We start from the raw sequence: 55,411 nt of genomic DNA, 5'->3' as shown, positions 1-55,411 counted from the left end.
CCGAGGACGTCGAGGGCGAGGCCCTGTCGACCCTGGTCGTCAACAAGATCCGTGGCACCTTCAAGTCCGTCGCCGTCAAGGCTCCGGGCTTCGGTGACCGCCGCAAGGCCATGCTCGGCGACATCGCCATCCTCACCGGTGGCACCGTCATCTCCGAGGAGGTCGGCCTCAAGCTGGAGAACGCCGGTCTCGACCTGCTCGGCCGCGCCCGCAAGGTCGTCATCACCAAGGACGAGACGACGATCGTCGACGGCTCCGGTGACAGCGACCAGGTCCAGGGTCGCGTCAACCAGATCCGTGCCGAGATCGAGAACTCCGACTCGGACTACGACCGCGAGAAGCTCCAGGAGCGCCTCGCGAAGCTGGCCGGCGGCGTGGCCGTCATCAAGGCCGGTGCCGCGACCGAGGTCGAGCTCAAGGAGCGCAAGCACCGCATCGAGGACGCGGTGCGCAACGCCAAGGCCGCCGTCGAGGAGGGCATCGTCGCCGGTGGTGGCGTGGCTCTGCTCCAGGCCTCGGCCGTCTTCGAGAAGCTCGAGCTCACGGGTGACGAGGCGACCGGCGCCAACGCCGTCAAGCTGGCGCTGGAGGCCCCGCTCAAGCAGATCGCCGTCAACGGTGGTCTCGAGGGTGGCGTCGTCGTCGAGAAGGTGCGCAACCTGCCGATCGGTCACGGCCTCAACGCCGCGACCGGCGAGTACGTCGACATGATCGCCGAGGGCATTCTCGACCCGGCGAAGGTCACGCGCTCCGCCCTGCAGAACGCCGCGTCCATCGCCGCGCTCTTCCTCACCACCGAGGCCGTCATCGCCGACAAGCCGGAGAAGGCCGCTGCCGGCGGCGCTCCGGGCGGCATGCCGGGCGGTGACATGGACTTCTGATCCTGACGGATCGGTAGCTCCTGCACAGCAGTACATGACACCGGCCCCCGGGGATTCGTCCCCGGGGGCCGGTGTCATGTCTGCCGAAGGGCTCTAGTGCCGCGGCAGGCAACGTTTGCCCCGTCGCGACGCCCGGCACGCACTCTCGCCGCACCGGCCGAAAGCCCGAGTACGTCCAGTACGAGGACTTCCGGCCGGCACGCCGAGAGCACGCACCGGACGCCGCTCCTTCACGGGCAAACGTTGCCCGCCGAGGCACTAGCGGCTGAACACCATCTCCGGGAAACGGCCTGACGGACCGTCCAGCAGATGGTCGTCGTGGCCGCGCAGCCACCGCCCGAAGAACGACGTCACATACGCCCGGGCCGCGGCCGCCGCCCGGTCCGGCCGCACCGTCCCGACCGCCGCCGTCAACCCGTCGCCGGGCTCCGCACCCTGCCGGGCGAGCTGCGGGAGCAGTACCTGTGCGTCCGTGTACGAGGCGTGGCGCGAGCCGGTCAGGGTGACGTTCGCCTTCCAGCCGGGGGTGTTGCGCCAGAACGCGGCCCAGGACGGCTGCTGCCGGTAGTCGCCCGAACCCTCGCTCTCCGTACCCATCAGCAGCAGCGGCCGGTCGAGCCCCTCCAGCGCCACCGTGCTCAGCCGGCTCCCGTCCGGCAGCTCCCCGCCGACGTAGTCCATCTGCCCGTCCATGTTGACGCCCGCCCGGATCCGGCGGTCGTCGTGCATCGCCTGGGCCGCGGTGAAGCCACCGGCGGAGTGGCCGAACATCCCGACCCGTCGCAGATCGAGTACGTCCCCGAAGCGCGTCCGGTTCAGCGCCGGCAGCCGGTCGAGGACGAACCGCGTATCGGCCACCCGTACCGCGACGACCTTCCGCAGCAGGGCGCTGACCGCGTCCGGGGCGCTGGGCGGGGCGCCGTCGAAGATCCGCATGGTGGCGAGGCGGCCGCCGGGGAACTCGACCTCGGTGGCCTCGTAGGTGTGGTCGACGGTGACGACGGCGTAGCCGTGGCTCGCCAGGTCGTCCACCAGTGCGGTGTTCCAGGTGCGCGGGTCCCCGAGCCCGGGGGAGTAGAGGACGACGGGCAGCCGGCCGGCCCGGGGGTGCACGGGCGCGTGCCGTCGGGCGTGGCTGAGCGTGGCACCCCAGTCGACCGTCCCCGGTGTCATCCCCAGGTTCAGGGCGGCGGCGCCCTCCGGCCCCCCGAAGTGGGCGGCCGCGGCGGCGGACATCTGCGGCTCGCGGGGCGCGGAGCCACCGGACGCGGCCGGGTAGCGGACGCTGATCATGAGCTCGCGGTACGGGGAGGACTCCGGCGCCCACGGGGCGGCCCGGGTGCGGTCGACGAGGTGGAAGGTGGTGGAGCCGACGTCGAACGGGCCGGTCGGGCGGGGCAGGTGAGCGATCGGCAGGTCCGCGCGGGCTCTCCCGGTCCCGGCCGTGGAGCGAGGACGGCTGCCGGCCGCGACGGACGGTACGGCGGACGTGGCCAGTACGGCGGTCGCGGCCAGCCCGGTGACGAGCACCTGCCGGCGGTGGTGGGTGCGGGTACGCGTACGCGGAACTGCGGTCACCTGGAACTCCCCGTTCGGGTGGCACGGCACACGGTGTGCGGCCGACGCCCCCACGATGCCCGCCGCGGCCCTTCGGGCGCGTGATACCCGGGTGCTCATTCGGCGGGCCGGAACCTGCTACCCGCGTATGACGCCGGCGGCTGTCCGGTGCCGGATCCAGACGTTCGGCTCGACGTAGACCGCACGGTCGAGCGCGAGGTCGCACCGTACCGGGACGAGTGCGCCCGGCACTTCGACTTCGCCGTCCCGGTCGAAGGGCAGACCCGTCCAGTCGCGCCACTGGGCGAGGGATCCGCTGACGGTCATCGACGCCGGAGCGACCTTCTCGATGGTGCCGCCGTTCCTGACGTGCACCCGCAGCCACGGGTCCTCCGGCAGTCCGTCGTCGCGCCGCCGGCCGATGTACTCGGCCATCGGGGCGTACGGGTGCAGGTGCTTGGCCGTCGGGCGGACCGGGGCGAACAGCGCGTCGTGGCCGCGCCGGGCGGCGGCGTCACGCATCGCCTCCAGCATGCGGTACGACAGCCCGCGGCCGAGGTACGCGGTGTCCACGGTGATCTCGAGCGCGCTCGCGGCCGTCGCCGCCCGGCCGCGGCGCCGGTCCTGGTACGCCCAGGTCAGCACCCGGTCCCAGCCCTGGTCGGGCGTCGCCTCGCGGCCGTCCGTCGCGCTGTCGAAGGGCACGGCGAGGCCGCGTGCCACGACGCGTTCCCCGTCGGTCGCCACCACGCAGTAGGCGGGGAAGTCCTCCACGACCTGGCCCAGCAGGGCGCTGCCGGCCAGGTCGTGGGGGATGAAGGGCGGCCAGGTGTCGGCGATCTCGTAGACCCGGGGGATCAACGCGGGCCGCTCGGCGAGTGTGGTGATCCGTATGTCGTCGGAAGCTGTTGTCACGGTGCGGCACTCTGTCACACGCGGCCTGCCGCGGCGACGGGGTTTCGTCCCGCTTCAGTCGGCGTCGAGGCCGGCGTCGAGGCCGTCGACGAGGCGGTTGAGGAAGCGGGCGAACGTGGCGTCGGGGGTGACCGGGCGTCCCGCCGAGGCGAGCGCCTCGGCCAGTTCCGGGTGGTGGCCGTCCGCGGCGACGGTGGCGAGGTAGAGCGCCTCGGCGGTGGCCCGGCCGGGGGACTGGGCGGCTTCCGCCTGGGTCACCTCGTGGGCCACGTGCCCGGCCACGAACGCGGTGAGCTGGGCGAAGACCTCCAGCCGGGCGCCGCCGTCGAGGCCGCTGGGGCGCAGGGCGGCGAGGGCGTGTTCCAGGAAGGCGAGGGTGCGGGGGCCGAGCGTGCGGCGGGCGGGCACCGCGGTGGCCAGCCAGGGGTGGCGGAGCATGTGGTCGCGTTGGAGGTGCCCGATGGTTTTGAGATCGGCCCGCCATTCGCCAGTGAGCGGACCGGACGTCGACAGTTCGCCGTTGACGTGGTCGATCATCAGGTCCAGCAGTGTCTCCTTGTCGGGGGCGTAGCTGTAGAGCGACATGACGCCGGCGCCCACTTCCGCGGCGACCCGTCGCATGGTGACCGCGTCGATCCCCTCGGTGTCGGCCAGAGCTACGGCCGCCACCGTGATCGCCTCGCGGCTGAAGGCGGGCCTGCGCCCCCGGCGGGGCCGGTCCGGGGTCAGCCAGAGTTCGCGGGGGTCGACGCCGGTGGCGCCGGTCCCTTCGGCACGGGTCACGATCCTGCTGTTCCCTTCCTCACCACGCCGGCTCCTGTCCCGCCCATCCAAGCATCGTCTATTCTCGTACACAGTACGAGAATGCTTTGAGCGATGGAGGCGAACGATGACATCACCCACGCGTGACGCCCAGCCCGTGCCTGCCTGGACGCCGTCGGCCGCGAAGCCGCCGCTCTCCGCCCGCATGATGCGAGCCACCTGGCGCAACCTGCCGGCCAGGCGCCACCGGATCGCCTGGGAGCCGGGCCTGAGAGTCCCCGCCGCCGACGGCAGCCCCCTGATCACGGACCACTACTTCCCCCGCGACGCGGGCGACTTCCCCACCCTCCTCGTGCGCTCGCCGTACGGGCGGGGCGTGCCGTGGTCCCCCCAGTACGGGATGCTCTTCGCCGAACAGGGCTTCCACGTGATCCTGCAGAGCTGCCGCGGCACCGGCGGCTCGGGCGGCACCTTCGACCTCTGGCGCAACGAGGCCGCCGACGGCCTCGCCACGGTGGACTGGCTGCGCGAACAGCCCTGGTTCAACGGCACCCTGGGCACGGTCGGACCCAGCTACCTCGGCTACGCCCAGTGGGCACTCGCCCTCGACCCGCCGCCGGAACTGAAGGCCATGGCGGTCCAGGTCGGCCTGCACGACCCGTACGCCCTCTTCCACACGGACGGCGCGCTCCACCTGGAGAACGCGCTCCTCGTCGGCACCGGCATGACGTACCAGCACCACGGCATGCTGCCGTTCATCAAGGCGACCCTGCGCCTCAAGCGCCACCTGAAGGACATCGTCACCGCCCGCCCGCTCCGGGGGGCGTACACGGCCGCGCTCGGACAGGAAGTGCCCTGGCTCGACGACGTGATGACACACCCGGACGCGGACGACCCGTACTGGCAGGGAGCATCGGCGGCCGAGGCGGCGGACCGCCACGGCATCCCCACCGCGCTGATCACCGGATGGCACGACGCCCTCGTCGACCAGACCTTCGCGCAGTACGCACGCCTGCGCGCGTCGGGCGGCGAGGCCGCCCTGCTCGTCGGCCCCTGGACCCACACCTCCGCCCTGCAACAGGGCTGGCCCGACGTGTTCGCCGAGAGCCTGGCCTGGCTCCGCGCCCACCTGTGCGACGACCCCTCCCAGCTGCGCCCCACCCCCGTACGCGTCCACACGGGCGGCGCGGACGCGGCGTGGCAGGACCTCGACGCGTGGCCGCTCACCCCCGCCACCACCGCGTGGTACCCGACCGCGGACGGCCACCTCACCCGGCAGCCACCCACGGACGCGGCCCCCCTGACCGCCTTCCGCCACGACCCGGCCGCCCCCACCCCCTCCCTCGGCGGCCCGCTGCTGTCCCTCACATCGGGCGCCCGGGACAACGCCGCCCTGGAGTCCCGCGACGACGTCCTCACGTTCACCGGCCCCGTCCTGACCGAACCCGTCACGGTGATGGGCGCGGTCTCCACGAGGATCAGCGCGTCCACGGACACCGGATTCGGGGACGTCTTCACCCGGCTGTGCGACGTGGACGCGGCGGGCCGCTCCACCAATGTCTGTGACGGCCTTGCCCAGTTGCGGACGTCAGTCGGGGAACCGGCCCACGTCGCGGTCCCGATGAGCGTCACCGCGTACCGCTTCGCCGCAGGCCACCGCATCCGCTGGCAGATCAGCGCGGGCGCGCACCCGCGCTATGCGCCGAACCCCGGAACGGGCGAATCAAGGGTGGAGGCACGGGAGTTCGTACCGGTGACCGTCACCGTCCACGCGGACTCCGCGCTCATGCTGCCGCATGATCCGGACGAGACGCCCTAGCCCAGCGCGTCCACCAGAACGCTGGGCAGGAAGGTGGAGGTCGGGACCCCGACCTCCATGCAGTAGTCGAACATCTTCATTCCCGGGGCGTCGATCTCCATCTTCCGGTTCTGATAGATGTTCTTCTTCATCCGGTACCGGCCGGGCGAGATCTCGTCGACGGGAATCGATTCGGTGTATCCGTCGATCGTGAGGTTCCCGTTGTTGAAGTGGCCACCGGCGGGGTGGTCGAACTCCACGTCTGCGCCCTTGAATTGCGCGTTGGGCAGGAGGCCGACGAGCGGCACGGTCTCCTTCGTGACGACTGTCGCCTGTGTGGTGTTCAGCTTGATGTAGATGAACGAGCCCTTGACCTCCACGGGTTGGATCAGCTCACCGAAGTAGGAGAACTTCGTCCCCTCCTCGTCCTGGGTGATCCCGGTGTACCTCCCCTTCCCGATGTCGTCCTTCCGCATCATGAAGTAGGTGTAGTCCCGCATGTGGCCCCTGCCCAGGGCGCCGGCCAGCCGGTCCACCTCTGCCAGCGAGGTGACCTCGGTCCAGGCCGAGGCATCGAAAGGACGCGGGGCGGCGTTCACGGTGATGCTCAGGATGTCGCGCAGCAGACGAGCCTGCTTCTTCTTGTCCTGGGCCGCGTTCGCGGCCTTCAACTCGTCTCCCAGTGCGGTGAGATTCGTGAACCGGTCACCTCCGAGCGGAGAGAAGCTCAGGCCGTCGTAGTCCGTGTCCTCCCCACTGCCGGTCGGTTCCGCGCGGAGGCTGGTGTTGGGGCCGAGGAACTGATTGCCGCCCTGCCACTCGTAGAAGGCGTAGCGGGCCTCGTTGAGGTTGTTCCCCAGAAACTCGGCCGTGGGGCCCCCGCCCGTCTTGACCAGTGCGGCGCGGAACCTGGTCCTGAAGTCGTCCCCGTTCATGTGCGGCGGGATCTTGGCCCTCAGTTCCTCCAGCATCGTGTCGGTGATCACCTCGGGAACCGCTTGGCGCAGCAGGGTTTCTCGCTTTCCCGGATCCACGGAGTCCAGCGCGCCGGCCAGTTGGGAGTGGGCGACGACGTGGTGCGCGGTCAGCTCCCACCCGTGGTGCTCGGCATCTTTGACGTTGTACGGGTTCTTGCTGCGCGTCCGCTGCACGGACGGTTCGCCGGAGCCGCGCGCGGGGGCCGTCGCCGCCGCGTCACGGGCCGGGGCGCTGCCGGACAGGACGCGTGTCGCCTGTGCCTCCGCCTCCCGTTCGAACCGGTCGGAGGGGTCGGAGACCCGGAGGCCGCCGCCGTTGTCGGTGCCGCTCACCGGGCCCTGGCGCTGCTGGATGACGTGGGTCAGCTCATGGGCCAGGGTGTGCCGGTCGCCCCCGCCGTCGCCCAGCACGATGTGGCTTCCCGAGGTGTACGCGCGAGCGCCGATCTCGGCGGCGGAGGTGCGGGCGGCGCCGCCCTTGTGGACGCGTACGTCGGTGAAGTCGGCGCCGAAGCGGGCCTCCATGTCCGTACGGGTCCCGTGGTCCAGGGGCTGCCCGGCGGACCGCAGCACGTCGTGGACGGCGGAACGCTGCACCGAGGCCTGCCCGCCCTCGTGCTGCGTCTCCTCGGCCCCGGGGTGGCCCGCCTGCCGCAGCATCTGGACCACGGCCGCGTTCCCCATCGCGTGCGGGAGCGGGAGCAGCCCCTGCGGGGCGGTGCTCGCGGCGCTCTCCGGCGCCCGGGAAGGCTTGCGCGCCGCCGAACGATCGGTTCCGGCGTCGTCGTGGGCGGGCTTGGAGGCGTGCGGGCGCATCCGGGTGACCTTCCGGGCTGGGCGGAGTGAACCTTCCCTGTATACCCGTGACATACGGGGCGGGGCCAGGCCTCCTGGGGCAGAGAGCGTTGCCCGCCGGGGCGGGGTCAGCGCTGTGCCGCGACCATGCTTTCGATCTCCTTGAGCACGAGGTCGGGGCGGTCCTTCGGGACGTCGTGGGAGCTGCCCTTCGCGGTGACGAGCGTGCGGTGGGGCCCGTCGTGGACGAACGTGGCGGCGGCGTCGCGCCAGCGCTGGGCGTCCTCGGGGGAGCCGTCGAACGGGGTCTTCTCCGAGACGATGACCGTTGCCGGTACCGCGTGCGGCCAGGTGGCCTTGTGGAAGGCCTTGTTCGTCTCGACGAAGCTCTCCGAGGTGGAGATGAGCTGCCGGTTCTGCGGGTTGTCGGGGTCCTTCTTCGCCGCGTCAACCTGCGGCTGGCTGAAGGCCACAAGGCGGGTGATCTGCTCGTCCGTGAAGAGTGGGGGCAGGTTGGCGTCGACGAGGATCGCGCCGGAGAGCATCTTCTCGTTCTCCTTGGCGAAGTACGTCGCGATCTCACCGGCCTGGGAGTGGGAGACCAGGGTGACGTTCTTGGTGACGCCCAGCTGCCGGAGTCCCGATTCGAGGTCGCTGACGGCGCTCTCGACCTTCCACGGACCGGGCACCACGTCGCTTTTGCCGAGTCCGGCCCGGTCGTACGTGACGACGGTGGCGCCGGTCGCCGCGTGAAGCTTGGGGACGAGGTCGTTCCAGTACGAGGAGTCCTCGCCGCCGCCCGAGTCCAGGACGATGGTGGAGGCGTTGCCCTGCGTGACGTGGAAGGCCAGCCGGTGACCGCCGTTGTCGATCATGCGCAGCTCGGCTCCGCCCGCCCGGGCGGCCCCCGGCGAGGCGGGCGAGGCGGGCGAGGCGGAGTGCGTGGAATCGGCGGCGTGGCTGTCGCTGCACGCCGTGACGGTGCCCGCGGCCAGGGCCAGCAGGGCGAGGGCCGACAGGGCCCGGTTCACGGAGCGGCGGTGGGGTGTGGTGCGGGACATGGCTGGTCCTTCGGGTTCCGGGTGCTGTTGCCTGCTGTTGCGGCTGCGATATCCATCTTTCGGTGAATCGGTTCACCGCAGAACCCGGCTGGCACGCGTGTCCGTAGTGCCCTTGAGGCGCGTGTGAGCAGTGGGGTTAACCCCCTTAGGCGATCACTGGCCGGGTCACCGCTGGGTACGCTCCGCACGGGACGCCAGCCCCGCCCGCACCGCGCTCATCCGGGCCCGCACGCCCTGCACGGGCACGGCGCCCGCCGGGCCGCTGGGTACGTCGCTCGACTGACCCCGGCACGCTCCGCAGCGGCCGCCCCGCATCGCCTCGGGGCTGCCGGGCGCTCGGCACTCGCTGCATTCCAGGGTGCGCAGGACGACCTGGCGGACGGGGGCGATGCGGGCGGGCGGCAGCTTCCTCAGCAGCCTCGTGCTGACGAAGTCGACGGAGCTGTAGATCACCGCCGGTAGTCCCTGAGTCAGCGCGGACATGACCTCCGCTTCGGTGGCGCCGCGCTCGAACCACTCGCTGAGCTGCGGTTCCAGCGTCACGCAGTTCCGTTCGGACAACGTCAGCGCGGGGGCGGTCTCGCCGAGCGCGGCCAGCAGGATGAACGACCGGGAGCGAGTGGGGCGTTGGGAGGGCTGTGGTACGTCGCCCCGCGTGTACGCCGCCCACCACTCGTCCTTGCGCGCGGTCCGGGAGAAGAACGTACGCGTCACCCAGATCAGCGCCTCCTCGGTCGCCACGCACTCGCTGCCCCGGCGCAGGTGCCCTTCCTCCTGGAGCCGGTTCAGCGAGGTCCGCAGCGCGCACTGCCCGTACGGCAGCACCTTGGCGAGCATCTTCACGGAAATGTCGGCGCCGTCGCACAGCCCGTCGATGTACGCGGCGATGGCGGCGTCACGGGGGAGGAGGTGCGCGAAGTCGTGGCCGGTGCGGGGGCGTTGGTCCGGGGCTGAACGCTTGCCGTATCCGGGATTGGCCATCGGGTGGCCGAGCGTGGGCGCGGGGCCGGGCATGGGTCCGGGCGCGGAAACAGGGGCAGCACTAAGCTGGCTGGCAGCCATGGGATCGCTCTTTCGATCGTCCTGGTCAGGCCCCTGCTCGGTGTTTCCGCACCGGCGGGGGCCGTCGTGTCACGGCTGACGCTAGAGCGTCGCTACCCTCCGTCGCAAGTCGATCGCGAAAAGTCAACCCGCCAGGCAGGGAGGGTGGGTGGGAATCAATCCCGCCGACCATTCCGCTGAAAGAGCACTCGGATCTCGAGGCTTGAGCCCCGAGCCGGAACGCGGCACCGGCCCCGGCTGTAGGCATCGTGCGAAGCGGAGTTGCGAGCGATGTGCGTACCGGCCCGGTACGTGCCCAGGCCTGCGAGGCGGCCCTGACGTACCCCGGCACATCCTGCTCTCAGCGGCGGCCGTCGCCACCCCCGCGGCCTCCGGTGAACGCGGAGACGATCCAGATCACCAGCATGACGAGGAAGAACACGACGATGATCGTCGGCAGTGCGGAAGCCATCTTGGTCCTCCTGGGTGTATGCGAACCTGAGTCCGAAGTGAGCTCAGGACTACGGGGGTTGAGAGTACGTGCGGGCTCGCGGGGTGGCGATGCCCGCGAGCTCGTCCTGCATCGGATCTTCACTTCGGGACGTTCTCGCCGCACGGGGGTAGGGGAGGCTCGGCGCGGGGCTCTGTCAGCGGCCTTGGCTATCGTCCGGCGTATGGATCAAGCCGCATTGATCGCCGACCTCGAAGAAGCCGGCCGGGAATCGGAGGCGACCTCCGACATCGTTCGCCGGCTGGCCGAGCCCGGGGCCGATGCCGCGCCCGGACTCGTGGCTGCGCTGGGCAAGGTCAGCACATCCGCCATGTGGGGCCTGCGGGACGCCCTGCGGCTGATCGGCCCCGCCGGGTTCGACGCGGCGGTGGAAGCCCGTGCCCGGGCCGAGGCGGTCCCCGACTGGTGGGAGTTGGGCCATGTGCTCCGCGGCTTCGACGAGCGGTGCATTCCCCAGTACACGGCCACGCTGTCCCACCCCATGAAGGACCTGCGGCACCAGGCGCTGTGGGGGCTGCAGAACCTCGGTGAGGCCGCCGTCGGCACCATCACCGACGTCATCCCCTTCCTGAACGACCGTGATCAGCGCCTGCAGTATCAGGCCGAAAAGACCGTCCCGGGCACATGCCGCAGATGCCGCCCCGGATTGCCTCGGGGCTGCCGGGTGCCCCGCAGTTGAGAGCGATGTGGGCGCGCCCGCACGCGTGAGCGGTCGCGCTGGCGCCCACATCGCTCTCAACTCTCCCGGGGTGCGAACCGGCGCTCAACGGTCAGCGCTGCCCGGCGGGACTACCCACTCGGCGGGTTGGCCGGTCAGGGACGCGATCATGTCGAAGTCACCGTCGTAGTGGAGGACCGTCAACCGGTTCAGCTCCGCGGTGGCGGCGATGAGGAGGTCCGGCAGCGACAAGGCGCGATGAAAGCCCGCGTTGAGCGCGTGGCGCTGGACTTCCAGAGCTCGGGTGAAGGTGTCGTCCGTGCTGTGTACGTAGTCGAAGGCGTGGAGCCAGGTGCTGATCCGGGTCGCTTCCGAGTTGTCCCGGGCCGAGTGGACCATTTCGTACTCGGTGGGCTGGCAGACGGAAAGCAGATACCGCTCGTGCAGCGGTTTGAGTACCTCCCTGACGCCGGGCTTCGTCCAGCGGGCGAGGGCGGACTTGTCGATCAGGTAGCGATCCTGCATCAGGCGGCCCGGCCGCCGTCCCGCTTGAGGGTTCCGTCGCTGTTGCGCGGGCCGGTGCTGTCGACGATTTCGCTGAAGTCGAAATCGCCCGCGTCCATGGCGTCGAAGCCTTCCTGCCGCAGGTGACGCTTGACGGCGTCCTCCATGGCGAGGCGCACGGCCTGGGCCTTCGTCTTGGTGCCGAAGATGCGCATGGCCTCGGCCACCATGGCCTCGTCGAGGTCTATGACTGTCCTGGCCATCATGGCCTCCTTGGATGCTCGATCCATACAAACGATATCATTTACTTCGAGAAAGCGATATCGTTTTGGCTTGATGTCGACACCGTTGAGTGCCTGGAGGCGAGGCAGGGGCACCCGCCGTATCGAGCGGCCTCCAAGCGCAACCCCACCGCAACGGTCGTGGCTCGTCGTGGGTCAAGATCGGTTGCGCCGGGTTGCCTTCCACAGCGCGGCAGCGACAGCCACCTCCGTACCGGCGAGGCCGACCGAGCAGAAGACGGTGATCTGACGGGGGCTGTTCCGGCCTGTCGTAGCGCCCGCCAGGACGGCGCCCAGGTCGACCATCCGGTTGGCAGGGAAGATGTGGGGTTCGCTGTAGTCGGCTGCCTGGGCGAGGGAGTCGGTAAGCAGTACGTCAGCTCGGTCCGCCAAGGCGGGGGGTACTTCGTGGCGCGACACCGTCTTGGGTCCGAGAGTGGTCAGGTGTGTTCCTGGCGCGATCCAGTCGGCCTCCCGCACGGGAGACGTGCTGTTCGTGGCGGCGACCACGACATCGTGATCACGTACTGCTTCTTCCGCCGTATGCACGGCCCGCACCCTGACCCCCAGTTCCTCGGTGGCGCGCCGGGCGAATGCTTCTGCGCGTTCCGGTCTGCGGGCCGCCACCGTGGCTTCCCGCACCTGCCGCACCGCACGGATGGCCCACAACTGAGTCCAGGCCTGTGTACCTGCGCCCACCAGCCCCAGCCGTATCGGTCCGGGGTTCGCCGCCGCGTCCACCGCTACGGCGCCGATGCCGCCCGTCCGCCGGGCTCCACTTGAGCTCCGGGCTGTCAGCGCCCTTCTGGAACCTGCCCCTTCGAGGGGCTGGTCAGCTGATCGGATGTGTCGGTCCCTTGCAGGCCCAAGCGCGAGACGAAGTCCGAGAACGTGGGTGCTACGACCCGCCACCGGCACATCAGCGGGTCTGCCCAGTAGTCACTGCCGACGACACGGGGATCCGAGGGGTCGGTCCGGTAGTCGAGGGCCAGGGCGCCGTCATCCCCGGGGTTGCGGGTGAGGGCAATCAACACCGCCTGTTCGACGTCAAGCCATGGGAGTTCGAGCGGGTCGGTGCTTGTGCTTCCGCGTGCCTGGCGAAAGTAGGCGGAGTGCGGATCGTCGGCGAACATGTCCATCGACTGGGACGCGTACGTCATCTGCTCCGGGTTCTTCACGAAGGCAAGCGGGTCCTCGAACCACGGGATGACCTCCGCCAGCACCGCGTCACCCGGGTGACGCCAGAGGCCGCGCTCGATGAGGGACGTCAGTGACGTGGGCAGGGCAAGGCCACGGACTGTCGAAGGAGTCATGGCACACAGTTGGGTGACGCGAGGCTGGAGCGCAAGCCGTTCAGGACCTCTTCAGCCCGGCCACGAACGTCGACCAGGCCGCCGCGCGGAACATCAGTGCGGGGCCGTCGGTCACCTTGGAGTCGCGGACGGGGACGATCTCGGGGACGCCGTCGAGGACTTCGAGGCAGTCGCCGCCGTCGCCTCCGCTGTACGTGGACTTGCGCCAAGTGCCTATTTCCAGGCAGTCCCCGCCACTTCCGCCGCTGTACGAGGACTTGTGCCAGGTAGCCGTGGACAGGTCGTAGTCAGAACCGCTGAGCTTCATGGTCGTAATCCTCCCCCACCGACTCGATCAAGGCCAGGGACGCTGCCGGTGAGATCGCGCTGGCCACCACCAGATCGTAGGTCAGTTCGTACTGGTGAACCGAAGCTGGATCGTCCTGCAACTGTCCAGTTCCCAGGCCCTGTAGATAGGCAAGCGGCGGTGCGTCGGAGAAGGTCATCAGCTTGAGCGAGCCTTCGAGTGCCATGTGGGCGCCAGCTGAAAAGGGCAGCACTTGCGCGATGATCCGATGCTGTCGGATCAGCCCGGCGATATGGCGAAGAGCGTCCGCCATGACGGCAGGATCGCCCACCACGCGGCGTAACACCGCCTCGTCCAGCACCACCCAAAACAGCGGGGATGTTGGATCGGCGAGGATCTCGGCGCGGTCCAGCCGAGTCGTCACCAGCTCGTCGATGACGCTCTCCACCGCCGTCGGCCGGTACGCCCGGAACACCGCCCGCGCATACGCCTCCGTCTGCAACAGCCCCGGGACGAGCTGAGGCGCGTACTCCCGGATCGCTTCCGCGCGGGCCTCCGCCTCGGCGGCCTCCGCGAAGTGTTCCGGGTACTTCGACGTCTTCAGCGCCGCGCAGTTCCGTACGAAGAAGCCATCCGCGCCCAACACCTCGTCGAACTTCTCCGCCTGGTCCATCTGCATCCGCCGCACCCCGGACTCCAGCTGCCCGATGAACGAGCCGCTGACGAAGAGCGGGGCGCCGAGGTCGGTCTGGGAGAGGCCTGCGTCCTCTCTTCGGTGGCGGAGTTCGGCGCCGAGGAGGGCACGCGGTGAGGAGGAGGGGTCGAGCTTTCTGGGACCTGGCATGACAACTCCCTGTGACACACGTGTGGTTGTTGGAACCGCACCTCTTCCAGGTTAACGAGAGATTGACCACGCTGGGTATGCATCGGAACTACTCAGAGTGGAAGGAATGGATCATGACGACTACGGAGCGGCGCAAGGCGGCAGCGGGAAGAGTCCGAGAGGCGGAGGAGCTGGTGGCGCGGTTGCGGGGAGGGTTCGCGGGGGTCGGGGTCGCGTTGCCGTCGCTGCGGATCGACCCGGTCTCCTTCGCGGGCGACGAGCCGGTCGCGCTCGTCGACCTGGGCCGCTGCAACCTCGACACCGCGTTGCGGCTGGCGCGGGTGCTGGAGGGGGTCGGTCATGGCTGCTGACGCCGGTGGACCGGCGGCGTGTGTGCCGGAGCCCGGGTCGTTCGCGGTCGACGCGCGGGACGGACGTGTGGGCCGGGTGATGGGGCGGGTCGGTCCGTATGTGCAGTTGCGTCCGCCCGGTGGCGGCGCGGAGTGGGACTGCCCGCCCGGCTGCGTCCGGCCGGCGCCGCCGGGGCTCGTGCTGCGGGCACGGGTGACGGAGGTCAACCGGGAGGGGCAGCTGCCCCGGTGAGGGAAGGTGCGGGCTTCCGGCCCCCGGGGCTGGTGAGCCCGCATGGTGCGATGCCGCGTGTTCGGCGGATGGGTTCGACGCGGATCAGTGCGGCCCAGCCGTGCCTCTTGGTCGTCCGCCAGCGGCTGCTTCAGGGTGTGGGCGCGGTGAGATACCGCTGGATCGTGGGTCCGAGCCAGTTCACGATCTCCTCGGGGTCGAGCGCCACGCTCGCCGGGAACCGCAGTACGTAGCGTGTCAGCGCGAGCCCGAGTACGGCCGAGGCGCACAGCGCCGCCCGCGACGGTGCCTGCTCCGGCTCGGGGCCCAGTCGGCGGGCCAGTGGGATCAACTGCTCGCGCAGCACGATCTGCATGCGCTCGGCGGCGGCCGGGTCGGTGGCGCCGACCCGCATCAGCGCGGTGAGCTCTCCGTTCTCCTCCCACAGAGTGAGGAAGTGGCGCACCAGCGTGCGACCGATCTCTTCGTGCGGTTCGAGGGACAGGCCCGGCAGCCCGGGGTCGATCGCGACGGCTGCCGCGAACAGGCCCGCCTTGTTGCCGTAGTAGCGCATCACCATCGACGGGTCGATCTTCGCGTCGCGCGCGATGGACCGGATGGTCGCCTTCTCGTAGCCGTCCGCCGCGAACCGCCCGCGGGCCGCGTCGAGGATCGCGGCGCGGGTGGCGTCGGAACGCCGTGCGGGCTGCTGGTTCTCCGTGGTGCCGGTCATGCCAACAAACATAGGCCAACGCGTGTTGACAGTCCAGATTCGTGGCCCTACGTTTGCCAACAACGGTTGGCCAACGAGTGTTGGCAAGCTTGCGGTCGTTGGCGGACGGTGTCGGCCGCGGTGCCGTGGGGCAACCGATAGCGAGAGGAAGTGCCGAAGATGGCCGAGCTGCAGAGCCTGGACCCGAGTACGTCGATGTTCGCGCAGCTCAACGAGGAGACCGGGCCCATCACCCTGGCCAACACCTTCTTCGTTCCGAAGGAGCGGACCGAAGCGTTCCTGGCTCTCTTCCGGAGGCAGGCGGAGTTCATGAAGGCTCAGCCGGGATTCGTCTCCCTGCAGATGCACAAGGGAACGGCGGACAGTCGGCTTCTGATGAACGTCGCGGTCTGGGAGTCGACCGAGGCGCTCGCCAAGGCGTTCGGCAACCCGGAGTTCCAGCGCATGGCGGCCGAGTTCCCCGACGACATCGTGTCGTACCCGCACATCTTCGAGCGGATCGACGCATGACGCGTCAGCCGTAGCCGGGGGAGGGCAGCCGGAGAAGCCCTGCCCTCCCCCGTTCACCGGGCAGTCGCGCATCCCTGCGCCATGCCGGGTCGCCGCGGTCGCCGCGGTCGCCGAGCCCCAGACCGAACGTCGAAGGAGAAGAAGCACCATGTCGCTGAAGAACGTCAACACCGTCCTGGCCACCGTCTGCGCCCTGTTCGTCCTCTACCTCGGGCTGTCCTTCATCCTGGCCCCCGAGGCGTCCACCCAAGGCGTTGGCCTGCCGACCTGGCCCGCCGGCAACGGCGACGGCTTCCTCGTCATGAAGGGCACCCGCGAACTCTCGATGGGCCTGGTCATCGGCGTCCTCCTGCTGACGGGCCACCGCCGCGCCCTGGGCTGGGTCCTGCTGATGGAGGCCGTCGCCCCGTTCGGCGACATGATCAACGTCTTGGCCCACCACGGCTCCGGCGCCGCGGCGTTCGGCATCCATGGCCTGACCTCGGCAGCGATCGCGATCGCCGGCCTGCTGGTCCTCCGCGAGACCGGCAAGGCCCACAAGGCTCCCGCCCCGGCGCCCGCCGCCCAGCCCGCCTGACAGCCGCACGCTCCGAAGGGGGGCCCGGCCGCATGGCCGGTGCCCCCACGGCATCAACGGCTGTGCCGTCGCCCCGGGGTCGGCTTCCGTAATGAGGCGGCTGAGGAGCGCAAAAAGGCGATGAGAGTACGCAGTTAATCGGCAAGCTCTAGAAAATCTCCTCGCGCGAGTCTTGTGGGGCGAGACGTACGGGTCCTACTGTCGCCTCACCTTCTCGGCGGCCTCCCCGCCTCACGCCTCCTCAGAGAAACGGGCCTGCGATGTCACGGAAGACGACCGGTGTCGGAGCTGGAGCGCGAAGACCGCGACGCCGAAAAGGGGTGTACGCGGCCGCCGTTGCCTCGATGACCGCGGCCGCCGTCGGCTTCGGGGTGCTGACCGGTACGCCCGCGGGCGCCCGCTCGGCCGCACCACCGGCTCCCGTCGTCACCCGGGCCGCCCTCGACCCCGCGCTCGTCGCGGGCCGGGGCGCGAAGGTGGCGTTCGCCGAGCAGGAGGCGGAGAACGCGGCCACCGACGGCACGGTCATCGGTCCGGACCGCACCGCGTACACGCTCCCCGCCGAGGCGTCGGGCCGTAAGGCGGTCAAGCTCACCCCGGGCGAGCACGTCGAGTTCACGCTCCCGGCAGCGGCCAACGCGATCACCGTGCGCTACAGCATCCCGGACGCGCCGGGCGGCGGCGGGATCACGGCGCCGCTGGACGTCGCGGTGAACGGCAAGAAGCGCTCCACGATGACGCTGACCTCGCAGTACTCCTGGCTGTACAACCAGTACCCGTTCTCCGACGACCCCGGCGCCGGGCTGCTCCACCCCGACTGGTGGATCACCGAGTGCTCCTGCGTGCCCGCCGCCACGACCCCGGCCCCGGTCATCGCGAAGCCCTTCCGGCCCAGCCACTTCTACGACGAGCAGCGCCTCCTGCTCGGGCGGACGTACCGCGCCGGCGACACCGTACGGCTCACCGTCCCTGCCGGGAGCCGGGCCGCGTGGACGGTCGTCGACCTGCTGGACTCGGAGCTCGTCGGCCGGCCGCACGTCGAACTGCTCGCCGCCAACGTCCTGGCCTTCGGGGCCGACCCGACCGGCCGGCGCGATGCGGCGGGCGCCATCGAGAAGGCCATCGCCTTCGCCCGGCGCACGCACCTCGACGTCTACATCCCGCCGGGCACGTACCGCGTCGACCGGCACATCGTCGTCGACGACGTCACGATCACCGGCGCGGGCAACTGGTACACGAGGATCAGGGGCCGGGAGGTCGCGCTCGACAAGCCCGCCCCCGACGGCTCGGTCCACACCGGTGTCGGCTTCTACGGCAAGGACGCGGCCGACGGCGGCAGCCGCGACGTCCACCTGTCCGGCTTCGCCATCGAAGGCGACGTACGCAGCCGCATCGACACCGACCAGGTCAACGGCATCGGCGGCGCGATGAGCGACGCGACCATCGAGGGGCTGCACATCAGCCACACCAAGGTCGGCATGTGGTTCGACGGGCCGATGAAGAACGTGCGGATCAGCGACAACGTCATCGTCGACCAGATCGCCGACGCCATCAACTTCCATACCGGCGTGACCGATTCACGGGTGACGAACACCTTCGTACGCAACTCCGGTGACGACGGCCTCGCCATGTGGTCCGAGAAGACCGCGAACGCCCGCAACACCTTTGATCACAACACCGTCCAGACCCCGGTCCTCGCCAACGGCATCGCGATCTACGGCGGCACCGACAACACCGTCTCGGACAACCTGGTCGCCGACCCGGTCCGCGAGGGCAGCGCCCTGCACATCGGCTCCCGCTTCGGCGCCGAACCGTTCACCGGGAAGCTGAACCTCACGAACAACACGACAGTGCGCGCCGGTACGTACGAGCTGAACTGGAACATCGGGCTCGGCGCGCTCTGGATCTTCGCCCTGGACAAGAGCATCGACGCCGCCGACATCCGGGTCACCGGTGACCGCTACCTCGACAGCACCTACAACGCGATCATGCTCGTCTCCGACTGGGCCGTGAAGGACCAGTACGACATCGAGGGCGTCCACTTCAAGGACATCAGGGTCGACGGCACGGGCACCTCGGTGCTGAGCGCCCGCGCGGCGGGCGGGGCGAGCTTCGAGAACGTGGACGCGCGCAATGTCGGCGCGGTCGGCGTCAACAACTGCGGCTCGTTCAACTTCCCTGCGACCGGGTCGGAGCTCTCCCTCACGGACCTGGGCGGCAACGACGGGGACTGGCTCGCCCCGTGGCTGCTGCCCAACACGATCACCTGTGACGACCGCCCGCCCGTCGTCCCGCCGCCCGCGCCGGGTGCGTGGTGAGGCACGCGTAGCGGCGCCCAAGGGGCGCTCAACGGCATAACTGCACAACGGCATAACTGCACAACCGCAGAACCGCAGAACCGCAGACCAGTGGCACCCGGCACCCGGCACCCGGCATCGAGCAGATGCCGGGTGCCGGGTGCTGTGTGCCGGATGCCGGCGCTGTCAGAGCGTCGATCTACCGGGAGAGTCCGGCCGGTTCGTCCAGCCGCGTCAGCTTCCGCGGGTTCCTCACCAGATAGACCCGGGTGATCAGCCCGCCCTCCACCACAAGGCTCACCGCGGCCGGTTCGCCGTCGACCTCGATCCGGCCGGCCGGCGCGCCGTTGAGCCATACGGACGTCGTCTCGACCGCCCCCTTCACCTGGTTCGCGCGCCCGAGCACCGCCGCCACCAGTTCGGCCCCGTGGACCGGAGCAAGCGCGGCGGCCGCAATCCCGCCACCGTCGGCGACCAGCACCACATCCGGTGCCATGATCTCCATCAGCTCCCGCACCTGCCCGGTGCGTAAAGCGGCCAGGAACTGTTCCACCACGGCCTGTTGCTCGGTTCGGCTCACCAGGACCCGCGGCCGCCGGGCCGCCACATGCTCGCGGGCCCGCCGCGCGGTCTGCCGTACCGCGACCGCGGACTTCCCGACGGCCTCCGCGATCTCTCCGTACGGCATGTCGAAGACCTCGCGGAGCACGAACACCGCCCGCTCGGTCGGCCCGAGCGTCTCCAGCACCGTCAGCAGCGCCATCGAGACGCTCTCCGCGAGTTCGACGTCCTCGGCGACATCAGGGCTGGTCAGCAGCGGTTCCGGCAGCCACTCGCCCACGTAGTCCACGCGGCTGCGCGACAACGTGCGAAGCCGGTTCAGCGCCTGCCGGGTGACGATCCGGACGAGGTACGCCCGTGCGTCGTTCACCTGCGTCTGGTCGACGTCGGCCCACCGCAGCCAGGACTCCTGCAACACGTCCTCCGCGTCGGCCGCGGAGCCGAGCATCTCGTAGGCGACCGTGAACAGCAGGTTGCGATGCGCGACGAACGGGTCCTCGGTCATGACGCCGACGCTACGCCGGACTTCTCCGGACGCCCGGCCAGCGGAATCTCGCACGCGGAGGAGAAGCCCTGCGACTCGACCCCGTTCGCCACGTTGGCCCTGGTCGCAAGGTTGACGTAGGCGATGAACGCGGTGAGCTCGATCATCGCCGCAGTGCCGAGCTGGGCGAGCAGGCCCGCGTACAGCTCGTCGGTGACGGTCAGCGGCGTGCTCGTCATGGCCTCGGAGTACTCCAGCACGTCCCGCTCCAGCGGCGCGAAGACATCCGATTCCCGCCAGCGCGGCACCTGGCTCGCCTTGGCCAGGTCCAGCTTGTCGTTCTGCGCCTGGAAGTACCCGATGTCGAGGCACCAACTGCAGCCGACCTGTGCCGCGACGGCCATGTGCGCGAACGACTTGAGGCCCGCGTCGGCCGCGTCCCACGCGCCCACCTTCCCGCCGAACTCCAGGTTGTCCTGGGCGACGGCGGGACTGTGCCACAGCACCTCGACGTTCTCGGGCACGACCCCGAGCTGCTTGATCATGTTGTCCTTGAGCTCGGTGGGGAGCTCGGCCTTGGAAATACGAAGCGCCATGGTGTTCTCCTTGGAAGTCTGCCTTTGTGGCATGAAGACACCGCCCGGCCCGCGCATGTGACATCCACCCGTGACGAGCTTCCACAGCGGCGCAGCCGCCCACGCCACGAAGGACTCAGCGGTCGCTCGGACGCGACCTCGGAGGCGGAACGCCATCGGAGCACAGGTACGGGACGACCACTGATCGTGCGCGGAGTGGATCAGCGGGGCACCAGAGCACCTGCAGCAGGTCGGTACCGCCTGGAAACGCGAGCGCCGGAACGTCACGGGCGAACAGCTGAAGCACCGGCACCACGGCCACGGAGACTCTTCGGGGGATGACCGGGATGACCGGGATGACCGGATGGCCGGGAAGAGCCCGAGGCCGAGTGCGACCTTGCGGCAACGCCGGGAAATCCGCGGCCCTGCGTGGCACGCTTCAAAGGTGACCAGCAGAACCGACCCTGCACAGCACCTGAGCGACCTCGCGCGGCTCCGCCGCGTTCGTGACCGCATAGACAGGGAGTACGCGCAGCCGCTGGACGTCGAGGCGCTCGCCCGGGGCGTGCACATGTCGGCCGGGCATCTCAGCCGGGAGTTTCGGCGCGCCTACGGCGAGCCCCCGTACGGCTACCTCATGACGCGGCGCATCGAACGGGCGATGGCCCTGCTGCGCCGCGGCGACCTCAGCGTCACCGAGATCTGCTTCGAGGTCGGCTGCTCGTCGCTGGGCACCTTCAGCACCCGCTTCACCGAGCTGGTCGGGGTTCCCCCCAGCGTCTACCGGCGCGAGGCGGAACGGGCGGAGCAGGCGGAACAGGCCGGGGCGGGGATTCCGTCGTGTGTGGAGAAGCAGGTGACACGACCGGTCAGGAATCGAGAAGCGCCCGCCAGGAAGCCGGATTAGCGTGACGGACATGGACATCAACATTCACTCCACCTTCCTTCCGCACGACGACCCGGACGCCTCGGTCGCCTTCTACCGTGACGTCCTCGGCTTCGAGGTACGGGGCGACGTCGGGCAGGGCGCGATGCGCTGGATCACGGTCGGCCCCGTCGGTCAGCCCGGCACGTCCATCGTGCTGGAGCCGCCGTACGCCGACCCCTCCGTCACCGACGAGGAGCGCGCCACCGTCGTCGCGATGATGGCCAAGGGCACCTTCGCCCGCGTCCTGCTGGCCACGGCCGACCTCGACGGCACGTTCGAGAAGGTGCAGGCCGGCACCGCCGAGATCGTCCAGGAGCCGACCGAGCAGCCGTACGGCGTACGTGACTTCGCGGTGCGCGACCCGGCGGGCAACCTGATCCGTGTCCAGGAACGCCGCTGAGCCGTCCCACGGCCGCGGCCATGGGACGTACGCGGCCGTGACCCGTACGCAGCCGACGGGGCCGCGAGAGCGGTCCCGCCAACAGATGGAGACACGATGACCAGGGCCAAGAGGGCGGACACGCCGTCGGCCGCCGCACCGCACGTGGGCGACAGTCACGATCTGATCCGTGTGCACGGCGCGCGCGTGAACAACCTCAAGGACGTCAGCGTCGAGATCCCGAAGCGCCGGCTGACGGTGTTCACCGGTGTCTCCGGCTCGGGCAAGAGCTCTCTGGTGTTCGGCACGATCGCCGCGGAGTCGCAGCGGCTGATCAACGAGACGTACAGCTCCTTCGTGCAGGGCTTCATGCCCACCCTGGCGCGGCCCGAGGTCGACGTACTCGAAGGGCTGACCACCGCGATCAGCGTCGACCAGCAGCGGATGGGCTCCGACCCCCGGTCCACGGTCGGCACCGCCACCGACGCCAACGCGATGCTCCGCATCCTGTTCAGCCGGCTCGGCAAGCCGCACATCGGCCCGCCCAGCGCGTACTCCTTCAACACCGCCTCGGTCCGGGCGAGCGGCGCGATCACCGTCGAGCGCGGCAACAAGAAGACCGTGAAGGCCACGTTCAACAAGACCGGCGGCATGTGTCCGCACTGCGAGGGCCGGGGCGCGGTCTCCGACATCGACCTCACCCAGCTCTACGACGACACCAAGTCACTGTCCGAGGGTGCGTTCACCATCCCCGGCTGGAAGTCGGACAGCCAGTGGACCGTGCAGGTCTACGCCCAGTCCGGGTTCGTCGACCCGGACAAGCCGATCGCCAAGTACACCAAGAAGGAACTGCGGGACTTCCTCTACGGGGAGCCGGTCAAGGTCAAGGTCAACGGCGTCAACCTCACGTACGAGGGGCTGATCCCCAAGATCCAGAAGTCGTTCCTGTCCAAGGACAAGGAGGCGATGCAGCCGCACATCCGGGCGTTCGTGGAGCGTGCGGTCACCTTCACCACCTGCCCCGAGTGCGAGGGCACCCGCCTCAGCGAGGGCGCCCGCTCCTCGAAGATCAAGCGGATCAGCATCGCTGACGCGTGCGCGATGGAGATCAGGGACCTGGCCACCTGGGTCGCGGATCTCGACGAGCCGTCGGTGGCGCCGCTGCTCGACGCGTTGCGGCAGACCCTCGACTCGTTCGTCGAGATCGGTCTCGGCTACCTCTCCCTCGACCGGCCCGCGGGCACACTGTCGGGCGGTGAGGCGCAGCGCGTCAAGATGGTCCGCCACCTGGGCTCCTCGCTCACCGATGTCACCTATGTCTTCGACGAGCCCACGATCGGTCTGCACCCGCACGACATCCAGCGGATGAACAACCTGCTGCTGCGGCTGCGCGACAAGGGCAACACGGTGCTCGTCGTCGAGCACAAGCCGGAGACGATCGTGATCGCCGACCACGTCGTCGACCTCGGTCCGGGCGCCGGTACGGGCGGCGGCACCATCTGCTTCGAGGGCACCGTCGAGGGGCTGCGGGCAAGCGACACGATCACCGGCCGCCACTTCGACGACCGGGCCGCCGTCAAGGAGACGGTGCGCGAGGCCGGCGGTGCGATGGAGATCCGCGGGGCGACGGCGAACAACCTGCGGAAGGTCGACGTCGACGTCCCCCTCGGGGTGCTCGTCGTCGTCACCGGTGTCGCCGGTTCCGGCAAGAGCTCGCTCGTGCACGGCTCGATCCCGGCGGGCGAGGGCGTGGTGTCGATCGACCAGAGCCCGATCCGCGGCTCGCGGCGCAGCAACCCGGCCACGTACACCGGACTGCTGGAGCCGATCCGCAAGGCGTTCGCCAAGGAGAACGGTGTGAAGCCGGCGCTGTTCAGCGCCAACTCCGAGGGCGCCTGCCCCACGTGCAACGGCGCCGGTGTCATCTACATGGACCTGGCGATGATGGCCGGGGTCGCCACCCCGTGCGAGGACTGCGAGGGGAAGCGGTTCCAGCCGGCGGTGCTGGAGTACAAGCTCGGCGGCCGTGACATCAGCGAGGTGCTCGCGATGTCGGTGGCCGAGGCCGAGGAGTTCTTCGGCGCGGGCGAGGCGCACCTGCCGGCCGCGCACCGCATCCTGGACCGGCTCGCCGACGTCGGCCTCGGCTACCTGAGCCTCGGTCAGCCGCTCACCACGCTGTCCGGCGGCGAGCGGCAACGCCTCAAGCTGGCCACGCACATGGGCGACAAGGGTGGCGTCTACGTTCTCGACGAGCCGACCACCGGACTCCACCTCGCCGATGTCGAGCAGTTGCTCGGGCTGCTCGACCGGCTCGTCGACTCCGGCAAGTCCGTCATCGTCGTCGAGCACCATCAGGCCGTGATGGCGCACGCCGACTGGATCATCGACCTCGGCCCCGGTGCCGGTCACGACGGCGGCAAGGTCGTCTTCGAGGGGACACCGGCGGACCTCGTCGAGTCCCGCTCCACCCTCACGGGCGAGCACCTGGCGGCGTACGTGGGCGGCTGACGGTGTGCCCCCCAGGCGCACGCTCCGGCGGCAGTGCGCCGGTCTGCTGCGAGTGCGCCCCGGCCGATGGTGTGGGTTTGGCGGGGTGGGATCCCGATTGTTTGTGATCTTGGTGAGTCGGGCTGTCCGGCCCGAACTCCCCTCCCTCACATCTGTACGAGGAGTCCCGTGCGTATCCGTTCGATCCTTCCCCTCGCCGCGTCCGCCGCCGCGGTCGTGGCACTCACCACCCCGTCCCAGGCCGCCGACAACGGCTCCTACTTCATCCAGGACGCGCGTACCGGTGCCTGTCTGCTGACCAACGAGGGCTACGTGGGCGGTCAGCTCGGCGCCTGCGGCAACGATGCGGTCTGGCAGGTCCGCAACCTGCCGAACGGCTCGGTGCAGTTGGCCAGTGGCCAGGACGAGGAGCGCTGCCTGGGTCTGTCGCCGGTGAAGATCTTCCCGCCGCCGGTGTTCCTGAGCCCGTGCGGCAGCTCGCCGGACCAGTGGACGATCAACGGTCCGGCCGAGAACGGTGCACCGGTCGCCCTCGGCCTCACAGAGATCCCCTACATGGGCACGCTCACCCCGAGCGGGGACCGGGCGACGCTGGCCGGTCGGGGCGCACCCGAGTGGACGTTCACCCGGGTCGGCTAGGCGGCGGCAGTACGGACAGGGGCGGGGTCCGGAGCGTTGAGGCTCCGGACCCCGCCTCGTCAGGTGCCCGTCACCTCGTCCGGTGCCCGTCAGAAGGAGATGACCGTGGCGCCTTCCAGGGTGAAGCGCAGGAACTCGTCCCTGGCCACCCGCAGGCGCAGCCCGCGCTCGGCGAGCCCGGCCTCCATCCCGTCGGCCCGGGCCGCGTTGACGCAGGCGCCCACGGTCACGCCCTCCGCTATCAGTTCGTCGACCTGCCGGTTGAAGACCGCGCTCGCTCCGGAGGGAGCCGCGTCGCCGAGGCGCTGCTGGGCCGGCCCGAAGCACAGCACCTCGACGGTGGTGTCGTTCTCGGCGGCGACCTCCTGGATGCGCTGGGCCACGCGGGTCCCCGTGGTGATCGAGGCGTCGTCGTCGTGGAACACGTGGATGACCGTCTTCGGCATCTGCCGCACCTTCCGTTCCGCTCGGTGTCCTGGCCGGGCATGGGGACCACCGTATCGATCGTCTTGTTCCTCGGGACGATCTGTCTCGTATTTCGATACTGGGTGGTGCGCGACGACTGGGCCCTTGCGCAATCCGGGCCGCCTGAAGAATGGGCACGCTCGGTATGCATTTCGGTTACGCAGCGTGGAATGAATGGATCATGGAGATCGAGGAGCGGCACAGGGCGCGGTGCGGAAGGGTGGCCGGACATGGCAGGTGACGGTGGCTGTGGTCCGGAGGCGTCCGTGCCGGAGCGGGGGGCGTTCGCCGTCGATGTGCGGGACGGCCGGGTGGGCCGGGTGATGGGGCGGGTCGGGCCGTATGTGCAGCTACGGCCCCCCGGAGGTGGCGCGGAGTGGGACTGTCCGCCCGACTCCGTCCGTCCGGCCCCGCCGGGGCTCGCGCTGCGGGCGCGGGTCACGGAGATCAACCGGCAGGGGCAGTTGCCGCGATGAGGGCGCGGGCCCGTTCCGGGGTCGGCCGGGGATGTCCTGTGGCGCAGAGCCCCGTGACGCGGCCTCGATCGAGAAGCGGGCCCCGGCGGCCGGGGTCTTCACCCACGTAGCGTAACCACCCCATCTCCCGGATCGCCGAGGGAACTTCGTGAGAACCCTTCCCCGGCCGCCTCTGTCCTGCTCCCGGCCGTGCGCGTTTCGGTACCCCCGCGCTCCGGGAGGTCGTTGCGAGAGTGACGGCAGGGAAAAGGAATCGTTTCTACGACTATGAGCGCATCTGACAGCCCGACAGCGGTAGGCAGTGGTTTCGCCCCTTCGATTCCGCAAGGCCGTGCTCACAGGAGGGCGGGAGGGCTGCCGGGCCCTCGCATCGCGAACCCCCGCCCCGAGGTGCTGCTGTCGCACGGATCTGCGGGGTCGGACAGCGATGGGGCGGAGGCGACGCCGCTGTACGCCGAGTTGCTGAGCCTCTGGGCTGCGCGCGAGGCCACGCTCCCCGGAGTCCTGGACGCCGACTGGCGCCGCCTGACCTCCTATCGGCACTTCCACGAAGAGACGGAGGAGATCCTGCGCATGCTCCGCCTTCAGGGATCTTCAGGGGTGCACTCATAAAAGTGGACCAACTGGGTGATCTTGGATCGCTGCGTCGGTTCCAACAGGCCGCGTCGACGTTGATCAGTTGTGGAATCAAGGGAATTGTGGGAGCGGCACGCGGTGTTGGCCGATGCGTTTTGCGGTGCGGACGACAGTGTGCGAGAGGCACAGTCGGTGTTTGACGGGTGCCAGGCCGAGCGGGTGCGCATGCTCGCCGCCTTCGCCGTCTCGGTGGGCAGTGACGGGGCGGTCGCCGAACTGCTGGGGCTGACCGAGCGTGAAGTACGCCTGGCCCGCCGCACCGTGGGCAAGGACGTCGCGCGGTCACTCGCGGAGGCGCTGCTCGCCCCACCACCGACCGGTGGTCCCGAGCCAGCCGCGGACTCGCAGATCCGGTCCGGGGAGGGCGATTCCCGCTTCACCCCGGCCGCGGAGACCGCAACAGCCGCGGGGCCGCGCCCGGTTCATGCTCCGACCCCCGTGTCGCGACCGGTTCAGGCGCCGGCCCCCGTGCCGTCACCCCGGACGGAAGGGGCCTCCCTGCAGCCGTCGGCACCCGCAGGGGGCCAGGAGTGGTCGCCCGCGCTGGACGCCCTGCTCGTCGAGGGCTGGAACGGGGGGATCGACGCCGCTGCGCTCGCGTCCCGGCTCGGCGTCGGGCTTCCGCAACTGGTCTCCCGGGCACAGCGCCTGTTCGCGGACGGCCGTCTCAGCCCGGTGCGACGCGATGGGGGCCGTCACCGACGCGCGGACAGCGGGCATATCTCCGCCACGCAGGCCGCGCAGGCCACCCAGGCCACACAGGGCGCACTCCACAACGCCCGCACCCTGTACACACCCCCGGCCGAGCCCTGGCCCTCGTCGTTCGACGGGGCGGGCCCCTCCGAGCCGTACGACTCCTGGAACCGGACCATGTACGGGCAGGAAGTGAACGGCTGGGCCGCGGACTCCACCGAGTCGCTTCTCCGGCACGACTGGGACGGCATCCTGCACGACTGGAATCGCGCGCACTCCGCCGACTCCGTCTGAGGCCGGCCACGGCGGCGCAGGCCAACCGGCAGGGCCGGCTACCGCGGTGAGGGGCGGGGCAGGGCACCGATAGCCTGCCGGGCATGGTGAGCATGGACACGAAGCCCGATGCGCAACTGGCGATCCAAGCCGCGCAGGCGGGAGCGGCGGTGGTCCGCGACATGTACGGAACCTCACTGCCCCGTACGGAGAAGTCCGGCGGCGACTTCGCGACGGCCGCGGACCTCGCCGCCGAGGAGGCCATCCTCGACGTGCTGCGGACCGCCCGCCCCGATGACGCCGTGACAGCCGAGGAGAGCGGCCACACCGGCCCGGGCGGCGCACGGCGCAGATGGCTGGTCGACCCCCTGTGCGGCACGCTGAACTACGCCGTGCGGAACATGCTGGTCGCGGTGAACGTCGCCCTTCGGGTGGGGCCCGCCGTCACCGCGGCCGCGTCGGCGGACCCGTTCAGCGGCGAGGTGTTCTGGACCGACGGGGCGCGCGCCCGCGTCCGGAAGGACGGTGTGGACGAGGCGTTGTCGCCCTCGTCCGGCTCCTACCTGGTCGACCTCAATCTCGACCCCCAGTTCCCCAACGCCCCCGCCTTCCGGGCGGTGGAGCTCCTCGCCGCACCGGAGTTCGCCGAGCGGTTCCGGCCGCGTGTCGTCTCCACCACCCTGGCCGTGGCCTGGGTCGCCGCCGGCCGCAGGGCCGCGTACATCACCGACGGGGACCTGCGCGACAGCGTGCACTTCGCCGCCGGGATCGCGCTCTGCGAAGCCGCCGGCTGCGTGGTGACGGACCTGCGCGGCCTGCCGCCGCACAGCGGAGCCGGCGGACTGATCGCGGCGGCCGACCGGGAGACGCACGAAACGCTGCTGGACATGGTGAGGAGCCAGGCGGCCCGCCGCTGAGCCCGTCCCTTCCTCCGCCCATGCCTCCACTCATGGAAGGCCGCCTGCGATGCCGGTCGCGCGGTGTTCGGTGCGCCGGTCACACGATCGTGGGACGCTGAGGAAAGCGGCCCAGTGCCGCCGAACCGTCGATCTACGCTCCCCGGACAGGCTTCAGAAGAAGGGACCCGCGATGACCGCCGCGATGGTCGAACACCAGCAGGACTCTGAAGGCCGCCCGTGGGACTACCTGCTTCATACCTGGCAGGAACTGGACGTGCCCGAGGGGTGGCGCGCCGAGATCGACGAAGGGCAGATCGTCTTGGTACCGCCGCCGCACGCGCATCACAACGGCATCGCTGCCAAGGTGCAGCGCCGTCTCTACGCGAATCTGCCCGACGCGCTGGAGATCTACCAGACCCTGGGCGTGCACGTGGCGCCCCTCGACAAGCTGTACGTTCCCGACCTCGTGGTCATGCCGGCCGAGTTGATCGATGCCGCCGACTCCGAGAGCAGCGATCCGGTGGACGCCTCCGAGGCGCTTCTCGTCGTCGAGATCACCTCGAAGGGCAACGCCCGCGACGACCGCACGAAGAAGTACCGCGCCTACGCCCGCGCCGGAGTGCCGATGTACCTGCTGATCGACCGGTTCGATACGCGCGGGGCGATGGCCACGCTGTTCACGGAGCCCAACGAGGACGGTACGTACAAGCGCTCCGACCCGGTGCCGTTCGGTAAGCCGCTCGACATGCCCGCGCCGTTCGACGTCACTTTGGCCACGGACGCCTTTCCGGTCTGAGGCGGACAGCGAGAACGGCGGCACCCCACCGGGGCGCCGCCGCTCTCGTGGTTCCGTGGTCCGTCAGACCCCCGCGGGTTCCTTCGCGAGGGCATCCGGGCCCGCGCCCGCGCCGACCGTGGCCGGGCCGGTGGCCGCGACCGGGGAAGCGGCCGGTTCCTGGGACACGTTGAACTCCGCCAGCAGGTCCTTGCTGAAGCCGAAGAAGTACGTGGCGACGAAGCCCGCCAGGTAACCGACGAGCAGGCCGCCCGCGTAGATCGCGATCGTCGCACCCAGGCCGTGGTTGCCGTCCAGCAGCGGGAACAGCGCCCAGCCGGACGGGCCGATCGCGGTCGAGCCCACCGCGTCGCCGAGCTGGTTGAAGAAGCCGACGAACGCGCCGCCGAACGCACCGCCCACGCACGCCGTGATGAACGGGCGGCCCAGCGGCAGCGAGACGCCGTAGATCAGGGGTTCGCCGACGCCCAGGAAGCCCGCGGGCAGGGCGGACTTGATGGTCCGGCGGATCGACTCGTTGCGCGGGAGGCGGAAGAAGACCGCGATGGCCGCGCCGACCTGGCCGGCACCGGCCATGGCGAGGATCGGGAGCAGGACCGTGTAGCCCTGCTGCTCGATCAGCGTGGTGTGGATCGGGATCAGCGCCTGGTGCAGGCCCAGCATGACCAGCGGGAGGAAGAAGCCGCCGAGGACGAGACCCGCGCCGGCGCCGCCGTTGGACAGCAGCCAGTCGGCGAACGTACCGATCGCGGTGGAGACCTCACCCGCCACGTACATCAGGCCGAAGATCGTCACCAGGCCGGAGACCAGGACCGTCAGGGTCGGGGTGACCAGGACGTCCAGCGCCTCCGGGACCCAGCGCCGGCACCACTTCTCCACGTACACCGCGAGCACCGCCGCACCCAGTGCGCCGAGGACGCCGCCCTGGCCGGGGGAGAGCTTCTGGCCGAACGCCTCGATGTTGGCGACGCCCGGGAAGACGATGATGGCCGCGACCGCACCGCCGAGGATCGGCGTGCCGCCGAACTCCTTCGCCGTGTTGTAGCCGACGAAGACCGCGATGAGTGCCATGAAGCCGGACGCCATCGCCGCCAGGGCCGGGGTGACCGAGGGCAGCCACTCCAGGTTGACCAGCAGGCCGTTGAGGCCCGCGATGATGCCGCAGCCGATCAGGGCCGGGATCAGCGGGACGAAGATGTTGGCGATCTTGCGCAGGAAGAGCTTGAACGGCGTGGCGTTCTTGGCCTTCCTGGCCGCCTTCATCTCGGCACCCTGCGCGGCCAGTTCCTCCGCGGTGAGCGGGGCGGCGGCAGGGTCGGGGGCCGGGGCCGCTTCCTGGCCCTCCTTGACGAGCTTCTCGAACTCAGGGGTGACGCGGGCGACCGTACCGGGACCGAGAACGATCTGGTACGTGTCGTCCTCGACCACGCCCATGACGGCGGGCACGGCCTTCAGTGCCTCGTCCTGGACGAGCGAGCGGTCGTGCAGACCCAGCCGGAGCCGGGTCATGCAGTGGACAACGGAGCTGACGTTCGCGGCGCCACCGACGAGCGGAAGGATCGCGGCGGCAGTGGCGCGGTTCTTGTCTTCTGTAGCCATGGTGCGTGGTGCCTTGCTGTGCGGGGGAACGGGGGTGGAACGGAGAGATCAGGTGGCGCGGGGGGCGGCGGCGAGCGCGGCGCGGAGGTGACCGTCCGAGGCGGACAGCAGCGTGGCGGCGGTGGGGCCGTCCACCTGGCCGAGGATGGTCAGGATGGCGTTCTTCACCTCGCCGTCGGTGGCGGCGAGTGCGGCCTCGATCTCGGCGTCGGATGCACCGGTGGCCAGCGAGACGATCCGCCGGGAACGGGCGCGCAGCTTCTCGTTGGAGGCGCGCACGTCGACCATGAGGTTTCCGTACGTCTTGCCGAGCCGGATCATCGTGATCGTCGAGAGCATGTTGAGGACGAGCTTCTGTGCCGTGCCCGCCTTCAGCCGGGTGGAGCCGGTGAGCAGCTCGGGGCCGACGACGACCTCCAGGGGGTGCTCGGCGGCGGCGCCCAGCGCGGAGTCCGCGTTGCAGGAGAGCCCGATGGTCAGGGCGCCCCTGGCACGGGCGTGCTCGACGGCCCCGATCGCGTACGGCGTACGGCCCGAGGCGGAGATGCCGACCACCGTGTCGTCGGCGGTCAGGCCCAGCGCGTCGAGGTCGGCGGCGGCCAGCTCCTTGCTGTCCTCGGCGCCCTCGACCGCGGTGACCATCGCGGACGGGCCGCCCGCGATCAGACCGATCACATCGGCCGGGTCGGTGTTGAAGGTGGGCGGGCACTCGCTGGCGTCCAGCACGCCGAGGCGGCCCGCGGTGCCGGCGCCCGCGTAGATCAGCCGGCCGCCGCGGGCCATGCGCGCCGCGGTGGCGTCGATCGCCGCGGCGATCTCGGGCAGCCGCTCGGCGACGGCGTCCGGGACGGTGCGGTCCTCGCCGTTCATGATCCGGGCGATCTCCGAGGTGGCCAGCCGGTCGATCTCGGCGAGCTCGGGGCGGAACGCCTCGGTGGTGAGGGTGGCGAGCTGGGCGCGCAGTTCGCCGTAACCGTCGGGGGTGGTGGCGTCGGCGTCGGTGAGGGAGGTCATGGAGAGCGGCTCTGCTTTCTTGAACTCGTGCGGTTCTGCGGGTGCGGGTGGGTGGCCGTTGGTCAGCGGGTGCGGGGGTTGTGGCGGTGGGCCAGCGCCTCGTAGGAGGCGGCCAGGGCCGGGGCCGCCGTCTCGTACGTACGCTGAGCGACTCCTATGAACAGGCAGTCGACGACCAGGAGCTGGCTCGTCCGGCTCGACATGGCGGCCGGGCGCAGCTCGCTCTCGCGGGCCGTGGACGTGGTCAGCACGTGGTCGGCGTACTGCGTGACCGGGCCGTCGGGGCGGCCGGTGATCGCGACCGTCGTCGCGCCGCGGTCGAAGGCGACGCGCAGCGGCTCGATGACGTCGCCCGTCGAGCCGGAGTGGGTGATCGCGATGGCCAGGTCGCCGGAGCGGAGCTGCACGGCGTTGGTCACCGCGAGGTGCGGGTCCATGTTGGCGTGGGCGATCAGGCCGATACGGGCCAGCTTCTGGGCCAGGTCCTGGCCGACGAGCGAGGAGGCGCCCACGCCGTAGATGTCGATCCGGCGGGCGGTTGCGGCCGCGGCCACGACGGCACCGAGCTGCACGGTGTCGAGCCCGGCGGCGGTGTCGGCGAGGGTCTGCTGCTCGTCGTAGGCCAGCTTGGCGACCACGTCGGCGATCGGGTCGTCGACCGCTATGTCCGCCGTGACGGCGGGCGCCGCGCCGGACTGCTGGTGGGCGGCGAGACCGGCCAGCGCGAGGCGCAGGTCCCGGTAGCCGGGGTAGCCGAGGAGGCGGGCGGTGCGGACCACGGTCGCCTCGCTGGTGCCGGTGAGCTCGGCGAGACCGGTGACCGTCAGGGCGGCGCAGCCTGCCGGGTCGCCGGCGACGGCCTCGGCGACGCGCTGCATGGAGCGGGTCATGGACGGCGCGAGCGTCCGCACCTTGGCCGCGAGGGCTGCCGGGGCGGGCGGCGAATCAGCGCTGAAACTTTCCTTCAGGTCATTGGTCACCTTTGAAAGATATTTTCAAGCCTAGTGTCCGTCAACCCCCCTTTGGTCCTGACCTGTGGCAGGACGAGGGCGCACCGGAGCCCCGGCGCACAGGTGGACAATGGCTGCATGGAGCTGAACCCCCTGGAGCAGGCACTGCACACCGCCCGCGCACTGGTCATGGCCGATCTCGCCGCCGGAGACGTCGCCGAGGCGGAGATCGTCTCGCTGGTCGAGGACGCGGTGACGCACCGGCGCTGGTGGGTCGAGCAGTGGCCGGAAGGGGTGGAGTTCGTCGTCGGCCTCATCGCCCAGGACGTCCAGGACGCGCTGCTGGAGCGGTACGGCCGCTGGCCGCTGTGCCCGGTCTGCGACGCGGGCGACCCGCACGCCCTGGACGTCGAGCCGGAACTCGGACCCGACCCGCACTGGGTCTGCACGAAGGCGACGGTCGCCGTCGCCCCGGTCGGCTCGCTCGCCGGGATACCGCGGCCGTGACCGTTTACATCGATCCGCCGGACTGGCCGGGGCACGGGCGGCTCTGGTCGCACCTGGTCAGCGACGTGTCCTTCGACGAACTGCACACCTTCGCGGCGTCCATCGGCTGCCCGCCCCGCGCGTTCGAGCGCGACCACTACGACGTACCGGAAGCACGGTACGAGGACGCGGTACGGGCCGGGGCCCGGCAGATCGGCTCCAAGGAACTGGTCCGCCGCATCACCGAAGCGGGCCTGCGCCGCCCCAAGGGCCGCCCCGCACCGGGCTGAGGGCCCCTCCCCGCTCAGCCGGCCGAGGAAGGCGCGCACACCGCCGCGTCCTCGGCCGCCTGCCGCGACACCGCGGCCGGGCCACCCGCCACCGGCCGGGACGAGGCGTTGCGGCTGCGCTGCAGGCGCAGCGAGAAGACCACCGTGACCAGTGCCAGCACGGTCATTGCCGCCCCCGCCCACGCGGTGGCCTCGAAACCGAAGTCCATGTCGATCACCGTGCCGCCCAGCCAGGGCCCGCCGGTGTTGCCCAGGTTGAACGCGGCGGTCGTCGTCGCACCCGCCAGCGTCGGGGCGGCGCCCGCCACGTTGAACATCCGGGCGTTCAGCGCCGGAGCCGTATAGAACGCCGACAGGCCCAGCAGGAACGAGAGCACGATCACGGCGGCCTGGTTCGACGCGAACAGCGCCAGCGCGGCCAGGAACACCGTCGACGCCGCGATCCCGCTCAGCAGCACCCCGAAGAGGTGCGCGTCCGCGACCCGGCCGCCGATCATCGTGCCGACCAGCGCACCGATCCCGAACAGCGCGAGCACCGTCGGCACCCAGCCCGAGGCCAGCCCGGCGACGTCCGTCAGCAGCGGCGCCAGATAGCTGAACGCACAGAACACCCCGCCCGCCGCGAGCGCGGTGAGCACGATGGAGAGCCACACCTGCCGGTCGCGGTAGATCCCCAGCTCACGCTTGAGCTGCGGCTTCTCGTCCGGCAGTGGGATGCGGGGGATCATCGTCGCCACCCCGGCCAGCGCCACGGCCGAGGCCGCCCCGACCGCCCAGAACGCCGACCGCCACCCCAGGTTCTCGCCCAGGAAGGCGCCCAGCGGCACACCCAGCACGTTCGCGATGGACAGCCCGCCGATCATCACGGCCATCGCCCGAGCCCGCTGGTTCACCGGCACCATCGCGATGGCGACGGCCGCTCCGACGGCCCAGAACCCGGCGCACGCGAAGGCACTGATCACCCGGGAGGCGAAGAGCACCTCGTACGTCGGCGCGAGCGCGCCCGCGATCTGGCCGAGGCCGAAGACGGAGATCAGCGCGATGAGCGTGGTGCGGCGCGGCAGCCGCAGCGTCGCCACGGCGAGCAGCGGGGCGCCGACCACCATGCCGATCGCGAACGCGGATATGAGGAGCCCGGCCCGTGGGATCGACACGTTCATGTCATCGGCGATGGGTGGCAGCAGCCCGGACAACATGAACTCGCTGGTACCGAGTGCGAAGACCGAGAGGCCGAGGATGTACACGGCCAGGGGCATACGGGAGCGGCGAGCGGCAGAGTCGGGCATGACAGGTGCCAACAGCTAAACGGTCCTGCGCATTCCCCGTCCTGGGCAGGTGCCGGCCGCGCTCAGCGCGTGAGCAGCTCCAGCTCCGTGCCCAGATTGTGCCGGGCCCGCGCCTCCCACTCCGCCGCCCCGTACGGCGTACGGAACAGCCGCGGCAGCTCCAGAAGCTGCCGCAGCACCGCCGCCCGGCCCTCCCGGAACGCCTCGCCGGGGACGAAGCCGTACTCCTCGCGGACCCGGGCCGCATACTCCGCGTACTCCTTCGGCGGCGCCGCCAGGATCGCGAGGTCCGCGTCGCACAGGGCCTCGCCGTTGGTGTCGCCGTCGGCCGGGTCGTGCGAGACGGTGAGCCGGACCAGGCGGGCGACCTCGGCGGTGACCGAGTCCGGGACCCCCGCCTCGGGCAGGGCGCGCTCGGCGAGGACGGCGCTGCGCTCCTCGTTCTCGGAGCGGTCGGGCCGGTAGACCGCGTCGTGGAACCAGGCGGCCAGCCGTACCGCGTCCGCGTCCGCGGCATGACCGGCGAGCGTGTCCACGTGGTCGAGGACCGCCGTCAGGTGGGCGGTGGTGTGGTAGCGCCGCTGGGGCTCGGCCCACCGTGCCAGGAGGTTGTCGGCGTACGGCGACGGGTCGGGGCCCTCGTCGTCGCCCCGGGCGCCGACGAGGCAGTCGTACCAGCGGCCGCGGAGTGCGTCCGCCGCACCGCTGCTGAGGGGCCGGTCGGTGTCGTCCATGCCCCCGAGGTTAGAGCGTCCGGCCATCGGACGGTTGCGCTCCGGTTCACCGAAGGTCAAGTCCGGTGGCGGCCCGGATGGTTGGCTGGGCCCATGGCTGACGAACGTGATCCCGAGCTCCCCGGTCTCCTCCTGCGCACCGAGCGGGACGCCCTGACCCCGCTGCTGCGGTCCGCCGCGGACGGCGACTTCGACCTGCGTACCGCATGCCCCGGCTGGACGGTGCGGGACGTGCTCGCGCACTGCGGGTCCGTGCTGAGCCGGGTGGTGGAAAGCCGGTTCGGGCCGGATGTGTTCAGCCCCGAGTGCAACGACCGGGACATCGCCGAACGGGACGGCTGGACGCACACGCAGGTGGTGGACGAGCTGGAGCGGGGCATGACCGACGCCGGTCCGTTGATCGCCGCGGCGGGCGGGGTACTGGACGCGGTGGCGCTGGGGGAGTGGGTGCACGCGGGCGATGTGCGGGCGGCCTGGGGGCTGGCCGGGGCGTACGGGGGCCCGGGGCTCCCGCACGCGCTCGGGCTCCTCGTCCCGCGCGCCCTGCGCCGGAAGGTGCCGCTGTTCGTCGCGGAGCTCACGGACAGCGGGCGGGAGGTGGTCATCGGTACGGAGCAGGAGGGGCGTGCCCCCGGGCGGTATCGGGGCGACGGGGCGACGCTGATCAGGCTCTGCGCGGACCGGCCGCTGGTGGGGACGCGGTACGAGCTGGAGGGCGTCCGGGAGCGCGAGCTCGGCCTCTTCGACTGAGACGCCAGGGCCTGACGGCCGGGACGGGCGCTACGGTGCGCCGGTGACGAATCTGACGAACCAGCCCGGCAGGGCGGACGGGCCGGTCGCGGCGGGCGAACCGGTCGCGGTCATGGACCTCAACGCCGATCTGGGCGAGGGCTTCGGACGCTGGACCCTCACCGACGACGAAGCGCTCCTCGCCTGCGTGACCAGCGCCAACGTGGCTTGCGGCTTCCACGCGGGGGACGCGTCCGTGATGCGGCGGGTCTGCGACTCGGCCGCTGCCCGGGGCGTACGGATCGGCGCGCAGGTCTCGTACCGCGACCTGGCCGGCTTCGGGCGCCGCGCGATGGACGTACCGGCCGCCGAGCTGGCTGCCGAAGTGGCGTACCAGATCGGCGCGTTGCGGGTGTTCGCCGAGGCCGCCGGATCCCGCGTCTCGTACGTCAAGCCGCACGGGGCCCTCTACAACCGCACCGTCCGGGACGACGAACAGGCCGCCGCCGTCATCGAGGGCGTCCGGCTGGCGGGCGGGGGCCCGGCCGTCCTCGGCCTGCCCGGCTCCCGGCTGCTCGCACGGGCCGCGGACGCCGGTCTGGCCGCCGTCCAGGAGGCCTTCGCCGACCGCGCGTACACCCCGCAGGGCACACTCGTGCCGCGCTCGGAGCCGGGCGCGGTGGTGCACGACGCCGATGAGGTCGTACGCCGCAGCGTGGGCTTCGCCGTGGACCGGAGCGTGACCGGGGCCGACGGCGGCCGGATACCCGTCGTCGCCCGCTCCCTGTGCGTCCACGGCGACACCCCGGGCGCCGCCGCGCTCGCCCTACGGGTGCGGGCCGCGCTGGAAGAGGCGGGCGTCGCGGTACGGGCGTTCGCATGAGTGCGGGGGGACGGACCGGCCCGCCGCTCGTCGTGCTGCCCGCCGGGCCCCGGGCGCTGCTCGTCGAACTGGACGGGCGGCAGGCCACGGAGGCCTTCCACGCGGAGGTGCTGCGGCGCCGTGCGGCGGGCGAACTGCCGGACGTGCGCGACATCGTGCCCGGCGAGCGGACGGTGCTGCTCGACGGCATCGCGCGGGACGCCGCCGCGCTCGCCCGGGAGCTGCCCGGCTGGCACATACCGCCGCCGCGCCGGGACACGGGCGAGACGGTGGAGCTCCCCGTCGTCTACGACGGCCCGGATCTCACCGATGTCGCCGAGGCCTGGGGCGTGACCGCCGCGGACGTGCCCCGCCTTCACGCCGGAACCGAATTCCGGGTCGCCTTCTGCGGGTTCGCCCCCGGCTTCGGCTACCTGACCGGCTTGCCGGACCACCTCCACCTGCCGCGCCGGGCGACCCCACGCACCCGGGTCCCGGCGGGCGCGGTGGCGCTGGCCGGCCCGTACACCGGGGTGTACCCGCGCCCGTCCCCCGGCGGCTGGCAGCTCATCGGCCGGATGCCGGATCCCGGCCCGCTGTGGGACCCGCACCGCGAACCGGCCGCACTGCTGGGGCCGGGCGCGCGGGTCCGGTTCGTGGAGGCCGCACGGTGACGGCGTCGTTCGAGGTGGTCCGCGCCGGGGCCCTGACCACCGTGCAGGACGAGGGCCGCGCCGGACTGGCCCACCTGGGCGTCGGACGGGCCGGCGCCCTCGACGCACCCGCCGCCGCGCTCGCCAACCGGCTGGCCGGCAACCCCGTCACCGCAGCTGTCCTGGAGACGACCGCCACCGGCTGCGCCGTCCGCCCGGACCGTGCGGTGCGGGTGGTCGTCGGCGGTGCGCCGTGCCGGGTGACGGTGGACGGGCGGCCGGTGGCGTGGGGTGCGGCGGTGCACGTGCCGGCCGGGTCGGTGCTGGACGCGGGGCCCGCGGTGCACGGCCTGCGCGGCTACCTGGCGTTCGCAGGGGGCGTGGCGGCGGAACCGGTGCTCGGCAGCAGATCGGCGGACCTGCTGTCCGGGCTGGGCCCGGCGCCCCTGCGCGACGGGGACGTACTGCCCCTGGGGCCGCCCCCGTTGCCGGGCGCGCCCGCCGTCGACGCGGTGCCGTGGCCGGGCGCGCCCGCCGGGCTCGTGCTCCCGGTCCACTTCGGCCCCCGCCACACCTGGTTCACCCCCGCCGCACTCCGGACGCTCACCACCGCGACGTACCGTGTCTCCGCGCAGAGCAACCGCATCGGCCTGCGCACGGAGGGGCCACCGCTGGAGCGTGCCCGTACGGGCGAACTGCCCAGCGAGGGCATGGTGCTCGGCGCCGTCCAGGTCCCGCCGGACGGCCGCCCGGTGGTGTTCCTCAACGACCATCCGACGACGGGCGGTTACCCGGTGGTGGGCGTCGTCCCCGAACCGGCGCTGGCAGCGGCGGCGCAGGCGGGCGCGGGGTCGGTGGTGCGGTTCGTGCGCGCCGGGAGGTGAGCCGTGGCGGTCACGTCGTGGCGGGCAGCCCGAAGTGGTCGGCGATGATCCGCATCGTCAGCGCGCCATCGGCGTTGAAGGCGGGATCGGCGTCGTATGCCGGGGCCTCCCGGCCGATGATCCCTGCGGCCAGCAGTTCGCGTACCAGCAGATCTCCGTGGCGCCGCGTCTCCCGGCCCCGGCCGACGTTGAAGTACGTCCGCCCGAATCCGCCCCGGCTGTTCAGGAACTGGAACGGGTGGTCCTCGCAGTGCTGAACGCTGTAGTTCTGCCCGTGCGGGCAGGCGCACGCGGATGTGCCCGCCAGGAACACCGTCTCGACCCGGTCCGGCCCGCCGAAGCGCTCGTCGTAGCGGAATCCGGTGAGGAAGCCCGCCAGCTGGGACACCTCCGCGCCGCGCACGGCCGCCGCGTCCCACGTCACCCAGGCCCAGCCGCCGGACTCGCCCTGCGTACGGGCCGGATACCCGGCGTCCGCGCACGCGGCGGCCAGCCCGGTCACATCGATGCCACGGGCATGGACGGCGTACGTCCCCGGGGCGACGACCGGGCACGTCCCGCTCACCGCGCCCAACGGCGCCGCGGCAACGGGCGCCGTGGCAACGGGCGGCGCGTCGAGCGGCGAGGGGACGGGCGGCAGGGCGGCCAGCGGCGGGGAGGGCAGGCCGAAGGCGTCGGCGATCGACCGCACCAGCCGCAACTCGTCGGCGTCGTCGTGCTCGTAGCAGTCGTGCACGCCGTCCTTCCACTCCTGGCACTCCGCCCCGGGGCCTATCACGCCCGCCGCGAACAGCTCGGCCGACAGGTAGTCCGGGTTGTCGCCCGCCCGCTGCTGTCGGAAGGTCTCGAAGCTGAAGAAGAGCGTCGTGCGCCCGTCGCGGTAGTACGCGAGGTGGGGGCCGTGCGCCTTCGCGCTGCACGGCTCGGTCACGAAGACGACCACTTCCGCCCCCTGCGGGCAGAGCCGTCCGTAGTCGACGTCTTCGTAGTCGTCGTCCTCCTCGTCGAGCATGTCGTGCACGGCCCACGCCCAGCCGTCCGCCTCGCCCCGGGCGAGCGGCTCGCGGTTCTGCTCGCGCAGCCCCTCGAAGAAGGCGTCGGCAGGCAGGCCCCGGGCGAAGGCGAGGTTCACCTCGTGGCCGGGGAACGTGTCGTGCAGCCATGTCGTCATGGATCCGATCGTAGGCACGGCCACTGACAACGCAGCTGCCCCGAAGCCCCGTTGCCGCACCTTCGGCCCGGCCAAAATCGCACGACAGGGTCGCGCGGCCTCTGGGAGGCTGCCCAGGACATTCCGTACGGCGACTGGACAGGTGGACGATGGCTTTCGTGTTGGAGGGACCGGCTCTGGAGGGTGCGCGCGTGCGCCTGGAGCCGCTGGGGCACCGTCATGCGGAGGATCTGGCGGTCGCCGCGGAAGAGGACCGGAGTTCGTACCGGTTCACGTGGGTGCCCCGCGCCCACGAGGTCGAGGAGTACTTCGAAGCCCAGTTCGCCCGCACCGTCACCGGGAAGCTGTTCCCGTACGCGCAGATCGACCAGGCGTCCGGCCGGGCGGTCGGCGTCACGGCGTACTGGGAGCCCCGGCACTGGCTGGACGAGGACACGCTGAGCGCGATCGAGGTCGGTTTCACCTGGCTCGCCGCCTCCGCCCAGGGCTCGGGGATCAACGCCGAGGCCAAGTACCTGCTGTTCCGGCACGCGTTCGAGGTGTGGGGCGTGGCGCGCGTCGACCTGAAGACGGATGCCCGCAACAGCCGTTCCCGTGCCGCGATCGAAGCGGCGGGCGCGAGCTTCGAGGGCGTGCTGCGGAACTGGTCCCGGTCATGGGCGCCGGGCGAGGACGGGAGCCTGCGGGATTCGGCGATCTTCTCGATCACGGCGGACGAGTGGCCGGACCGCCGGAAGGCGCTCGAAGAGCGCATCGCGCGCGCCAGTGGGGCCTGATCCACCGGACCGGCCCCACACTCCGCGTGCCGCGTACGGCAGGTGCCCTACACCCCCGCCCGGAACCCGCGCAGTCGCAGCGAGTTGCCGACCACGAACACCGACGAGAACGCCATCGCCGCGCCCGCGATCATCGGGTTCAGCAGCCCCATCGCGGCCAGCGGCAGCGCGGCCACGTTGTAGGCGAAGGCCCAGAACAGGTTCGTACGGATGGTGCCGAGCGTCTTCCGCGACAGCCGGATCGCGTCCGCGGCGGCCCGCAGGTCCCCGCGCACCAGGGTCAGGTCGCCGGCTTCGATCGCCGCGTCCGTGCCCGTGCCCATGGCCAGGCCCAGGTCGGCCTGGGCGAGGGCGGCCGCGTCGTTCACTCCGTCGCCGACCATCGCGACCGAACGGCCCTCGCCCTGGAGGCGCTTGACGACGTCGACCTTGTCCTGCGGCATGACCTCCGCGTACACCTCCTCGATGCCGACCTCGGCCGCGACCGATTCGGCCACCGCCCGGTTGTCGCCGGTCAGCAGGATCGGCGTCAGGCCGAGGGCGCGCAGCCGCCGGATCGCCTCCGCGCTGGTGTCCTTCACCGCGTCGGCCACCTCCAGGACCGCTCGCGCCTCGCCGTCCCAGGCGACCGCGATCGCGGTACGGCCCGCGGCCTCCGCGTCGGCCTTGCGACGGGCCAGTTCCTCGGGCAGGTGGATCTCCCACTCGGCCAGCAGCGCCTCGCGGCCGACGAGGACCGCGTGGCCCTCGACGATGCCCTGGACGCCGAGGCCGGGGACATTGGTGAAGTCCTCGGGGGTGGGGAGAGTGGTGCCCGTGCGCTCGGTGGCTCCGGTGGCGACGGCCTGGGCGATGGGGTGCTCGGAGGCGTGCTCCAGGGCTCCGGCCAGGCGCAGGACGTCGGTCTCGCTGACACCGTCCGCGGTGTGGACGGTCTGGAGGGTCATCTTTCCGGTGGTGACGGTGCCGGTCTTGTCGAGGACGATCGTGTCCACCCGACGCGTGGTCTCCAGGACCTCGGGGCCCTTGATGAGGATGCCGAGCTGGGCGCCACGTCCCGTACCGACCATGAGGGCGGTCGGGGTGGCGAGGCCGAGGGCGCAGGGGCAGGCGATGATCAGTACGGCGACGGCGGCCGTGAACGCGGCCGTCAGGCCCTCTCCGTTGCCCAGCCAGAAGCCGAGCGTGCCGAGGGCGAGGGCGATCACGACGGGGACGAACACCGCCGAGATCCGGTCGGCCAGGCGCTGGGCCGCCGCCTTTCCGTTCTGCGCGTCCTCGACCAGCTTCGCCATCCGGGCCAGCTGGGTGTCGGCGCCGACCCGGGTCGCCTCGACGACGAGCCGGCCGCCCGCGTTCAGCGTCGCACCGGTGACCGGGTCGCCGACGCCGACCTCGACGGGGACGGACTCACCGGTGAGCATGGACGCGTCCACCGCCGAGGAGCCCTCGACGACGGTGCCGTCCGTGGCGATCTTCTCGCCGGGCCGGACCAGGAAGCGGTCCCCGACCTGGAGGTCCGCCGTGTCCACGGTCACCTCGCGGCCGTCGCGCAGGACGGTGACCTCCTTGGCACCCAGCTCCAGCAGCGCCTTCAGCGCGGCGCCCGCCTTCCGCTTGGAGCGGGCCTCGAAGTAGCGCCCGGCCAGGATGAACGCGGTGACGCCCGCGGCCGCCTCCAGGTAGATGTTCCCGGAACCGTCGCTGCGTCCGATGGTCAGCTCGAAGGGGTGCGTCATGCCGGTCATCCCGGCGGTGCCGAAGAACAGCGCCCACAGCGACCACAGGAACGCGGCCGAGGTGCCGACCGAGATCAGCGTGTCCATGGTGGCCGCGCCGTGCCGGGCGTTGGTCCACGCGGCGCGGTGGAAGGGCCAGGCGGCGTACGTGACGACGGGGGCGGTGAGGGTGAGGGAGAGCCACTGCCAGTTGTCGAACTGGAGCGCGGGGATCATCGACATCGCGATGACCGGCACCGCGAGCAGGACCGCGGTGAGCAGCCGCTGCCGAAGCGGGCGGAGCTCGTCCGCCTCGTCGTCCGCCCCGGTGGCCGCGTCGCCGGTACGCACCGGGGGAGCGGGCTCCTGCGCGGTGTAGCCGGTCTTCTCGACCGTGGCGATCAGGTCCTGTACCGAGACGTCCTCGCCCCGGTAGCTGACCTTGGCCTTCTCGGTGGCGTAGTTGACGGTGGCCTCGACCCCGTCCATCCGGTTGAGCTTCTTCTCGATACGGGCCGCGCACGAGGCACAGGTCATGCCGCCGATGGCGAGCTCGACCTCTGCGGCGACGCCGGTACCGGTGGGATCACTGGGGGCAGTGGTGCCGGTGGTGGCTGCGGTCTGCGCGGACACGGGGCCTCCTTCGATCGGTCATTCATACCCCTGGGGGGTATATGGCGTTGACTCAGGTATACCCCCTACCCCTATGTGAGCGCAAGGGTGATCCGCAACGGAAGTGCCGGCCTTCGCGCCTCCGGTCGCCTGTCATGCGCCCGACCTCGCGTATCTTCACGTTCGCGGTGAGGCTGCGCCCCCGGGCTACCGCCCCGTAGGCTGGCATTGGACTAGACCTATAGATGTTCTCTGGAGGATTGGGTTCCCATGAGCAACCGTGCAGTCCTGGAGGTGATCGCTCTCGACGCGGAGGACGCGGTCGCTGCCCAGGCGGGTGGTGCGGACCGGCTTGAGCTGGTCACCGACATGGCGGCGGACGGCCTCACCCCGTCCTGCGCGACGTTCGCGGCGATCCGTGCCGCGGTGGACATCCCGCTGCGGGTGATGCTCAGGGTGGCGGACGGATTCGCGGCCGGCGACGTCGGCGTACTCGTACGCAAGGCGCGTGAGCTGCGGGCGGAGGGTGCGGACGGGTTCGTGCTCGGCTTCCTGGACGAGGAGGGCCATCCCGACCTCGTCGCGGTCGAGCGGATCGTCGCCGAGCTGGACGGCTGCAACTGGACGTTCCACCGCGCGATCGACCGCGCCGCCGACCGGGACGCGCTGCGCAAGTCCCTCGCCGACCTGCCGGGCCTGGACACGTACCTCACCGCGGGTTCGCCCGCCGGGGTGGACGAGGGCATCCCCACGCTGGTCGTCGAGGCGGCGCGCAAGGGCGAGCCGGGGTACGAGCCGCAGATCCTCGTCGGCGGCGGCCTGCGGCTGGAGCACCTGCCGGAGCTGCTGGCGGCGGGCATCGACGCCGTCCACATCGGCGGGGCCGCCCGGCCGGGCGGCTGGTCGGGGCCGGTGGACGCGGCCGCGGTGCGGGAGTGGCGGGACGTGCTCGACGCGTAGAGCGGTCGCGCGCAGGTGTGACGGGCGGGGGCGGGATGCCGGACACGGCGTCCCGCCCCCGCCCGTTGTGCGAGGGGCCCGGCCAGGCTGGTGCTGTCATGACCCTGGCGCAACAAACGTCACCGGCTCCACAATGACGGCACGGCGGTGTGGGAACGCTCCCACGGTGCCTCCCCGGCTGTTTCTACCGCTCATGGGAGCGTTCCCACCGCTCATCCGCCCTGCCTCGGCCCGTATTCGCCCCTACCGAAAGGCCCCCGGTGAACGCCTCTCCGCCCCCGTCCCCCACCGGTCGCAGCCGCGCCCGGCGCGGGCGCCGTGTGCTCGGCGCATTAGCCCTCACCGCGCTGTTCGGCGGTGTCCTCACCGCACCCGGCGCCGCCGCCGAGGAGGCCGACCCGGCCCCGGAGCAGATCACCAACGGTGACTTCGCCGCCGGCACCGCACCCTGGTGGTGGACCGCCAACACCGCAGCCGCCGTCACCGACGGCCGGCTCTGCACCGACGTACCGGCCGGAACGGCCAACCCGTGGGACGTGATCGTCGGCCAGAACGACATCCCGCTCGTCGCGGGGGAGACGTACGGCCTCACCTACACGGCCACCTCCACCACCCCGCTGTCCATCCACACCAACGTGCAGATGGCCACCGACCCCTGGACGACGGACCTGTCCGCGACCGACCGGATCGGCACCGAGGCGGTCCCCGTCACGCACGTCTTCACCGCGACCGCCGACCGTGACGCCGCCCAACTCGCCTTCCAGATAGGCGGCAGCGACGCGGCGGCCACCTTCTGCCTCGACGACGTGTCCCTGCGCGGCGGCGCCGAACCGCCCGTGTACGTGCCCGACACCGGCTCACGCGTCCGCGTCAACCAGATCGGCTACCTCCCGCAGGGCCCCAAGAACGGCACCCTCGTCACCGACGCGACCGACCCGCTGCCCTGGACGCTCCGGACGGCCGACGGAACGGCGGCCGCCACCGGCACCACCACCCCGGGCGGCATCGACCCCACCTCGCGCCAGAACGTCCACACCTTCGACTTCACCGACGTCACGACCGCCGGCGACGGCTACACCGTCGAGGCGGACGGCCAGGTCAGTGAACCGTTCTCGATCCGGTCCGACCTGTACGACACCCTGCGCGGCGACTCGCTCGCGTACTTCTACCAGAACCGCAGCGGCATCGAGATCGACGCGGACCTCGTCGGCGAGCAGTACGCGCGCCCGGCAGGGCACCTCGACGTCGCCCCCAACAAGGGCGACACGGACGTGCCCTGCCAGCCGGGAGTCTGCGACTACCGGCTCGACGTACGGGGCGGCTGGTACGACGCCGGGGACCAGGGCAAGTACGTCGTCAACGGCGGCATCGCGGTCGCCGAGCTGATGGACACCTACGAGCGGACCCTCACGGCCGACGGAGCGGAGTCCGCCGAACTCGGCGACGGCGCGCTGCGGGTGCCCGAGCACGGCAACGACGTGCCGGACATCCTCGACGAGGCGCGCTGGGAGCTCGACTTCATGATGCGCATGCAGGTCCCGGCCGGGCAGCCGCTCGCCGGAATGGTCCACCACAAGGTGCACGACGCCCAGTGGACCGGCCTGCCGATGATGCCCCACCTGGACCCCCAGCAGCGCGAGTTGCACCCCCCGTCCACCGCCGCGACGCTCAACCTGGCAGCCGCGGCCGCCCAGTGCGCCCGCCTCTACGCCCCGTACGACGCGGACTTCGCCGCCCGGTGCCGTACGGCCGCCGAAACGGCATGGACCGCAGCGAAGGCCCACCCGGACGTGCTCGCCGACCCCAACGACGGCACCGGCGGCGGAACGTACAGCGACAACGACGTCTCCGACGAGTTCTACTGGGCCGCCGCCGAACTCTTCACCACCACCGGCGCCGACCCCTACCGCCAGGCACTCCTCGACTCGCCCCTGCACGGCGACACCGACGCGGCCTTCCCGGCCGACGGCGGCATGTGGTGGGGCGGGACCGCCGGTCTCGGCGTCCTCACCCTGGCCACCGTCCCCAACGACCTCACCGCCGGCCAGCTCGCCCAGGTCCGCACCGTGGTGACCACAGCCGCCGACCGCTACGCCGCACAGACCCAGGACCAGCTGTACGGCGTCCCGTACGCACCGGCCGGCCAGAACTACGCCTGGGGCTCCAACAGCCAGGTGCTCAACAACATGATCGTGCTGGCCACCGCCGCCGACCTCACCGGGAAGGCCGGATACCGCGACGCGGTGCTGCGCGGCGCCGACTACCTCTTCGGGCGCAACCCGCTGAACCAGTCCTACGTCACCGGATACGGCGAGCGCAGCTCCGAGAACCAGCACCACCGGGTCTGGGCGCACCAGAGCGACCCCGCCCTGCCCCACCCGCCGGCCGGCTCCCTCGCGGGAGGGCCGAACCTCACCGCCCCCACCTCGGGAGACCCGGCGGCCGCGGAGAAGCTGGGCGGCTGCGCGGCGGCGATGTGTTACCTCGACGACAACGGTTCGTACGCCACCAACGAGGTCGCCATCAACTGGAACGCGCCGCTGGCCTACGTCGCCTCCTACCTGGACGACGCCGGTGACGGGGCGGGCCCCGCCCGCGCCTGCACCGTCACCTACTCCTCGCACCCATGGGCCACCGGCTCGACCACCACCGTCACGGTGAAGAACACCGGCACCCAGGCGCTCACCCCGTGGTCCCTGACCTGGCTGCTCCCCGGTGACCAGAAGCTCAGCCACACCTGGAGCGCCGAACTCGCCCAGTACGGGCGTACGGTCACCGCCGCACCGCTGTCCTGGAACCGCACCCTCGCGCCGGGCGCGGCGGTCGACTTCGGGTTCAACAGCAGCGCCGTCGGCGCGGCCGCCGACCCCGGAACGGTCAAGCTGAACGGGAGGGCCTGCACGGCGGGCTGACCGGACACGGGGGGGGTGGGGCGGCATCACACCGCCCCACCCCCCCCCGTCCTAGCCCAACTCCTCGGGCAGGGAAGCCGCGTGCAGGACGATCAGCCCCGACACCGCACGGGTCAGCGCCACGTACAGCCGGCGCAGCCCCGTCCGCTCGTCGGGCTCTCCGTCGACCACCGCGGCCGGTTCGTCCAGTACCACGTAGTCGTACTCCAGGCCCTTCGCCAGCGACGCCGGGACCAGTGTCAGCCGGGACTCGGCGGTCGTCTCCTGACCGGGGGAGAGGTAGCTGTGGCCCGCCGCGGTCAGCGCCTCGGCCAGCGCGGGGATGCGCGCGTCGGCGGCGATCAGACCGGTCGAACCCTCCTGCTCCAGCGACTCCTCGCACGCCGCGACCACCGCCGCGTCCAGCGCGTCCGCACCCGCCACCTTCCGTACCGACAGCGAACCGGGCGACTCACGCACCGACTCCACCGCCGTCAGGCCGGGCGAGATCACCGGCAGCAGCCGGGACGCGTACGCGATCACCTCGCGCGGCACACGGAAGCCCGCCGTCAGCTCCTCCACCACCGCGTCCGACTTGCCCAGGTGGTGAAGGGCCTGCTCCCAGCTCTGCGTCGACCACGGCGTCGTGCCCTGCGCCAGGTCCCCGAGCACGGTCGCCGAACCGGTCGAACAGCGCCTGCCCACCGCCCGGTACTGCATGGGGGACAGGTCCTGTGCCTCGTCGATCACGACATGGCCGAGCGAGTGCGTACGCGCCACCAGGTCGTTCGCCTCGTCGATCAGCACCGCGTCCGCCGCCGACCACTTCGCGGCCTTCACGCTCCGGGGGGGCTTGGTCCACAGGATCGTCTTCTGCTCGTCCTCACTCAGCAGCCCGTCCGCGTGCCCGGCCAGGAACTCGGGGTCCGACAGCAGCCGCAGCACCAGCTTCGACGGCTCGACCGCGGGCCAGATCGCCTTCACCGCTGCCTTCACCGCCGGGGTACGCGCCACCGCGTTCTGCACCCGGTCGTCGGGCGCCTCGCCCGCCTCCTCCATCCGCACCAGCACGGCGTGCGCGATGCGCTGCGGAAGGGCCTCGTGCGCGGCCCCGTACCGCATGTCCCGGGCCAGCAGCTCGGTCACCATCTCCTCGATCTCGTACGCCGGAACCCGCCAGCGGCGCGAACCACGCACCACCATCACCGGCTCCACCGGCATCGTCACGTGCGAGCGGATCGCCCTCCGCAGCACCTCCGCCATCCGGGCATCGCCCTTCACGACGGCGGCCCGCGCCTCGTCCGTGGACCGGACCTCGACCTGCGCCGTCACCAGGTCGTCGACGGTCGCCTGCTTCACCTCCAGCTCACCGAGGGCCGGCAGTACCTGCTCGATGTAGTGCAGGAACGACCGGTTCGGACCGATGACGAGCGTGCCGGTGCGGGCGAGCCGCTCGCGGTGCGCGTACAGCAGATACGCGACCCGGTGCAGGCCCACGGCCGTCTTGCCGGTGCCGGGCCCGCCCTGCACGCACACCGAGCCGCCCAGCTCGCTGCGGACGATCTCGTCCTGCTCGGGCTGGATCGTCGCGACGATGTCACGCATCGGGCCGACGCGCGGCCGCTCGATCTCCGCCTGGAGGAGCTTGCTGGTCTGCGCGGCCTCGGTCGGGTCGGTGAGGTGCTCGTCCTCGTACGCGGTCAGCTCACCACCGGTGTAGCCGAAACGGCGCCGCTGACCGACGTCCAGGGGGTCGTTGCGCGAGGCCCGGTAGAACGGCTGGGAGACCGGCGCGCGCCAGTCGATGACCATCGGATCGCCGTCGGCGTCGTGCACGTGGCGGCGCCCGATGTAGAACTGCTCGCCCTCCGCGCCCTCGGCCTGCGCCGCACCGACGACATGGAGGTAGTCCAGCCGCCCGAAGAAGAGCGGGGTGTGGGAGAGGTCGGCGAGCGACTTGATGCGGTCGGCGATCTGGGCCTGCAGCACTGCGGCGTTCACCCAGTTCGCCGTGACATCGCGGATGTTCAGGGCCTGGGCGTCCTCGCGCATGGCGCGCAGCGCGGCGCGCGAGGCGGCGAGATGGGCGCGCTCATGGGCGAGGGGGTCGGTGGTGGTGTCGCTTTCGTGTTCGTGCGCGGGCACGGTGTTGCCTCCGGCATTCAACGCAGGACGGCGGACCGCACCCGCCCCCGGTCACTGCTCGGGGGCGATGCGGTCCGCTCGGGGATCGATCACTGGTGCGCACGTGGACGTGCGTACGGCTGTCGGCCGGTTTCCGTCCGGTCGGCGGCGCTCCCCCGGCTGCCGGCGCGGGCCCTTGCGGGCGGCCGGTACCACGGTGCGGGAGGCGGGCAGACCGGCGATTGTAGCGACCGCCTCCGCCCGGCGCGAACGAATATCACGCGGGTCCATCCCGTAGGGGACGGCGTGCGACCACAGAGGTAGACGCCCGCCCCCGCGCTTCAGCCTGCGGGCCGACGCCGCGACGTGCTCGGGCGGAGCACCATGGAAGACATGAGCACCGTCACCCTCAACCCCCGAAGGACCGGCCCCGCGCACGGCGCGACCGCGGCCACCGGTCACCCCCGCAGCCACCGCGCCGGAGACGCGCTGCGCGCCGTCAAGGTCTACGCACGGGCCGCGTTCGGCGTCGTCGTCCTCGGCGAGTACGCGGAGGAGGCGGGCGTCCGCCGTAGGCACTGAGCACGACGCCCCGCCCCTCCCCGGCCCGTCAGTTGTCCGAAAGCAGCTCGTCCGCGTCCACGATCCGGTACGCGTACCCCTGCTCCGCCAGGAAGCGCTGGCGGTGCGCCGCGAAGTCCTGGTCGATCGTGTCGCGCGCGACCACCGAGTAGAACCGCGCCTCGTGCCCGTCCGCCTTCGGACGCAGCACCCGACCCAGCCGCTGGGCCTCCTCCTGACGCGAGCCGAACGTGCCCGACACCTGAATGGCGACGGTGGCCTCCGGCAGGTCGATGGAGAAGTTCGCCACCTTCGACACGACCAGCACACTGATCTCGCCCTCCCGGAAGGCGCCGAACAGCTTCTCGCGCTGGGCATTGCTCGTCTCGCCCTTGATCACCGGGGCGTCCAGATGCTCACCCAGCTCGTCGAGCTGGTCGATGTACTGCCCGATGACCAGCGTCTGCTCGCCCTGGTGCTTGCGCACCAGCGCCTCGGTGACCTTCCGCTTCGTCGCGGTCGTCGCGCAGAACCGGTACTTCTCCTCGGGCTCGGCGGTCGCGTACGAGAGCCGCTCGGAATCCGTCAGATTGACCCGCACCTCGACGCAGTCGGCGGGCGCGATGTAGCCCTGCGCCTCGATCTCCTTCCACGGGGCGTCGAACCTCTTCGGCCCGATCAGCGAGAAGACGTCCGACTCACGCCCGTCCTCCCGCACCAGCGTGGCCGTGAGCCCCAGCCGTCGCCGCGCCTGAAGATCGGCGGTGAACTTGAAGACGGGCGCGGGCAGCAGATGCACCTCGTCGTAGATCACGAGCCCCCAGTCACGGGAGTCGAACAGCTCCAGGTGCGCGTAGACGCCCTTACGGCGCGTCGTCAGCACCTGATACGTGGCGATGGTGACCGGCCGGATCTCCTTGCGCGTACCGCTGTACTCGCCGATCTCCTCCTCGGTCAGCGACGTCCGCTTCACCAGCTCGTGCTTCCACTGCCGGGCCGAGACGGTGTTCGTGACCAGGATCAGCGTCGTGGCCTTGGCCTGCGCCATCGCGCCCGCCCCGACCAGCGTCTTGCCCGCGCCGCACGGCAGCACCACGACTCCGGACCCGCCGTGCCAGAACCCCTCGACCGCCTGCTGCTGGTAGGGCCGCAGCGCCCAGCCGCTCTCGTCCAGCTCGATCGGGTGCGCCTCGCCGTCCACGTACCCCGCGAGGTCCTCGGCGGGCCAGCCCAGCTTCAGCAGCGTCTGCTTGACCTGCCCGCGCTCCGACGGGTGCACGGCCACGGTGTCCGGGTCGATCCGGGCCCCGACCAGCGGCTGGACCTTCTTCGACCGGAGGATCTCCTCCAGGACCGGCCGGTCCGTGGAGGTCAGCACCAGTCCGTGGACCGGGTGCTTGGAGAGCGTGAGGCGGCCGTACCGGTCCATCGTCTCGGCGATGTCGACGAGCAGCGCGTGCGGTACGGGGTAGCGCGAGTACTTCACGAGCGCGTCGACGACCTGCTCGGCGTCGTGCCCCGCGGCGCGGGCGTTCCACAGCCCGAGCGGGGTCAGCCGGTAGGTGTGGATGTGCTCGGGCGCACGCTCCAGCTCCGCGAAGGGGGCGATCACCCGACGGCAGGCGTCGGCCTGCTCGTGGTCGACTTCGAGGAGCAGCGTCTTGTCGCTCTGGACGATGAGGGGTCCGGTCACGCGCTTCGGCCCTTTCTACGGCGGGGTGGCCGTGTACCGGCCAAACGTCCAGTGTGCCGTATGTGGGGGCGGGGTGGTTCTGTGTGCCCGGGTCCTTGGTGCGGGGTTCCGTCCTCAAGCGCCGGACGGGCTTGTGTGCGGGTGCTCCGCGTTGTGCGGTGCGCCTCTGTCCGGTGGGTGGGGGTGGGGGCCCTCCGGGGAGACTCCTCAAAAATGGCGTGTGCACCCGACGACGAACCAGTACCCGGGTCGTACGCCATTTTCTGCGGGGACTCCCCTGCACGCCCCCACCCGCTCTCGCCCGCGTCTGCACGCCGGTGGGACGAATGGTGCAGACGCGCGGCGGCCGGGTTCGGGGGCGTGCAGGGGAGTCCCCGCAGGACGACGAACATCGACCCGGGTCGTCCGCGTACCCGCGGAACGTTCGTCGTTTGAGGAGACGCCCCGGAGGGACCCCGGACCCCCACCCACCGGGCCACGGCGCACCGCACCCCGCGCAGCGTCAGGTCTGGTCGTCCGCCAGTTCCGCCACGCCCGTGATCCGGTGGAGCGGATACGTGCGGACCTCGTCCGCCGTGTGGTCGTACGCCGTCACGTAGCCGCCCTCGACGCGGACCGGGGCGATCACTCGCTGGCTGGCCGCGCCCTCCGCGTTGACGTAGCCGATCCAGATCGCCGAGCCCGTCATCGCCGCGGCCTGGACGGTGACCAGGGTCTCGGCGGAGGTCGTACGCGGCAGGGTGCCCGCCCCGGAGGCGGACGACGCGGGGCCGGTGTCCTTGTGGACGACCGTCGCCGCCGTGTCCCCGGCCCGGATCGCCCGGACCGCCGCACCGAGGAGGGTCGGGTCGGGGACCGGCGGGCCCTCGGGTACGGGGGCGGGGGCCGTGCGGGGCGGCGTGCGGACGGCCCCCGCGCGGGTGATCAGGACGTCGCCGTCGGCGGACTCCGCGGCGGGCGCGTACCCCATCTCGCGCAGGCCGTCGAGGAGGGAGGCCGGGTCGATCTGGGCGGCCAGGGCCGTCGGGGCGAGCCGGCGCAGCCGCAGGGTGGCCGAGCGCTTGTCGGCGAGGATCTCGTTGAGGACTGCCTCGTCGTCGCAGCGTACGTACGAGGAGGCGGCGCCGATCCGCAGGTGGCCGTGGCGGCGGGCCACGTCGTCGATGAGGTAGCTGAGGGGCTGCGGCACCGGCGTACGGCTGTGGGCGGCGAGGAAGGCGTGCAGGTCGGCGGCGGACTGCCCGGCGTCCAGGGCGCGGCGTACGGAGCCCGGGGTGAAGCGGTAGACCGTCGCGCCGCCCTTGGACTCGATGTCCGCGAGGGCGCCGAGCATGTCCGCGAGAGGGCGTTCCAGCGGGCCGGGGGCGACGGCCGTCAGGTCGGCCTGGAGCAGGACGTGGTCGAGGGGTTCCGGGATGAGCGGGGCGAGCCGGGCGGCGGCTTCGACGGGCCCGCCGGAGAGCAGGGCGCGGGTCTGCGAGGCGAGGGCGCCGCGGCCGGTGATACCGAGGAGCTCCGACTCGTTCAGCGTCCACAGGGCGATCCGGGACCGCAGGTCGGTGGTGTCCCCGGCGGACGCGGAGGCGCCGCGCAAGGGCCGTTCCCAGCGGAGGCGGGCGAGCAGGGACTCCGGGTCCGGGGCGGTGCCGGGCGGCAGCGCGGCGAGCAGGGCCAGGACCCGGTGGCGGACCTCCGGCGCGGCGGAGCGGTCGAGTTCGGGGCCGAGCGCGGACAGGGCGCGGCCCTTGGCGTCCTGGCCGCCGACCAGTCCCGAGGTGCGGGTGGCGGCGAGCCAGGCTGAGGCGAGGTCCACCCAGCGGTCCTGGGCGGACAGTTCCGTCCAGTCGTCGTACGCGGGAGTCGGCGCGTACCGTTCGTCCGCCTCGCCGTCGGAGGCCAGCAGCCCGGCGGCGTAAGCGAGTTCGATCCAGAACGCGGCGACGGGTTCCGACACGTCCAGCACGGCGGCGGTCTTCTTCAGCTCGCGGACGCTGAGGCCGCCGGCCCGCAGTATGGCGGGGCCGCCGCCGTTCCAGCTCTTGAGCAACTCCTCGACGGTCGACACCGCGAGGAACGCCTGGCCGGCGGCGGCGCTGTCCACAGCCTGTGGATCGCGTTCGGCGACGGCGACGACGGCGGGCGGCTGCGGTTCGGGCACGCGGTGGGCGCGCCCGGCACGCAGATGCAGCGCGGCCTCGCGCGGCAGGACGACGGTGCGGGTCGACACGGGCAGCAGCAGCCCGCGGTCGCGCAGCCACTTCACGGGCGGGGTGGGGTTCGGGGTCACCTCGCCGTACGGCGGCCCCCAGACCAGCCGGTCCAGCACCGACAGGGCCTCCACCGGGGCGGTGTCGAGGAGTTCGCCCATCCGGGCCCGGTCGGTGAACAGCGCGGACAGGGCGCCCACCGCGGAGACGGGGTCATGGGTGGCGGGCAGCCCGGCCTCGTGAAGGATCTCCTGGAGCCGGCCGGGCGACATGCCGGCGGTGGCCTCGGCGACGGTCGGCCCGAGACCGGTGGGGGAGGGGTGCTGCGGGGACGGCGACAGCAGTTCGCGGGCGGTGCGCACCAGGCGCAGCCGGTCGTTCTCGCCCCAGACGAGGGCCTGTTCGCGCAGAGTGGCCAGCGCGCCGGGCAGCGCCGCCACGATCGCGGCGCCCGCATCGTCCCGGTGCTCCCCGTCGTCCCGGCCGTCGCCCGTGAGCAGGCCGAGCAGAATGTCGTACGGGGCCGATTCGGGTGCGACCGCCAGCGCCTCCGCGGTCTGCAGGGCGAAGCGGTCGAGGTGCTCCAGGGCGCGGACGACGGAGGCACGGGTGCCGGCGCGCGTCGCGAGCTGGGTGATGTCGCCGGGCACGGGGGTGAGGAGATCGGGCCGGGCACGCAGCAGCCCGGCCAGTGACTCGTCGTCCCGGGCGCGCAATGCCTCGGCGAGCGTCCGCGGTGGTGTGGTCATCCCCATCCGTCCCACGGTAGTCGCTCCGGACAGGCCCGAGGGCGCTACCGTCGGTGCAGGGCGGTAGAGGGGAACCATCGCGTGGGGATCGAGAGCGACCAGCTGGTCTACGACTACCTGAGCCGGGTCGGCGACCTGGCGCAGCAGCAACAGCTTTCCTCGGGCACCCGGATGAGGCTCGTGTCGGCGCTGCGGGGCGAGATCGACCGGCAGCGCGTGGCGCAGGCGGCGGACACGCCCGGGGCGGTGCGCCGCATCATCGGGAAGCTCGGCACACCCGACGAACTGGTCGCGGCGGCGGCCTCGTCGGCCGACGGGACACCGCCGCTGCCGCAGGAGCCGGACACGGGCGATGCGCAGGCGACGGGGATCCCGCGCCCGCGCCGGGCGAGGCTCCGGAAAGACACTTCGCGCAAGGGCGCGTCGGAGGCACGGGGGGAGGCCTTGCGGACCCCGCCGCGGCCGGTGCCCTCCCCGCCGCACCGTGCGGGCTCGGACGAACTCGGCCCGTCCGGGGACGACACGGACTGGTGGAGCGTGGCCCCGGGCCGGTTCGGTGACGTCGGCGAGTTCGGCGCGGGGACCGATGTACCGGGCTTCCGGGGCGGGGTGGAGATCCCGGCCGTGCTGAGGCCGCCGGCGGCGGATGACGACGTGTACGAGGACGAGGACGAGGACGACGAGGAGTTCGACGAAGAGGAGGAGGCCGAGGGGCCGCGCCGGCGGAGGTGGGTGCCGCGGCTGCGCCGCGCCCGCGACCGCGAAAACACCGCGCGCCGCGGCTTCTCGCACCCCCTGCTCCTGCTGGCTGCCGCGCTGCTGGTGGCCGGTGCGGTGATGGACATTCCGCAGGCCCTACCGGTCATGGCGGCCGGCTGGCTGCTCGCGTACAGCTCCCGCAAGCTGTCGCGCGCGGAGGCGAAGTGGGCAGCGATGGGGCTGCCCGGGCTTGTCGCGGCGGGCGCCCTGGTCTGGCTGTGGGGCCGGATGGACGGCCGGTGGGGCGCGCCCATCGCGGAGGGGCAGATGAGCCCCGCGATCGGCGACGCGTGGCCGTGGGTGGTGCGGGGGGCGGCCGTGGCCTCCGCGCTCTACCTGGTGTGGCGGGCGCGGGGCCCTCGGCCTGGCGGGCGGTGAGGTTGCCGCGGTTCGGGGTGGGTGCGCGTCACGTCCGTGGGTGGGGGTGGGGGCCCTCCGGGGAGACTCCTCAAAAATGGCGTGTGCACCCGACAACGGACAGGTGCCCGGGTCGTACGCCATTTTCTGCGGGGACTCCCCTGCACGC

53 protein-coding genes (1 of these 53 cut by a window edge) are annotated in these 55,411 nt (G+C 71.6%); 27 read left to right on the top strand and 26 right to left on the bottom strand.

Annotated features, from left to right (window positions below; genetic code table 11):
* Positions 1–881, top strand: the 3' portion of a protein-coding gene (gene groL / locus ACIBJG_RS22700) for a chaperonin GroEL (RefSeq protein WP_326737779.1). It extends 745 nt beyond the left edge of the window; 881 of the gene's 1,626 nt are visible here — the last part of the coding sequence; its start codon lies beyond the left edge, outside the window; it ends in the stop codon at positions 879–881.
* A 258-nt stretch (positions 882–1,139) separates the two neighbouring features.
* Here groL and ACIBJG_RS22695 read toward each other — a convergent pair whose 3' ends face one another.
* The 3 genes from ACIBJG_RS22695 to ACIBJG_RS22685 all read right to left on the bottom strand — a co-directional run bounded on the left by ACIBJG_RS22695 (position 1,140) and on the right by ACIBJG_RS22685 (position 4,136).
* Positions 1,140–2,459 (bottom strand): alpha/beta hydrolase family protein, encoded by a 1,320-nt coding sequence (locus ACIBJG_RS22695; RefSeq protein WP_399309857.1) that lies wholly within the window; start codon positions 2,457–2,459, stop codon positions 1,140–1,142.
* Positions 2,460–2,576: 117 nt separating this feature from the next.
* Positions 2,577–3,353 (bottom strand): N-acetyltransferase, encoded by a 777-nt coding sequence (locus ACIBJG_RS22690; RefSeq protein ID WP_399309855.1) that lies wholly within the window; start codon positions 3,351–3,353, stop codon positions 2,577–2,579.
* A gap of 54 nt (positions 3,354–3,407) precedes the next feature.
* On the bottom strand, positions 3,408–4,136 hold the full coding sequence (locus tag ACIBJG_RS22685; protein ID WP_399309854.1) for a TetR/AcrR family transcriptional regulator: 729 nt from the start codon (positions 4,134–4,136) through the stop codon (positions 3,408–3,410).
* Between the two features lie 106 nt (positions 4,137–4,242).
* Here ACIBJG_RS22685 and ACIBJG_RS22680 point away from each other — a divergent pair, with 106 nt between their 5' ends.
* Positions 4,243–5,934 carry a CocE/NonD family hydrolase gene (locus ACIBJG_RS22680; RefSeq protein WP_399309852.1) on the top strand — a complete coding sequence of 564 codons (1,692 nt, stop codon included), beginning with the start codon at positions 4,243–4,245 and terminating at the stop codon, positions 5,932–5,934.
* Here the strand turns inward: ACIBJG_RS22680 and ACIBJG_RS22675 are convergent.
* The 3 genes from ACIBJG_RS22675 to ACIBJG_RS22665 form a co-directional block, all read right to left on the bottom strand.
* Complete coding sequence (locus ACIBJG_RS22675; RefSeq protein ID WP_399309850.1) at positions 5,931–7,706, bottom strand: DUF4157 domain-containing protein; 1,776 nt, start codon at positions 7,704–7,706, stop codon at positions 5,931–5,933. The two genes, ACIBJG_RS22680 and ACIBJG_RS22675, sit on opposite strands and share 4 nt — an antisense overlap.
* Before the next feature lie 107 nt (positions 7,707–7,813).
* On the bottom strand, positions 7,814–8,746 hold the full coding sequence (locus ACIBJG_RS22670) for an alpha/beta fold hydrolase (RefSeq protein ID WP_399309848.1): 933 nt from the start codon (positions 8,744–8,746) through the stop codon (positions 7,814–7,816).
* A gap of 165 nt (positions 8,747–8,911) precedes the next feature.
* Entirely contained in the window at positions 8,912–9,727 is an 816-nt protein-coding gene (locus ACIBJG_RS22665; RefSeq protein WP_399310171.1) for a hypothetical protein, read from the bottom strand.
* A 734-nt stretch (positions 9,728–10,461) separates the two neighbouring features.
* Between ACIBJG_RS22665 and ACIBJG_RS22660 the strand changes: the two genes are divergently transcribed.
* Positions 10,462–10,977, top strand: a complete 516-nt coding sequence (locus ACIBJG_RS22660; RefSeq protein ID WP_399309846.1) for a hypothetical protein — start codon at positions 10,462–10,464, stop codon at positions 10,975–10,977.
* A gap of 84 nt (positions 10,978–11,061) precedes the next feature.
* Here the strand turns inward: ACIBJG_RS22660 and ACIBJG_RS22655 are convergent, their stop codons facing one another.
* The 6 genes from ACIBJG_RS22655 to ACIBJG_RS22630 all read right to left on the bottom strand — a co-directional run bounded on the left by ACIBJG_RS22655 (position 11,062) and on the right by ACIBJG_RS22630 (position 14,184).
* Positions 11,062–11,481, bottom strand: a complete 420-nt coding sequence (locus tag ACIBJG_RS22655) for a PIN domain nuclease (RefSeq protein WP_399309844.1) — start codon at positions 11,479–11,481, stop codon at positions 11,062–11,064.
* The gene (locus ACIBJG_RS22650) at positions 11,481–11,723 is read right to left on the bottom strand and encodes a type II toxin-antitoxin system VapB family antitoxin (protein ID WP_399309843.1); all 243 of its coding nucleotides are present in this window, start codon (positions 11,721–11,723) and stop codon (positions 11,481–11,483) included. Before ACIBJG_RS22650 ends, ACIBJG_RS22655 begins: the two co-directional genes overlap by 1 nt.
* A gap of 174 nt (positions 11,724–11,897) precedes the next feature.
* Positions 11,898–12,653, bottom strand: coding sequence for an ornithine cyclodeaminase family protein (locus ACIBJG_RS22645; RefSeq protein ID WP_399309842.1), 756 nt, complete (start codon positions 12,651–12,653; stop codon positions 11,898–11,900).
* Entirely contained in the window at positions 12,536–13,054 is a 519-nt protein-coding gene (locus tag ACIBJG_RS22640; RefSeq protein WP_399309840.1) for a hypothetical protein, read from the bottom strand. The genes ACIBJG_RS22645 and ACIBJG_RS22640 overlap by 118 nt, the downstream gene beginning before the upstream one ends.
* A gap of 40 nt (positions 13,055–13,094) precedes the next feature.
* A complete protein-coding gene (locus ACIBJG_RS22635) occupies positions 13,095–13,361 on the bottom strand; it encodes a DUF397 domain-containing protein (RefSeq protein ID WP_399309838.1) in 267 nt (88 codons plus the stop codon).
* Positions 13,342–14,184, bottom strand: coding sequence for a helix-turn-helix domain-containing protein (locus ACIBJG_RS22630; protein ID WP_399309836.1), 843 nt, complete (start codon positions 14,182–14,184; stop codon positions 13,342–13,344). The genes ACIBJG_RS22635 and ACIBJG_RS22630 overlap by 20 nt, the downstream gene beginning before the upstream one ends.
* A gap of 113 nt (positions 14,185–14,297) precedes the next feature.
* Between ACIBJG_RS22630 and ACIBJG_RS22625 the strand changes: the two genes are divergently transcribed.
* Both ACIBJG_RS22625 and ACIBJG_RS22620 read left to right on the top strand, forming a co-directional pair.
* A complete protein-coding gene (locus ACIBJG_RS22625; RefSeq protein WP_399309835.1) occupies positions 14,298–14,534 on the top strand; it encodes a hypothetical protein in 237 nt (78 codons plus the stop codon).
* A complete protein-coding gene (locus ACIBJG_RS22620; RefSeq protein ID WP_399309833.1) occupies positions 14,524–14,766 on the top strand; it encodes a hypothetical protein in 243 nt (80 codons plus the stop codon). Before ACIBJG_RS22625 ends, ACIBJG_RS22620 begins: the two co-directional genes overlap by 11 nt.
* 130 nt (positions 14,767–14,896) lie before the next feature.
* Here the strand turns inward: ACIBJG_RS22620 and ACIBJG_RS22615 are convergent, their stop codons facing one another.
* Positions 14,897–15,478 (bottom strand): TetR family transcriptional regulator, encoded by a 582-nt coding sequence (locus ACIBJG_RS22615; protein WP_399309831.1) that lies wholly within the window; start codon positions 15,476–15,478, stop codon positions 14,897–14,899.
* 159 nt (positions 15,479–15,637) lie between these two features.
* On the opposite strand from ACIBJG_RS22615, the gene ACIBJG_RS22610 reads away from it, so the two are divergent.
* The 3 genes from ACIBJG_RS22610 to ACIBJG_RS22600 all read left to right on the top strand — a co-directional run bounded on the left by ACIBJG_RS22610 (position 15,638) and on the right by ACIBJG_RS22600 (position 18,883).
* On the top strand, positions 15,638–15,988 hold the full coding sequence (locus ACIBJG_RS22610) for an antibiotic biosynthesis monooxygenase family protein (RefSeq protein ID WP_399309829.1): 351 nt from the start codon (positions 15,638–15,640) through the stop codon (positions 15,986–15,988).
* 148 nt (positions 15,989–16,136) lie between these two features.
* A complete protein-coding gene (locus ACIBJG_RS22605; RefSeq protein WP_399309827.1) occupies positions 16,137–16,565 on the top strand; it encodes a DUF4267 domain-containing protein in 429 nt (142 codons plus the stop codon).
* A gap of 260 nt (positions 16,566–16,825) precedes the next feature.
* Positions 16,826–18,883, top strand: a complete 2,058-nt coding sequence (locus ACIBJG_RS22600; RefSeq protein ID WP_399309826.1) for a glycosyl hydrolase family 28-related protein — start codon at positions 16,826–16,828, stop codon at positions 18,881–18,883.
* Positions 18,884–19,061: 178 nt separating this feature from the next.
* Here ACIBJG_RS22600 and ACIBJG_RS22595 read toward each other — a convergent pair whose 3' ends face one another.
* Together ACIBJG_RS22595 and ACIBJG_RS22590 are read right to left on the bottom strand one after the other, a co-directional pair.
* On the bottom strand, positions 19,062–19,928 hold the full coding sequence (locus tag ACIBJG_RS22595) for an RNA polymerase sigma-70 factor (protein ID WP_399309823.1): 867 nt from the start codon (positions 19,926–19,928) through the stop codon (positions 19,062–19,064).
* Complete coding sequence (locus ACIBJG_RS22590) at positions 19,925–20,503, bottom strand: carboxymuconolactone decarboxylase family protein (protein ID WP_399309821.1); 579 nt, start codon at positions 20,501–20,503, stop codon at positions 19,925–19,927. The genes ACIBJG_RS22595 and ACIBJG_RS22590 overlap by 4 nt, the downstream gene beginning before the upstream one ends.
* Positions 20,504–20,927: 424 nt before the next feature.
* Between ACIBJG_RS22590 and ACIBJG_RS22585 the strand changes: the two genes are divergently transcribed.
* The 4 genes from ACIBJG_RS22585 to ACIBJG_RS22570 all read left to right on the top strand — a co-directional run bounded on the left by ACIBJG_RS22585 (position 20,928) and on the right by ACIBJG_RS22570 (position 24,939).
* On the top strand, positions 20,928–21,389 hold the full coding sequence (locus tag ACIBJG_RS22585) for a helix-turn-helix transcriptional regulator (protein WP_399309819.1): 462 nt from the start codon (positions 20,928–20,930) through the stop codon (positions 21,387–21,389).
* Positions 21,390–21,399: 10 nt separating this feature from the next.
* Positions 21,400–21,810 (top strand): VOC family protein, encoded by a 411-nt coding sequence (locus tag ACIBJG_RS22580; RefSeq protein ID WP_399309817.1) that lies wholly within the window; start codon positions 21,400–21,402, stop codon positions 21,808–21,810.
* A 96-nt stretch (positions 21,811–21,906) separates the two neighbouring features.
* On the top strand, positions 21,907–24,300 hold the full coding sequence (locus tag ACIBJG_RS22575; RefSeq protein ID WP_399309815.1) for an ATP-binding cassette domain-containing protein: 2,394 nt from the start codon (positions 21,907–21,909) through the stop codon (positions 24,298–24,300).
* A 168-nt stretch (positions 24,301–24,468) separates the two neighbouring features.
* Positions 24,469–24,939: a hypothetical protein gene (locus ACIBJG_RS22570; RefSeq protein WP_399309813.1), complete on the top strand. Its 471-nt coding sequence runs from the start codon at positions 24,469–24,471 to the stop codon at positions 24,937–24,939.
* An 89-nt stretch (positions 24,940–25,028) separates the two neighbouring features.
* Here ACIBJG_RS22570 and ACIBJG_RS22565 read toward each other — a convergent pair whose 3' ends face one another.
* Positions 25,029–25,385 carry a hypothetical protein gene (locus ACIBJG_RS22565; RefSeq protein ID WP_399309811.1) on the bottom strand — a complete coding sequence of 119 codons (357 nt, stop codon included), beginning with the start codon at positions 25,383–25,385 and terminating at the stop codon, positions 25,029–25,031.
* A gap of 249 nt (positions 25,386–25,634) precedes the next feature.
* Between ACIBJG_RS22565 and ACIBJG_RS22560 the strand changes: the two genes are divergently transcribed.
* The 4 genes from ACIBJG_RS22560 (at position 25,635) to ACIBJG_RS22545 (ending at position 29,177) form a co-directional block, all read left to right on the top strand.
* On the top strand, positions 25,635–25,880 hold the full coding sequence (locus tag ACIBJG_RS22560; protein ID WP_399309810.1) for a hypothetical protein: 246 nt from the start codon (positions 25,635–25,637) through the stop codon (positions 25,878–25,880).
* A 768-nt stretch (positions 25,881–26,648) separates the two neighbouring features.
* Positions 26,649–27,503, top strand: a complete 855-nt coding sequence (locus ACIBJG_RS22555) for a hypothetical protein (RefSeq protein ID WP_399309808.1) — start codon at positions 26,649–26,651, stop codon at positions 27,501–27,503.
* 83 nt (positions 27,504–27,586) lie between these two features.
* On the top strand, positions 27,587–28,399 hold the full coding sequence (locus tag ACIBJG_RS22550; RefSeq protein ID WP_399309806.1) for an inositol monophosphatase family protein: 813 nt from the start codon (positions 27,587–27,589) through the stop codon (positions 28,397–28,399).
* Positions 28,400–28,571: 172 nt separating this feature from the next.
* The gene (locus ACIBJG_RS22545) at positions 28,572–29,177 is read left to right on the top strand and encodes a Uma2 family endonuclease (protein ID WP_399309804.1); all 606 of its coding nucleotides are present in this window, start codon (positions 28,572–28,574) and stop codon (positions 29,175–29,177) included.
* A 63-nt stretch (positions 29,178–29,240) separates the two neighbouring features.
* On the opposite strand, the gene ACIBJG_RS22540 is transcribed toward ACIBJG_RS22545, so the two are convergent.
* The 3 genes from ACIBJG_RS22540 to ACIBJG_RS22530 all read right to left on the bottom strand — a co-directional run bounded on the left by ACIBJG_RS22540 (position 29,241) and on the right by ACIBJG_RS22530 (position 32,770).
* Positions 29,241–30,776: a PTS transporter subunit EIIC gene (locus ACIBJG_RS22540; RefSeq protein ID WP_399309802.1), complete on the bottom strand. Its 1,536-nt coding sequence runs from the start codon at positions 30,774–30,776 to the stop codon at positions 29,241–29,243.
* 48 nt (positions 30,777–30,824) lie between these two features.
* On the bottom strand, positions 30,825–31,790 hold the full coding sequence (murQ, locus tag ACIBJG_RS22535) for an N-acetylmuramic acid 6-phosphate etherase (protein ID WP_399309800.1): 966 nt from the start codon (positions 31,788–31,790) through the stop codon (positions 30,825–30,827).
* A 62-nt stretch (positions 31,791–31,852) separates the two neighbouring features.
* Positions 31,853–32,770: a MurR/RpiR family transcriptional regulator gene (locus tag ACIBJG_RS22530; protein WP_399309798.1), complete on the bottom strand. Its 918-nt coding sequence runs from the start codon at positions 32,768–32,770 to the stop codon at positions 31,853–31,855.
* Between the two features lie 108 nt (positions 32,771–32,878).
* Between ACIBJG_RS22530 and ACIBJG_RS22525 the strand changes: the two genes are divergently transcribed.
* Together ACIBJG_RS22525 and ACIBJG_RS22520 are read left to right on the top strand one after the other, a co-directional pair.
* Positions 32,879–33,247 (top strand): hypothetical protein, encoded by a 369-nt coding sequence (locus tag ACIBJG_RS22525; RefSeq protein ID WP_399309796.1) that lies wholly within the window; start codon positions 32,879–32,881, stop codon positions 33,245–33,247.
* The gene (locus ACIBJG_RS22520) at positions 33,244–33,516 is read left to right on the top strand and encodes a DUF4031 domain-containing protein (protein ID WP_399309795.1); all 273 of its coding nucleotides are present in this window, start codon (positions 33,244–33,246) and stop codon (positions 33,514–33,516) included. Before ACIBJG_RS22525 ends, ACIBJG_RS22520 begins: the two co-directional genes overlap by 4 nt.
* A gap of 14 nt (positions 33,517–33,530) precedes the next feature.
* Here the strand turns inward: ACIBJG_RS22520 and ACIBJG_RS22515 are convergent, their stop codons facing one another.
* Together ACIBJG_RS22515 and ACIBJG_RS22510 are read right to left on the bottom strand one after the other, a co-directional pair.
* Complete coding sequence (locus ACIBJG_RS22515) at positions 33,531–34,772, bottom strand: Cmx/CmrA family chloramphenicol efflux MFS transporter (protein ID WP_399310169.1); 1,242 nt, start codon at positions 34,770–34,772, stop codon at positions 33,531–33,533.
* 92 nt (positions 34,773–34,864) lie between these two features.
* Positions 34,865–35,536, bottom strand: coding sequence for a hypothetical protein (locus ACIBJG_RS22510; protein ID WP_399309794.1), 672 nt, complete (start codon positions 35,534–35,536; stop codon positions 34,865–34,867).
* Positions 35,537–35,629: 93 nt separating this feature from the next.
* Here ACIBJG_RS22510 and ACIBJG_RS22505 point away from each other — a divergent pair, with 93 nt between their 5' ends.
* From ACIBJG_RS22505 to ACIBJG_RS22490, 4 genes are all read left to right on the top strand, one after another.
* Positions 35,630–36,286, top strand: coding sequence for a maleylpyruvate isomerase family mycothiol-dependent enzyme (locus ACIBJG_RS22505; protein WP_399309792.1), 657 nt, complete (start codon positions 35,630–35,632; stop codon positions 36,284–36,286).
* A gap of 112 nt (positions 36,287–36,398) precedes the next feature.
* Positions 36,399–37,148: a LamB/YcsF family protein gene (locus tag ACIBJG_RS22500; protein ID WP_399310168.1), complete on the top strand. Its 750-nt coding sequence runs from the start codon at positions 36,399–36,401 to the stop codon at positions 37,146–37,148.
* Entirely contained in the window at positions 37,145–37,801 is a 657-nt protein-coding gene (locus ACIBJG_RS22495) for an allophanate hydrolase subunit 1 (RefSeq protein WP_399309790.1), read from the top strand. The genes ACIBJG_RS22500 and ACIBJG_RS22495 overlap by 4 nt, the downstream gene beginning before the upstream one ends.
* The gene (locus ACIBJG_RS22490; protein ID WP_399309788.1) at positions 37,798–38,664 is read left to right on the top strand and encodes a biotin-dependent carboxyltransferase family protein; all 867 of its coding nucleotides are present in this window, start codon (positions 37,798–37,800) and stop codon (positions 38,662–38,664) included. The genes ACIBJG_RS22495 and ACIBJG_RS22490 overlap by 4 nt, the downstream gene beginning before the upstream one ends.
* A 10-nt stretch (positions 38,665–38,674) precedes the next feature.
* Here the strand turns inward: ACIBJG_RS22490 and ACIBJG_RS22485 are convergent, their stop codons facing one another.
* Positions 38,675–39,835, bottom strand: coding sequence for a hypothetical protein (locus tag ACIBJG_RS22485; RefSeq protein ID WP_399309786.1), 1,161 nt, complete (start codon positions 39,833–39,835; stop codon positions 38,675–38,677).
* A gap of 149 nt (positions 39,836–39,984) precedes the next feature.
* Between ACIBJG_RS22485 and ACIBJG_RS22480 the strand changes: the two genes are divergently transcribed.
* A complete protein-coding gene (locus ACIBJG_RS22480; RefSeq protein WP_399309785.1) occupies positions 39,985–40,611 on the top strand; it encodes a GNAT family N-acetyltransferase in 627 nt (208 codons plus the stop codon).
* Positions 40,612–40,658: 47 nt separating this feature from the next.
* Here ACIBJG_RS22480 and ACIBJG_RS22475 read toward each other — a convergent pair whose 3' ends face one another.
* Entirely contained in the window at positions 40,659–42,962 is a 2,304-nt protein-coding gene (locus ACIBJG_RS22475) for a heavy metal translocating P-type ATPase (protein ID WP_399309783.1), read from the bottom strand.
* A 249-nt stretch (positions 42,963–43,211) separates the two neighbouring features.
* Between ACIBJG_RS22475 and ACIBJG_RS22470 the strand changes: the two genes are divergently transcribed.
* Together ACIBJG_RS22470 and ACIBJG_RS22465 are read left to right on the top strand one after the other, a co-directional pair.
* On the top strand, positions 43,212–43,901 hold the full coding sequence (locus ACIBJG_RS22470; RefSeq protein ID WP_399309781.1) for a copper homeostasis protein CutC: 690 nt from the start codon (positions 43,212–43,214) through the stop codon (positions 43,899–43,901).
* Positions 43,902–44,221: 320 nt separating this feature from the next.
* Positions 44,222–46,813 (top strand): glycoside hydrolase family 9 protein, encoded by a 2,592-nt coding sequence (locus tag ACIBJG_RS22465; RefSeq protein ID WP_399309779.1) that lies wholly within the window; start codon positions 44,222–44,224, stop codon positions 46,811–46,813.
* A 51-nt stretch (positions 46,814–46,864) separates the two neighbouring features.
* Here the strand turns inward: ACIBJG_RS22465 and ACIBJG_RS22460 are convergent, their stop codons facing one another.
* Complete coding sequence (locus ACIBJG_RS22460; RefSeq protein ID WP_399309777.1) at positions 46,865–48,937, bottom strand: HelD family protein; 2,073 nt, start codon at positions 48,935–48,937, stop codon at positions 46,865–46,867.
* A gap of 372 nt (positions 48,938–49,309) precedes the next feature.
* Here ACIBJG_RS22460 and ACIBJG_RS22455 point away from each other — a divergent pair, with 372 nt between their 5' ends.
* Entirely contained in the window at positions 49,310–49,498 is a 189-nt protein-coding gene (locus ACIBJG_RS22455; protein WP_399309775.1) for a hypothetical protein, read from the top strand.
* A 28-nt stretch (positions 49,499–49,526) separates the two neighbouring features.
* Here the strand turns inward: ACIBJG_RS22455 and ACIBJG_RS22450 are convergent, their stop codons facing one another.
* Together ACIBJG_RS22450 and ACIBJG_RS22445 are read right to left on the bottom strand one after the other, a co-directional pair.
* Complete coding sequence (locus tag ACIBJG_RS22450) at positions 49,527–51,170, bottom strand: DNA repair helicase XPB (protein ID WP_399309773.1); 1,644 nt, start codon at positions 51,168–51,170, stop codon at positions 49,527–49,529.
* A gap of 502 nt (positions 51,171–51,672) precedes the next feature.
* Positions 51,673–54,132, bottom strand: coding sequence for a helicase C-terminal domain-containing protein (locus tag ACIBJG_RS22445; RefSeq protein WP_399309771.1), 2,460 nt, complete (start codon positions 54,130–54,132; stop codon positions 51,673–51,675).
* A gap of 75 nt (positions 54,133–54,207) precedes the next feature.
* On the opposite strand from ACIBJG_RS22445, the gene ACIBJG_RS22440 reads away from it, so the two are divergent.
* Positions 54,208–55,263, top strand: a complete 1,056-nt coding sequence (locus ACIBJG_RS22440; protein ID WP_399309769.1) for a hypothetical protein — start codon at positions 54,208–54,210, stop codon at positions 55,261–55,263.
* Positions 55,264–55,411 lie beyond the last annotated feature (148 nt).

The sequence above is a fragment of the Streptomyces sp. NPDC050422 genome (genome assembly GCF_044458665.1).
In the GTDB taxonomy this organism is placed as follows: Bacteria; Actinomycetota; Actinomycetes; order Streptomycetales; family Streptomycetaceae; genus Streptomyces.
The sequence above is the reverse complement of the archived record's forward strand: the minus strand, read 5'-3'. Positions and strand labels throughout refer to the sequence as shown.

Excerpts from the sequence above, each read along its gene's own strand:
- ACIBJG_RS22680 (WP_399309852.1), top strand. The coding sequence starts at position 4,243 with ATGACATCACCCACGCGTGACGCCCAGCCCGTGCCTGCCTGGACGCCG.
- ACIBJG_RS22675 (WP_399309850.1), bottom strand. The coding sequence starts at position 7,706 with ATGCGCCCGCACGCCTCCAAGCCCGCCCACGACGACGCCGGAACCGAT.
- ACIBJG_RS22670 (WP_399309848.1), bottom strand. The coding sequence starts at position 8,746 with ATGTCCCGCACCACACCCCACCGCCGCTCCGTGAACCGGGCCCTGTCG.
- ACIBJG_RS22665 (WP_399310171.1), bottom strand. The coding sequence starts at position 9,727 with ATGGCCAATCCCGGATACGGCAAGCGTTCAGCCCCGGACCAACGCCCC.
- ACIBJG_RS22660 (WP_399309846.1), top strand. The coding sequence starts at position 10,462 with ATGGATCAAGCCGCATTGATCGCCGACCTCGAAGAAGCCGGCCGGGAA.
- ACIBJG_RS22655 (WP_399309844.1), bottom strand. The coding sequence starts at position 11,481 with ATGCAGGATCGCTACCTGATCGACAAGTCCGCCCTCGCCCGCTGGACG.
- ACIBJG_RS22650 (WP_399309843.1), bottom strand. The coding sequence starts at position 11,723 with ATGGCCAGGACAGTCATAGACCTCGACGAGGCCATGGTGGCCGAGGCC.
- ACIBJG_RS22640 (WP_399309840.1), bottom strand. The coding sequence starts at position 13,054 with ATGACTCCTTCGACAGTCCGTGGCCTTGCCCTGCCCACGTCACTGACG.
- ACIBJG_RS22635 (WP_399309838.1), bottom strand. The coding sequence starts at position 13,361 with ATGAAGCTCAGCGGTTCTGACTACGACCTGTCCACGGCTACCTGGCAC.
- ACIBJG_RS22630 (WP_399309836.1), bottom strand. The coding sequence starts at position 14,184 with ATGCCAGGTCCCAGAAAGCTCGACCCCTCCTCCTCACCGCGTGCCCTC.
- ACIBJG_RS22625 (WP_399309835.1), top strand. The coding sequence starts at position 14,298 with ATGACGACTACGGAGCGGCGCAAGGCGGCAGCGGGAAGAGTCCGAGAG.
- ACIBJG_RS22620 (WP_399309833.1), top strand. The coding sequence starts at position 14,524 with ATGGCTGCTGACGCCGGTGGACCGGCGGCGTGTGTGCCGGAGCCCGGG.
- ACIBJG_RS22615 (WP_399309831.1), bottom strand. The coding sequence starts at position 15,478 with ATGACCGGCACCACGGAGAACCAGCAGCCCGCACGGCGTTCCGACGCC.
- ACIBJG_RS22610 (WP_399309829.1), top strand. The coding sequence starts at position 15,638 with ATGGCCGAGCTGCAGAGCCTGGACCCGAGTACGTCGATGTTCGCGCAG.
- ACIBJG_RS22605 (WP_399309827.1), top strand. The coding sequence starts at position 16,137 with ATGTCGCTGAAGAACGTCAACACCGTCCTGGCCACCGTCTGCGCCCTG.
- ACIBJG_RS22600 (WP_399309826.1), top strand. The coding sequence starts at position 16,826 with ATGTCACGGAAGACGACCGGTGTCGGAGCTGGAGCGCGAAGACCGCGA.
- ACIBJG_RS22595 (WP_399309823.1), bottom strand. The coding sequence starts at position 19,928 with ATGACCGAGGACCCGTTCGTCGCGCATCGCAACCTGCTGTTCACGGTC.
- ACIBJG_RS22590 (WP_399309821.1), bottom strand. The coding sequence starts at position 20,503 with ATGGCGCTTCGTATTTCCAAGGCCGAGCTCCCCACCGAGCTCAAGGAC.
- ACIBJG_RS22580 (WP_399309817.1), top strand. The coding sequence starts at position 21,400 with ATGGACATCAACATTCACTCCACCTTCCTTCCGCACGACGACCCGGAC.
- ACIBJG_RS22575 (WP_399309815.1), top strand. The coding sequence starts at position 21,907 with ATGACCAGGGCCAAGAGGGCGGACACGCCGTCGGCCGCCGCACCGCAC.
- ACIBJG_RS22565 (WP_399309811.1), bottom strand. The coding sequence starts at position 25,385 with ATGCCGAAGACGGTCATCCACGTGTTCCACGACGACGACGCCTCGATC.
- ACIBJG_RS22560 (WP_399309810.1), top strand. The coding sequence starts at position 25,635 with ATGGCAGGTGACGGTGGCTGTGGTCCGGAGGCGTCCGTGCCGGAGCGG.
- ACIBJG_RS22550 (WP_399309806.1), top strand. The coding sequence starts at position 27,587 with ATGGTGAGCATGGACACGAAGCCCGATGCGCAACTGGCGATCCAAGCC.
- ACIBJG_RS22545 (WP_399309804.1), top strand. The coding sequence starts at position 28,572 with ATGACCGCCGCGATGGTCGAACACCAGCAGGACTCTGAAGGCCGCCCG.
- ACIBJG_RS22540 (WP_399309802.1), bottom strand. The coding sequence starts at position 30,776 with ATGGCTACAGAAGACAAGAACCGCGCCACTGCCGCCGCGATCCTTCCG.
- murQ (WP_399309800.1), bottom strand. The coding sequence starts at position 31,790 with ATGACCTCCCTCACCGACGCCGACGCCACCACCCCCGACGGTTACGGC.
- ACIBJG_RS22525 (WP_399309796.1), top strand. The coding sequence starts at position 32,879 with ATGGAGCTGAACCCCCTGGAGCAGGCACTGCACACCGCCCGCGCACTG.
- ACIBJG_RS22515 (WP_399310169.1), bottom strand. The coding sequence starts at position 34,772 with ATGCCCCTGGCCGTGTACATCCTCGGCCTCTCGGTCTTCGCACTCGGT.
- ACIBJG_RS22510 (WP_399309794.1), bottom strand. The coding sequence starts at position 35,536 with ATGGACGACACCGACCGGCCCCTCAGCAGCGGTGCGGCGGACGCACTC.
- ACIBJG_RS22505 (WP_399309792.1), top strand. The coding sequence starts at position 35,630 with ATGGCTGACGAACGTGATCCCGAGCTCCCCGGTCTCCTCCTGCGCACC.
- ACIBJG_RS22500 (WP_399310168.1), top strand. The coding sequence starts at position 36,399 with ATGGACCTCAACGCCGATCTGGGCGAGGGCTTCGGACGCTGGACCCTC.
- ACIBJG_RS22495 (WP_399309790.1), top strand. The coding sequence starts at position 37,145 with ATGAGTGCGGGGGGACGGACCGGCCCGCCGCTCGTCGTGCTGCCCGCC.
- ACIBJG_RS22485 (WP_399309786.1), bottom strand. The coding sequence starts at position 39,835 with ATGACGACATGGCTGCACGACACGTTCCCCGGCCACGAGGTGAACCTC.
- ACIBJG_RS22480 (WP_399309785.1), top strand. The coding sequence starts at position 39,985 with ATGGCTTTCGTGTTGGAGGGACCGGCTCTGGAGGGTGCGCGCGTGCGC.
- ACIBJG_RS22470 (WP_399309781.1), top strand. The coding sequence starts at position 43,212 with ATGAGCAACCGTGCAGTCCTGGAGGTGATCGCTCTCGACGCGGAGGAC.
- ACIBJG_RS22455 (WP_399309775.1), top strand. The coding sequence starts at position 49,310 with ATGAGCACCGTCACCCTCAACCCCCGAAGGACCGGCCCCGCGCACGGC.
- ACIBJG_RS22445 (WP_399309771.1), bottom strand. The coding sequence starts at position 54,132 with ATGGGGATGACCACACCACCGCGGACGCTCGCCGAGGCATTGCGCGCC.